General features: G+C 60.9%; 51 protein-coding genes and 1 tRNA gene (2 of these 52 only partly in view). 24 read left to right on the forward strand and 28 right to left on the reverse strand.

All coding sequences use genetic code 11. The annotated features are described in order from the left end of the window. The 9 genes from IPM54_26585 to IPM54_26625 form a co-directional block, all read right to left on the reverse strand. A protein-coding gene (locus tag IPM54_26585; GenBank protein ID MBK9263358.1) for a hypothetical protein crosses the window boundary here: on the reverse strand, positions 1-1,727 show its 5' portion. The gene continues 193 nt to the left of window position 1, outside the view; the window shows 1,727 of its 1,920 coding nt (coding positions 1-1,727); it begins with the start codon at positions 1,725-1,727; its stop codon lies off the left edge, out of view. Further along, the gene (locus tag IPM54_26590) at positions 1,724-3,133 is read right to left on the reverse strand and encodes a cytochrome P450 (protein MBK9263359.1); all 1,410 of its coding nucleotides are present in this window, start codon (positions 3,131-3,133) and stop codon (positions 1,724-1,726) included. Before IPM54_26590 ends, IPM54_26585 begins: the two co-directional genes overlap by 4 nt. Positions 3,134-3,186: 53 nt before the next feature. Next, on the reverse strand, positions 3,187-3,858 hold the full coding sequence (locus IPM54_26595; GenBank protein ID MBK9263360.1) for a hypothetical protein: 672 nt from the start codon (positions 3,856-3,858) through the stop codon (positions 3,187-3,189). Between the two features lie 94 nt (positions 3,859-3,952). Beyond that, positions 3,953-4,495 carry an inorganic diphosphatase gene (locus tag IPM54_26600; protein MBK9263361.1) on the reverse strand — a complete coding sequence of 181 codons (543 nt, stop codon included), beginning with the start codon at positions 4,493-4,495 and terminating at the stop codon, positions 3,953-3,955. A gap of 10 nt (positions 4,496-4,505) precedes the next feature. After that, a complete protein-coding gene (locus IPM54_26605; GenBank protein ID MBK9263362.1) occupies positions 4,506-4,946 on the reverse strand; it encodes a zf-TFIIB domain-containing protein in 441 nt (146 codons plus the stop codon). Continuing rightward, on the reverse strand, positions 4,943-6,493 hold the full coding sequence (gene malQ, locus IPM54_26610) for a 4-alpha-glucanotransferase (protein ID MBK9263363.1): 1,551 nt from the start codon (positions 6,491-6,493) through the stop codon (positions 4,943-4,945). Before malQ ends, IPM54_26605 begins: the two co-directional genes overlap by 4 nt. 53 nt (positions 6,494-6,546) lie before the next feature. After that, the gene (locus tag IPM54_26615; GenBank protein ID MBK9263364.1) at positions 6,547-10,602 is read right to left on the reverse strand and encodes a hypothetical protein; all 4,056 of its coding nucleotides are present in this window, start codon (positions 10,600-10,602) and stop codon (positions 6,547-6,549) included. Continuing rightward, positions 10,494-10,850: a hypothetical protein gene (locus IPM54_26620; GenBank protein ID MBK9263365.1), complete on the reverse strand. Its 357-nt coding sequence runs from the start codon at positions 10,848-10,850 to the stop codon at positions 10,494-10,496. Before IPM54_26620 ends, IPM54_26615 begins: the two co-directional genes overlap by 109 nt. Then, entirely contained in the window at positions 10,847-11,311 is a 465-nt protein-coding gene (locus IPM54_26625) for a hypothetical protein (GenBank protein ID MBK9263366.1), read from the reverse strand. The genes IPM54_26620 and IPM54_26625 overlap by 4 nt, the downstream gene beginning before the upstream one ends. Positions 11,312-11,411: 100 nt before the next feature. On the opposite strand from IPM54_26625, the gene IPM54_26630 reads away from it, so the two are divergent. From IPM54_26630 to IPM54_26640, 3 genes are all read left to right on the forward strand, one after another. Further along, positions 11,412-11,738, forward strand: coding sequence for a BolA family transcriptional regulator (locus IPM54_26630; GenBank protein MBK9263367.1), 327 nt, complete (start codon positions 11,412-11,414; stop codon positions 11,736-11,738). A 39-nt stretch (positions 11,739-11,777) separates the two neighbouring features. Beyond that, positions 11,778-12,302 (forward strand): hypothetical protein, encoded by a 525-nt coding sequence (locus IPM54_26635; GenBank protein MBK9263368.1) that lies wholly within the window; start codon positions 11,778-11,780, stop codon positions 12,300-12,302. 95 nt (positions 12,303-12,397) lie between these two features. Then, a complete protein-coding gene (locus IPM54_26640) occupies positions 12,398-13,189 on the forward strand; it encodes a Stp1/IreP family PP2C-type Ser/Thr phosphatase (protein MBK9263369.1) in 792 nt (263 codons plus the stop codon). Between the two features lie 34 nt (positions 13,190-13,223). On the opposite strand, the gene IPM54_26645 is transcribed toward IPM54_26640, so the two are convergent. Beyond that, entirely contained in the window at positions 13,224-15,473 is a 2,250-nt protein-coding gene (locus IPM54_26645; GenBank protein MBK9263370.1) for a DUF2169 domain-containing protein, read from the reverse strand. Between the two features lie 271 nt (positions 15,474-15,744). On the opposite strand from IPM54_26645, the gene IPM54_26650 reads away from it, so the two are divergent. Then, the gene (locus IPM54_26650; GenBank protein ID MBK9263371.1) at positions 15,745-16,011 is read left to right on the forward strand and encodes a hypothetical protein; all 267 of its coding nucleotides are present in this window, start codon (positions 15,745-15,747) and stop codon (positions 16,009-16,011) included. A gap of 15 nt (positions 16,012-16,026) precedes the next feature. Here IPM54_26650 and IPM54_26655 read toward each other — a convergent pair whose 3' ends face one another. Further along, a complete protein-coding gene (locus IPM54_26655; GenBank protein MBK9263372.1) occupies positions 16,027-17,106 on the reverse strand; it encodes a teichoic acid biosynthesis protein in 1,080 nt (359 codons plus the stop codon). Positions 17,107-17,232: 126 nt separating this feature from the next. Between IPM54_26655 and def the strand changes: the two genes are divergently transcribed. The 3 genes from def (at position 17,233) to IPM54_26670 (ending at position 19,737) form a co-directional block, all read left to right on the forward strand. Then, positions 17,233-17,826, forward strand: coding sequence for a peptide deformylase (def, locus tag IPM54_26660; GenBank protein ID MBK9263373.1), 594 nt, complete (start codon positions 17,233-17,235; stop codon positions 17,824-17,826). 190 nt (positions 17,827-18,016) lie between these two features. Further along, a complete protein-coding gene (locus IPM54_26665; GenBank protein MBK9263374.1) occupies positions 18,017-19,483 on the forward strand; it encodes a VWA domain-containing protein in 1,467 nt (488 codons plus the stop codon). Further along, on the forward strand, positions 19,480-19,737 hold the full coding sequence (locus tag IPM54_26670; protein ID MBK9263375.1) for a hypothetical protein: 258 nt from the start codon (positions 19,480-19,482) through the stop codon (positions 19,735-19,737). The genes IPM54_26665 and IPM54_26670 overlap by 4 nt, the downstream gene beginning before the upstream one ends. Positions 19,738-19,755: 18 nt before the next feature. On the opposite strand, the gene IPM54_26675 is transcribed toward IPM54_26670, so the two are convergent. Together IPM54_26675 and IPM54_26680 are read right to left on the reverse strand one after the other, a co-directional pair. Next, entirely contained in the window at positions 19,756-20,394 is a 639-nt protein-coding gene (locus IPM54_26675) for a hypothetical protein (protein MBK9263376.1), read from the reverse strand. A gap of 196 nt (positions 20,395-20,590) precedes the next feature. After that, positions 20,591-21,148 (reverse strand): polysaccharide biosynthesis/export family protein, encoded by a 558-nt coding sequence (locus tag IPM54_26680; GenBank protein MBK9263377.1) that lies wholly within the window; start codon positions 21,146-21,148, stop codon positions 20,591-20,593. 124 nt (positions 21,149-21,272) lie between these two features. Here IPM54_26680 and IPM54_26685 point away from each other — a divergent pair, with 124 nt between their 5' ends. From IPM54_26685 to IPM54_26695, 3 genes are all read left to right on the forward strand, one after another. Beyond that, entirely contained in the window at positions 21,273-22,703 is a 1,431-nt protein-coding gene (locus IPM54_26685; protein ID MBK9263378.1) for an O-antigen ligase family protein, read from the forward strand. A 69-nt stretch (positions 22,704-22,772) separates the two neighbouring features. Next, positions 22,773-25,187 carry a hypothetical protein gene (locus IPM54_26690; GenBank protein MBK9263379.1) on the forward strand — a complete coding sequence of 805 codons (2,415 nt, stop codon included), beginning with the start codon at positions 22,773-22,775 and terminating at the stop codon, positions 25,185-25,187. Continuing rightward, positions 25,184-26,311, forward strand: a complete 1,128-nt coding sequence (locus IPM54_26695) for a hypothetical protein (protein MBK9263380.1) — start codon at positions 25,184-25,186, stop codon at positions 26,309-26,311. Before IPM54_26690 ends, IPM54_26695 begins: the two co-directional genes overlap by 4 nt. 8 nt (positions 26,312-26,319) lie before the next feature. On the opposite strand, the gene IPM54_26700 is transcribed toward IPM54_26695, so the two are convergent. Then, positions 26,320-26,955, reverse strand: a complete 636-nt coding sequence (locus IPM54_26700) for a response regulator transcription factor (GenBank protein MBK9263381.1) — start codon at positions 26,953-26,955, stop codon at positions 26,320-26,322. Between the two features lie 223 nt (positions 26,956-27,178). Here IPM54_26700 and IPM54_26705 point away from each other — a divergent pair, with 223 nt between their 5' ends. Next, positions 27,179-29,257: a hypothetical protein gene (locus IPM54_26705; protein ID MBK9263382.1), complete on the forward strand. Its 2,079-nt coding sequence runs from the start codon at positions 27,179-27,181 to the stop codon at positions 29,255-29,257. On the opposite strand, the gene IPM54_26710 is transcribed toward IPM54_26705, so the two are convergent. Both IPM54_26710 and IPM54_26715 read right to left on the reverse strand, forming a co-directional pair. Next, positions 29,220-30,440, reverse strand: a complete 1,221-nt coding sequence (locus IPM54_26710) for a cytochrome P450 (protein MBK9263383.1) — start codon at positions 30,438-30,440, stop codon at positions 29,220-29,222. The genes IPM54_26705 and IPM54_26710 overlap by 38 nt on opposite strands. A gap of 11 nt (positions 30,441-30,451) precedes the next feature. Next, positions 30,452-31,468, reverse strand: coding sequence for a hypothetical protein (locus tag IPM54_26715; protein MBK9263384.1), 1,017 nt, complete (start codon positions 31,466-31,468; stop codon positions 30,452-30,454). A 142-nt stretch (positions 31,469-31,610) separates the two neighbouring features. On the opposite strand from IPM54_26715, the gene IPM54_26720 reads away from it, so the two are divergent. Both IPM54_26720 and IPM54_26725 read left to right on the forward strand, forming a co-directional pair. Further along, positions 31,611-32,465, forward strand: coding sequence for a phosphatase PAP2 family protein (locus IPM54_26720; GenBank protein ID MBK9263385.1), 855 nt, complete (start codon positions 31,611-31,613; stop codon positions 32,463-32,465). A 114-nt stretch (positions 32,466-32,579) separates the two neighbouring features. Further along, positions 32,580-33,437, forward strand: coding sequence for a lysophospholipid acyltransferase family protein (locus IPM54_26725; protein ID MBK9263386.1), 858 nt, complete (start codon positions 32,580-32,582; stop codon positions 33,435-33,437). Here IPM54_26725 and IPM54_26730 read toward each other — a convergent pair. The 3 genes from IPM54_26730 to IPM54_26740 are packed head-to-tail and all read right to left on the reverse strand — an operon-like array spanning position 33,418 to position 35,976. Beyond that, positions 33,418-34,167 carry an ATP-binding cassette domain-containing protein gene (locus tag IPM54_26730; GenBank protein MBK9263387.1) on the reverse strand — a complete coding sequence of 250 codons (750 nt, stop codon included), beginning with the start codon at positions 34,165-34,167 and terminating at the stop codon, positions 33,418-33,420. The two genes, IPM54_26725 and IPM54_26730, sit on opposite strands and share 20 nt — an antisense overlap. A 13-nt stretch (positions 34,168-34,180) precedes the next feature. Further along, positions 34,181-35,686 carry a hypothetical protein gene (locus IPM54_26735; protein ID MBK9263388.1) on the reverse strand — a complete coding sequence of 502 codons (1,506 nt, stop codon included), beginning with the start codon at positions 35,684-35,686 and terminating at the stop codon, positions 34,181-34,183. A gap of 59 nt (positions 35,687-35,745) precedes the next feature. After that, complete coding sequence (locus IPM54_26740; GenBank protein MBK9263389.1) at positions 35,746-35,976, reverse strand: hypothetical protein; 231 nt, start codon at positions 35,974-35,976, stop codon at positions 35,746-35,748. A 111-nt stretch (positions 35,977-36,087) separates the two neighbouring features. Here IPM54_26740 and IPM54_26745 point away from each other — a divergent pair, with 111 nt between their 5' ends. The 3 genes from IPM54_26745 to IPM54_26755 all read left to right on the forward strand — a co-directional run bounded on the left by IPM54_26745 (position 36,088) and on the right by IPM54_26755 (position 38,824). Beyond that, complete coding sequence (locus IPM54_26745) at positions 36,088-37,212, forward strand: hypothetical protein (GenBank protein ID MBK9263390.1); 1,125 nt, start codon at positions 36,088-36,090, stop codon at positions 37,210-37,212. A 54-nt stretch (positions 37,213-37,266) separates the two neighbouring features. Further along, entirely contained in the window at positions 37,267-38,250 is a 984-nt protein-coding gene (locus tag IPM54_26750; protein ID MBK9263391.1) for a diguanylate cyclase, read from the forward strand. Positions 38,251-38,470: 220 nt separating this feature from the next. Continuing rightward, positions 38,471-38,824 (forward strand): hypothetical protein, encoded by a 354-nt coding sequence (locus IPM54_26755; protein ID MBK9263392.1) that lies wholly within the window; start codon positions 38,471-38,473, stop codon positions 38,822-38,824. 8 nt (positions 38,825-38,832) lie between these two features. Here the strand turns inward: IPM54_26755 and IPM54_26760 are convergent, their stop codons facing one another. After that, on the reverse strand, positions 38,833-39,066 hold the full coding sequence (locus IPM54_26760; protein ID MBK9263393.1) for a hypothetical protein: 234 nt from the start codon (positions 39,064-39,066) through the stop codon (positions 38,833-38,835). 109 nt (positions 39,067-39,175) lie between these two features. Next, on the reverse strand, positions 39,176-40,501 hold the full coding sequence (locus IPM54_26765; GenBank protein MBK9263394.1) for a hypothetical protein: 1,326 nt from the start codon (positions 40,499-40,501) through the stop codon (positions 39,176-39,178). Between the two features lie 98 nt (positions 40,502-40,599). On the opposite strand from IPM54_26765, the gene IPM54_26770 reads away from it, so the two are divergent. From IPM54_26770 to IPM54_26780, 3 genes are all read left to right on the forward strand, one after another. Beyond that, a tRNA-Gly gene (locus IPM54_26770) sits at positions 40,600-40,672 on the forward strand. Between the two features lie 202 nt (positions 40,673-40,874). Beyond that, a complete protein-coding gene (locus IPM54_26775; protein ID MBK9263395.1) occupies positions 40,875-42,350 on the forward strand; it encodes a flippase in 1,476 nt (491 codons plus the stop codon). A gap of 177 nt (positions 42,351-42,527) precedes the next feature. After that, a complete protein-coding gene (locus tag IPM54_26780; GenBank protein MBK9263396.1) occupies positions 42,528-43,880 on the forward strand; it encodes a protein kinase in 1,353 nt (450 codons plus the stop codon). A 43-nt stretch (positions 43,881-43,923) separates the two neighbouring features. Here the strand turns inward: IPM54_26780 and IPM54_26785 are convergent, their stop codons facing one another. Next, entirely contained in the window at positions 43,924-44,184 is a 261-nt protein-coding gene (locus IPM54_26785; GenBank protein MBK9263397.1) for a GlsB/YeaQ/YmgE family stress response membrane protein, read from the reverse strand. Positions 44,185-44,330: 146 nt separating this feature from the next. Then, on the reverse strand, positions 44,331-45,848 hold the full coding sequence (locus IPM54_26790) for a trehalose-6-phosphate synthase (protein MBK9263398.1): 1,518 nt from the start codon (positions 45,846-45,848) through the stop codon (positions 44,331-44,333). Positions 45,849-46,021: 173 nt separating this feature from the next. On the opposite strand from IPM54_26790, the gene IPM54_26795 reads away from it, so the two are divergent. Then, positions 46,022-47,053: a hypothetical protein gene (locus IPM54_26795; protein MBK9263399.1), complete on the forward strand. Its 1,032-nt coding sequence runs from the start codon at positions 46,022-46,024 to the stop codon at positions 47,051-47,053. A 93-nt stretch (positions 47,054-47,146) separates the two neighbouring features. Here the strand turns inward: IPM54_26795 and IPM54_26800 are convergent, their stop codons facing one another. After that, entirely contained in the window at positions 47,147-48,679 is a 1,533-nt protein-coding gene (locus IPM54_26800; GenBank protein ID MBK9263400.1) for a protein kinase, read from the reverse strand. Positions 48,680-48,871: 192 nt separating this feature from the next. On the opposite strand from IPM54_26800, the gene IPM54_26805 reads away from it, so the two are divergent. Further along, on the forward strand, positions 48,872-51,397 hold the full coding sequence (locus tag IPM54_26805; protein ID MBK9263401.1) for a hypothetical protein: 2,526 nt from the start codon (positions 48,872-48,874) through the stop codon (positions 51,395-51,397). A 186-nt stretch (positions 51,398-51,583) separates the two neighbouring features. Here IPM54_26805 and IPM54_26810 read toward each other — a convergent pair whose 3' ends face one another. The 4 genes from IPM54_26810 to IPM54_26825 all read right to left on the reverse strand — a co-directional run bounded on the left by IPM54_26810 (position 51,584) and on the right by IPM54_26825 (position 54,634). Beyond that, a complete protein-coding gene (locus IPM54_26810; GenBank protein ID MBK9263402.1) occupies positions 51,584-52,744 on the reverse strand; it encodes a phosphodiester glycosidase family protein in 1,161 nt (386 codons plus the stop codon). Between the two features lie 138 nt (positions 52,745-52,882). Continuing rightward, the gene (locus tag IPM54_26815) at positions 52,883-53,380 is read right to left on the reverse strand and encodes a hypothetical protein (protein MBK9263403.1); all 498 of its coding nucleotides are present in this window, start codon (positions 53,378-53,380) and stop codon (positions 52,883-52,885) included. Beyond that, positions 53,377-53,943, reverse strand: a complete 567-nt coding sequence (locus IPM54_26820) for a hypothetical protein (GenBank protein ID MBK9263404.1) — start codon at positions 53,941-53,943, stop codon at positions 53,377-53,379. The genes IPM54_26815 and IPM54_26820 overlap by 4 nt, the downstream gene beginning before the upstream one ends. Before the next feature lie 34 nt (positions 53,944-53,977). Further along, on the reverse strand, positions 53,978-54,634 hold the full coding sequence (locus IPM54_26825) for a hypothetical protein (protein MBK9263405.1): 657 nt from the start codon (positions 54,632-54,634) through the stop codon (positions 53,978-53,980). A 24-nt stretch (positions 54,635-54,658) separates the two neighbouring features. Here IPM54_26825 and IPM54_26830 point away from each other — a divergent pair, with 24 nt between their 5' ends. The 3 genes from IPM54_26830 to IPM54_26840 all read left to right on the forward strand — a co-directional run. Further along, entirely contained in the window at positions 54,659-55,966 is a 1,308-nt protein-coding gene (locus IPM54_26830) for an aminopeptidase P N-terminal domain-containing protein (protein ID MBK9263406.1), read from the forward strand. Then, complete coding sequence (gene mutY, locus IPM54_26835) at positions 55,963-57,090, forward strand: A/G-specific adenine glycosylase (protein ID MBK9263407.1); 1,128 nt, start codon at positions 55,963-55,965, stop codon at positions 57,088-57,090. The genes IPM54_26830 and mutY overlap by 4 nt, the downstream gene beginning before the upstream one ends. Before the next feature lie 131 nt (positions 57,091-57,221). Next, positions 57,222-57,671 carry the 5' portion of a hypothetical protein gene (locus IPM54_26840; GenBank protein ID MBK9263408.1) on the forward strand. It continues 150 nt past the right edge of the window, so only the first 450 of its 600 coding nucleotides appear in the window; its start codon is at positions 57,222-57,224; the stop codon falls past the right edge of the window.

Raw genomic sequence — 57,671 nt, forward strand, 5'->3', positions numbered from 1 at the left:
CGATTGATTGCTTCGGTACCCGTTTCGATTCCCGTCACCGGCGCGAGCACCGCTCCGAGATGCAATGCATCCGCTGCAACGGAAACCATGTCCGTACCTTCGTTCGGCAAAACGGGATCGCCCATGCTTTCTTGCACGAGCAAGATGGATGGGTCGCCCGGAACTTGCCCCGTCCATGCGCCACCGTCGATGTTGTCGAAATTGGTTTGGCTCATCAAGAGCCCGTGCAAGACGTCCATGTCGCCGCCGTAAGTCCCGCGCAAGAGGCCTCGAATCGTCGAATACGTCTGCGCTCCAGGAATGAAATGCGTCCAGCCCGCTCCGGGCACGTTCAGCACTCCATATCGCGTCGCGGGATCCATCGATACGTACGCGAGGCCCATCGTGCCGCCAAGCGAACCACCAGCCCACACGGGAATGCTCGCATCGGGCTTTCGACCCGCGGCGGGATTGTCGAGACCATCGATTTTTGCGGCGGAAAGCACGTCACCCAAAATGGAGCTCATCGAATGCTGAACGGCTGCCGCCGCTGCGACTGCGTGCATGCCGAGCGTCGCGATGCGATGTGATGCTTCGGCCGTGCGCACGAGCGTCGCGAATGTCGTGACGAGATCTTTGTCCGTCCACCCGTCGAAACGAATGCCGACTTTGCCAATGCCTTCTTGGCCCAAGAGCTCGTCGAAGGAATCGTCCGTGAAATTTCCTCCCATGCCATGTCCGTACAAGACAAACCGATAATCTCCCATGCCTGCTGGAACGACGGCGCGAAATGGAGCTTCGCGCGTTCCTGCTTTCATGATTTCGCCTTCGCCATCGAGCGCCAGATCGCCATCCGCTTCGATGAACGATGGTAGTCCCGTGAGACGTCCTTCGACGGCCATGGCCAACGCTGCATTGGGCGCGATCTCGACCTTGTCCACGACGACTTGCACTTCGCCGGCATCGACCGCGGCGATCGATGCTTCTCGAATGGCGGACAACTGATGAATTGCATCGGCGCCCGAGCGCGTCGTGAAATCGAAGACGCGCAGGACGCTTGCGGCATCGATGCCCGCATCCGCCAAGAGTTTTCGCGCCGGTGCGTGATATCCTCGCAAATCGGCTTCTTCTTGCGAAGCTGGTTCGGCGCGACCAACCGATACTTCGGTTTTCCGCGTCGGCTGAAGTGCGGCTCCTCCTTCGCCGCGAAGCTGGTTCGTCACGACAACCACGTAATCCGCGCCGGGTTCCAGTGGGCGCAAGGGATATGCTGCAACGAGCGTCTCCGTCGTGGGATCCTCGCCCGGCGTCAGCGTGATGCGCACGGGTACCTTTTCGCCTCGTCGCGGATGATCGTGCTGCGCAAGGAGCAAGTGCACGGGGCCATCACTGGACGCTGCAATGCTGCTTGGATCGATTGCCGCGCCAAACCCTACCATGATGGGCGTGAGCCGAGAAAAACCATCGGCGAGAGCATACGATCGAGGATCGTCGTCGACCTGCAAGCTAGATGTTTGCACCGACAATCGAAGGCCCGTCTCCGTCGTCGGATCGATTTCCGTGTAAGCGCTGGACGGCCAAGGCAAAAGGCACCGAAGCTCGCCGGGATCACCACACGCCGCCGTTTGGGGCGCACGCGCGCTTTCAGCTCGATCCGGCGCGGTGAACGTAGGGGATTCTTCGCCGCATCCGGCGAGAAAAACGGCAGCAAGCAAAGACAAACCAATCGACGTAAGCGGTTTTTTCATGGACTTCCTGTGGGTTTGGGTAGGTCGTGGAGCGAGTTTTTCCGCCGCGCATCCTCGTAAACGACGGGGATGGGGTATTTCGGACGGAGTGTGATGCTGGCAAAAAGCTTGATGGGAGCATCCGGATTCACCAATCGAATTCGATGACGACCCATGAGCGTGACGAGCGCCAAGATCGCTTCCATCATGGCGAAATGATTGCCAATGCAAATGCGATGACCACCCCCGAATGGATAATAAGCAAATCGAGGCAACGTGCGCTCGAGATTGTCGAGCCACCTTTCCGGGCGAAATCGCTCGGGATCCGGAAAATATCGAGGATCGCGGTGATTCACCCATTGCGACATCCACAATTGCCCGCCCTTGGGAACATGATATCCGGCCACGGTGACGTCTTCGAGCGCTTCGCGACCAATGGCCCACGCGGGCGGATACAATCGCATCGCTTCGAGAATGACTGCGCGCGCATAAGGCAGGCGCGACATGTCGGCCGATGTGGCACGCCGATCCCCGAGAACCGTCGAAATCTCCTCCCGCAAACGGCTCTCTGCGTCGGGATTTTTGCCGAGCAGAACGACTGCAAACGTGAGCGCAAGAGCCGTCGTTTCATGACCGGCCAGGAAAAACGTCATGAGATGATCACGTAATTCGCGATCGCCAAGCCCCGTTCCAGCATCGTCTCGCGCAGCAAGAAGCATCGACAAAAGGTCGAGCCGCGCACCATTGCGCGATCGTGCTCGACGAACGATACCCATGAGGACATCGTCGAGCGCTTCGAGCGCCGCATGGGCGCGCCGATTCGATGCCAAAGGCAATCGCTCGATCCACGGAAAAAGCGAAACGAGCCCACTACCAAAATGCTCCATCAGTGCATGGATGGCTGGCCCAACCTTCGACGCTTCGGATCCAATGTCACTCGCAAAAAGCGCGCTCGTCACGATGTCGAGCGTGAGCTGTGTCATGTCGGCATGCAGCTCGCGCTGCGTTTCGAGCTCGATCCGCTGCATCTGACGCTCCGTGACCTCCACCATGATGTCGCCGAGTCCCGCAACGCTCGACGGCTGAAACACGGGCGCAATGAGTCGCCGATGGCGAAGCCACGTATCTCCCTCGGTCGTGAGCAAACCGTCACCAAGGATGCGGCGCAACTCGCGCGTCATCGCATCCTTGGTCAAACGCTTGCTTTCACCGACGACAAGTCGCTCGATGTCCGCCGGTTCGCGCAACAGGATGGCCGTCAGAGGCCCGAGACGTACCTCGACCACAGGCCCCCAAGCTGCAGCATATTGAAGAAATTCGAGGGGACCGCGACTGTACGTATAGCCGTGACCAACGAGCGGCAATGCACCGGGTGCGATCGGAATACGTCGCTGTCGAGGGTTTGGGGAATGGCTTGGCGTTTCCATCGGCGCCGATGGTATCGCGAATCGAGGCGAGGGAATCGAGGAGAATCGTTCGATTACGCCCGACCGTCAGCCAACTGCGGCGGAGGCGGGGCAAGCTCACGATCGCGCGCTTCCGCATCGCCATGGGCATCGATCGCACGAGCTGCGGTGAGCAGCAGCGCCGCCTGAGCGATGGAGACGCACGCGTAAATCGCAGGAAAGAAGACCGCGTCGTTCGTATCGACGACGTACACGGCGCCGAGCGCCAGGAGCAGGACGACGTTGTGAATAATCGAGAAACGTGCGACGTTGCGAGCTTTTTTAACGGCGCCGTCCGCTCGCTGCAAGAGCGCCAAGCCGACATCGAGGAGTTTGCCGCCGATCATCAAACCCGTCGGTGCCGAGAGCGTCAGGAGCACGATGATGGAATCACCTGAAGTATGCAGGCCGCGCGAGACGACTTCCAGGGCCACGACCAAACCGATGAGCGCCGCGAGCGCTCCCGGAACGACCATTTGCCCAAGGATGAAGCTCGAAATTGCGGCGAGATGCACGGAAAGCGGCGGTTTGCCGGCAACCCATACCGGAGATACGTGCGCCCGGTACGCGCCGGCACCGTGTTTCTCGTATCCGCGAAGAAAAAGTCCCCATACGTTGCGACCTGCAGTACGCCCGGCGATGTACAACGTCAGGGGGACCGTAACGACGAGTACACCCGTTACGAGCAGAAAGAGGGATGCGAACATGGTGGTTTCCTCGCACGCATGGACGCTCGACGGGGCTACCGCATTTCAACTATTTTGTGGAGACTCGGCGCAAAAATGGTGCAAGTACAACCCGTTAGGGTTTCGCCCATGACGCTCCGGTCTTGTAGGCGTCGAGCGATTCTGTGATGACTTCGAGCGCCCGGCCGCGGTCGTACAAGGTATCGACCTCGCTGATTTTGCCCTCGAGCACCTTGTAGTCTTGGAAAAAACGCCTCAGCTCGACGAGAACGTGCGGAGGTAATTCGCCGGAATCGTTGTAATGGGCGTAGGCGGGATCGTCGATAGCGACAGAAATGATCTTGTCGTCGACGCCTTTGTCGTCGCGCATGCAAAACCCACCAATCGGTCGCGCTCGAACGATGGTGAGCGGATGCACAGGCTCCTGCATGAGCACGAGGATATCGAGCGGATCGCCGTCGCCGGCATGCGTTTGCGGTATGAAGCCATAATTCGCCGGGTAATGCACGGACGAATAAAGCACGCGGTCGAGCATGAGCAGGCCGGTGCGTTTGTCGAGCTCGTATTTGAGTTTCGATCCTCGTGGAATTTCGATGACCGCAGGGACGAACTCTGCAATGGATGTGGCGGCAACGTGAATGTCGTGCAGCGGATGCATGGGTGGTTTCCTAACGTGCAGGGGGCTCGGATGTGGCCCCAAAGATGCGGCGCAATTTGGCAATGGCACGAGCGAGAGGGCCCGGGTCTTCCGCATCGGGCAGTTGATCGGCTGGTCCGAGCGCCACGACTTCATCGAGCACGACGGACGGGACGAGCACGCCGGAGCATTCCGCACATCGATAGACGTGAGGTCCCGTTTCGTAGAGCCGTTCCGAAGCGAGCTCTTTGCGGCACCGGGGGCAAAGGTGTTTTTCCGAAACATGGGTCGGGATTGTCTTGACAACCTCGACTTCGCTGGCGACGGTGGCGATGTCGCCGTCGAACCAATCGAGCCATACCGCGTGGCACTCGGAGCAAACATCGACGACGGCATCGGCGGCCGCTCGATCCTCCATGACGCCGCCGCAAAGCGGGCAGGGCGGCTGCGTGGTGCGATAACGATTGCTCATCGGGCTTCCTTTGCAGGTGCTGTAGCGGCGGATCGTCGCCCGTAGAGATCCGCAAAATCGCGCAGACGAGCGGCGTATTCGGGGCGAAACACGTTGCCCTGCAGAATGAACCGCCAGTTGCCCTTGGTGGTGGCCGGGTTGTTCATTCGCGCGTCGGAACCGAGCGACAAGACGTCTTGCATCGGGATCATGGCCGTACGGGCGACCGAAGCAAATGCCGCGTGAATGAAGTCCCACGCAATGTCGTGCCCGTTTACGCGCAGATAACGCTGCACGTGGACGCGCACATGAGGCTCCGCGGACCGGAAAAACCCGACGGTCGTGTCGTTGTCGTGCGTGCCTGGATAAACGATGTTGTCGGGTTCGTGGTTATGCGGCAAATGCAGATTCTCTGCGTCACCACCGAATCCGAATTGCAAAACACGCATTCCGGGCAAACCCGCACCTCGACGCAAATTCACGACCGCATCGTCGATGATCCCGAGATCTTCGGCAATGAGCGGCAAGTCGCCTCCATGGCGCTTCAGCGCATCGAAAAACGCCATGCCTGGCCCTTCGATCCACTCGCCACTGCGCGCATCGGGCGCGCCAAAAGGAATTTTCCAATACGCCGCAAAACCTCGAAAATGGTCGATTCTCACGACGTCGGTGTGCGCAAGAACGCGACGAATTCGCGACCACCACCAGCCAAAGTCGTCCTTGGCCATCTGCTCCCAATCGTAGAGCGGATTGCCCCAGAGCTGCCCGAGCTTGCTGAAGTAATCCGGTGGAACGCCCGAAACGCCGAGAGGAATACCTTCCTCATTGAGCTGGAAAAGTCTGCGATGCGCCCACACATCGACGCTGTCGCGATCGACGTAAATGGGCAAATCACCAATGATTCGAATGTTTCGCGCTTTCGCGTATGCTCGCAGTTTACCCCATTGATGCTCGAAGAAAAACAGGACGGCAGCCTGAACATCAATGTCCCGCGCGTACTTTTGTCGGAATTTCTCCAAAGCGCTCGAATCGCGATCGCGGAGTTTTTTATCCCACTCCCACCAAGCCTTGCCCCCATTTTTTTGCTTGATGACCCAAAAGAGCGCAGCGTCCTCGGCCCACTCGGCTTCCGCTGCACGAAACGATTGGTACTCGGCGTAAAGGGGATGCTTGGGACTCGCGAGGAGCTTGGCCGCTGCTTTTTCGAGACGAGGTTCCTTGAATGCGTGAACGGCGTCGTAATCGATGAGGTGCCCGTGCGGCAGGCTCTGGGCTACGTCGGCTTTGTCGAGCAGCCCTTCTTCGGCGAGCCCCACGAGATCCACGAGGAGCGGATTGCCCGCAAACGCCGACCAAGCAACGTACGGGCAGTTGTTGCCCGTCGGGTTGAGCGGCAAGATTTGCCATGCGCCAAGCCCCGCTGACTCGAGCCAGTCGATGAACTCGCGCGCAATGGCTCCAATGTCGCCCATGCCATGATGACCTGGCAGCGACGTCGGATGCAGAAGGATGCCTGCGTCGCGGTGGAGTTTGCCCTCGGTGTTGGTTTGTTCGGTCGGTTGAGCCATAGGGTTTTCTCGGACGAACTCGAGTCTGCTAACGCGGAGTCGCGCAAAGCCTATCACCGCTTCGCGCGAAGTGCGGATACCCTTTGCATTGCCGCTGCGACGGAATCTTTTGCGACCCGTTCGGCATCGGCCGTGCCAATCGATCGACGCATGGCCTCGACGGCTTCACAAGCAGCCGCGTCGGTCTTGGGGAGTTTTACGCAAAAAAGATCGAATGCACTCGACGCGGCTTCCGCTGCGCTCGGCTCCTTGGCCAAAATGGACGCTGCTTGCGCAAGCACGACGGCAAACAGCGCCGCTTTCGGATTCGTGTCGAGCCATCGCGATACAAAGGTAGGGTTTTTCGCGAGGCGTCCGAGGACATCCCATCTTTGGCGTGTGACCCCAAGTTCCGCGGCAAACAGAAGTAGCGTCAGGTTGCGCCCTCGATCGGCCTGCATGCTCGTTTCCGTATCGACGAGCGCAATGTCCGCAAGCGTTGCGTCGTCGAGAAGCGAGCAATTGATCGCGACGCTCAGAACATCGGCACGCAAGCTGCGCCCGACCGCGGGTGAACGACCAACGGTGCGCGCAGCCGTCACGAGGCTTGGATTGCAATGCGTGGGTTGTCGTTGTCGAGCAAGAAGCACCGCAGCGTCGTAAGGGCGACCGTGCGAGACGAGCTCCGAGACGGCTCGCGTGAATGCATCGGGGTCGTAGCCGCCCTTTTCGACGCCCACGAGAAACGTATCGACCGCCGACAAAGACGCTGGGCACGCTTTGCCCGCATCGCGCCTGAGGTGCGGCAATTTGCGCAGAGCACCGCCCGCACGAAGCGCAAGCGCAAACGGGTACTCGTCGCACGCCGGTGCTTCGTACCCACCGAGCTCGACTTTTTGTTCGGTGCACGCAAGCGGCTCCGCGACGACACGCAGTCCGCGCTTGGCTCGTTCGAGGGGTGGTTTGGCGGATGAAACTGCAGAGAGCGCAATCGGAAGATGGCCCAGGATTTCCTCGATGGCGCGATCGTCCGCATCAGCGTTGAGCGTCGTGCCGACGAGCGACCAAAGATCGCCCGCGAGGAGCGGCATCCCAGCATCGGCCGCAAGGACGGCAACGACCGCGAGCACTCCGCGAGCATCTGCGGCCATCTTTTTCGGATCCGCCGCGCCGAGCGTTCGTCCGCCGAAACGCGCGCCGAAAAATGCAGCGTCAATCACGCGCGCAGCCGTCGCAGCGCCTCGGTCGGGATCGCCATCGATGAAGTGAAGCAAGCTCGCCACGGCGCCGACGTGCACGTAGTAACGCACGACTTCGGAATCACGCTCGGCGTTCGCGGGCATGAGACGCGCGACGAGTGAACCTTCGGGCCTCCCTGGCGAACGCACGCCCAGGCCAACCTGAAATTGCGAAGAACCCTCGATGAATCCGGCACCGAGCGACACTTCGAGGCTCGTCGAAAATACCTTCGTTACCGTTTTCTCTTCGTACCGGTAACTCATGCGCGGCAGCGTGAAACCTTGCTCTTCGGCCTTCGTGAGGAACTCGTCGAGCAGGGTGAGCGCTTTCGTGCGCTCACCGGTAGATGCGAGGCGAATCGCGTCCATGACGCGAACGACTTGATCGGCAATGGCCGGGTCCTCGCACGATCGCGCAACGGCTTCGCGCATGCCTTTGGCGTATGCCGATGTCTCCGGTGCGGAACCTTTACGAGCTCGAAAGACCTCGCGGGCAAACCGAAGCGTCCAGCCAAGATCCGAAGTGGCTTCGTCGGCCGCGCTGATGGCTTCTTCGTGCACGGCTCGTTCGGTGACGACCGAGACGAGCATTGCACCGAGCAAACACAGGTCAGCCTGATCGGGTTTGCCCAGAGCGCGAAGCGTGCGGGCGTAGTCGGTCAGAAGCAGCTCGATGGGTGGATCCGCCGCGCCATCGCGAGGACGTGACGATGCAGCGCGTGCGAGCGCATCGAACAACGTGACGGACGTTCCGGTGTTTTCGTCACGAAAGAGCGATGCGAGCGACTGCACGAGCTTACGCGCTCGCTCGACATCCGAGCCAGCCATGCCCTTGGATCCAAAACCGACGAAGGCGCGGCGAGCGATGCCGTACCCTGAGGAAATCGCGTCGGCGATGGCGCGTTCGTCCCACGTTGCGAGTGCATCGGCGAAGGCACGTTCGGCGTCGGCATCCGAGATCGTGAAGGCGACGGGGCTGTCCTTTTTCTTGCGGCTCGCGATGTCGATCGCGTCGGACAAGACGGTCACCGCAAGGCGCAAACGACCCACGTTCGCACCTCCTTTTGCGAATGACGGATTCGCGAGGACTTTCCTGCGCAGATCGCCAAGACGCGCGAGCACTCGACGCGTTGCGGGGCTCGGGCCTGCGTCGGACGAGGCACAAACGGGTCCAGAACCCGAGGGTTTGTCCTGAAGAATGGCCGCGAGCGCCGTCATCGTTTGATCACCAAGCATCGCGACATCGTCGAGCAAGCCTGCGGAGACCGGAGCAGATGGGTCCGACAAACCTGCGATGGCTTCACGCAACGCATCACGCGCGGCCTTTCGATCGGCTGGCCATCGCGCAGGATCGACGGCGTCTGGATCGAGCTGTCGATTCACGCCCAGGGCCAGGTAACGCGCTGCCGCAGATGCTAGGCGCCCGAGCGGCCGTTCGGGCAGCGAAGGGTCTCCGAGCGCGCGCGAGATTTCGGTCGCAACAGGGCTGAGATCCGGCGGATTGCCAGCGAGAAAACCGGCTGCCGCATCCGCCGCGAAGAGTCCCGCGACGCCCCAACCCGTTTGCTTCGAAAAATCTTTTTGAAGTTTGTCGTGGAACGCACTGAACAACCCGCTGTACACGGGACCTTGGATCGCCTGCGGATACGCCGTTGCGGCGAGAACGCCCGCGAGACTCGCTTCGAAGAGAGCCGATGCATCCGGCGCTCGTGTAATCCTTGTTTCGACGGCGCGGCGGAGCAGATCCACGAGCGCATCGCGCAGTGATGGAGTCGCCACGATTCCACGCGCATACGCCAGCGTCACGATGCTCATCAGCCGCACGCGTTCGGGGTAGACCTGGACGAGTTGCGAGAGCCCTGCGAGGTGAGCCGTTACGAGCGCATCGACACGGCGGTGTGTCTGCGTCGTTGCGAGGGAAATGCCAACGACTTCTCCACGCTCCTGCGTGAGCGCAAACGCATGCGCCCACGTCGTGCGAGCATCGTCGACGTTGCGCACCAGCGCTTCGTACTTCGGTAGCCACGTCGTCAGTCCGAGACCCGCGCTCGGCGATGATCCCGATGCAGCCAGCGATGGCGCGAGCCTTCGTCCCACGGAGTTGGCCAGGAACAGATCGTCCGGCGCATCGAACGTGTCGAGCGGCACTTCGAGGCACGCCTCTTCGGGCGCGTAGAGCGCTCGCATGGCGGCGCGTTTGTCTTCCGGAAGCGCCGCGACCAAACGTTCGCTCACGGCCTGAAAAACGGCTCGATCATCCTTGGCTGCTCGCACGCGAAGCAGATCCCCATACGGCGTCGTCTTGGATGCATCGGGGAGCTTCGGGTCTGTCGCAGACGCCGACGACAAACTTGCTGGAAGCTCGAGCGCGATGCCGGCTCCACCCAGCAGCGAGAGCAGATACTTTGCACGAAGCGAAGGCTCGGCGTCGGCATCACGCGTTCCCAGCATGTCCTGGATACGCTCCGCCTCGCGCGCTGCATCGACGTAGCGAAACGCAGATGCATGATCGACCGCTGCACGAATTGCCGCGGCAAGCTCGATGTCCGCTTCGACGTGCGTGATGGCATCGTCGCTACGCACGACGGGGGACAAACCCGCCATGAAAGGCGCAAGCGGATCGTTTGGAAAAATCTCGGTGACTTCCGGCGGAAGGCTTTCACGCATTGCCTTTGCCGAAGACGGGCGAACACGAACGATCGTGCTCCAACCAGCGGATTCACCCATCGCTTCGAGCAGCGCATCGGCGCTGATGGATGCGGGTGAGGGGAGGGGCGCCGTCTTCACGACGCGCGTTTTGGCGGGAGCTCGATCGGCCGGAATGCCAGCCCCTTCTTCGACGATGACGACGGCTTGACCGGACGAACGTGCGTCTTCCAAAGCGTCGCCCAAGGATCCTTCGCACCACGAGCTTCGGCATAGGCATCGAGCAGCGGTTTCGTGTCGCGGCCTTCGCGCATGCTCGAGACGATCGCTCGCTCACACGCATCGAGCTTTCGCGCATCGCAATGAACGGCTGCATTCGACGAATCTTTTACGTGCGTGGTGGTCGTCGGTCCGCAGCCCCCCAGCACGGCCGAAAGGCATAAAGCCACGAGGCCTACCCGAGACGAAAGCTCGGCCGCCTTGCGCCGGATCACCTGCTCGCCTCGCACGAAACGGCCGTGGTGATCGTTCGGGTCGCGACGAGCGGTGCGCCATCGGCATCGAGAATCGGGTCGCCCGCGTCGGTGACCGCTTCAATCTTGATGAGAAACTCACCGTAGCGATTGATGACGCTCGACAGTTCCCAGTCGATGACGTTCGTCGAGGAACGTTGATAGAGTTTGTCGTTGGCCCACAAAAGAAGCTGCCCGCACTGCACCGCATCGCCGCAAATGCCCGGTGGACGCAGATACAGCGCCGATGTCTTCAGGATGAACGGCAAGCGCGTATCGGGGTCGTCGCCAATCGCTACGCAAGCACCTTCGACCGGGCTGACGAGCTCCATCGTTGGAGGACCAACATCCACGGTCTCGGTGGTGTCCGTCGTGTCGTCTTCACAGCCGCACAGAAACGCAGCCATCGTGGCGGCGAGCAAGCAGAGCCCAAGGCGTCTCATGCGCGACGTTGTATCGCACGCAGAGCGAACGAGACAGCCGATCCTTCGATCACGCACTTGCACTTTCGCACGCTCGGGCCGAACGCGATAAGCTCGGCGCGTGACTCGCCAAGAGAGAATTCAGGACAAGCTCGCGAAGGGGCTCGACATCGTGCACCTCGTGGTCGAAAACGAAAGCCACATGCACAGCGTTCCGAAGGGCTCGGAAACGCACTTCAAAGTGCTCGTGGTCAGCCCGATGTTCGAAGGACTAGGAGCCGTCGAGCGCCACCGGCGTGTGCACGGCGTCTTGTCGGACGAGCTGCGTTCGGGGCTGCATGCGCTCACGCTGCGGGCGCTCACGCCGGCGCAATGGGAAGCCGAAGGCGCTCAGGGATTTCAGTCCCCGGCGTGCCTTGGCGGCAGCAAACACGACGCGAAAAGATAGGTCGCGGAAGCTCGAGCGGGTTTGGTACTGTCGGCCGCGATGGAGATCAAAGCCGATATCACGCTGCCTCATCCGCGCGAGCTCGTCTTTGTGACCTACCGTGATCGGCTGGATGAGCTGACGGATCATCTTCCCAACATCCGCAGCATTCGCGTCAAGGATCGCAAAGAACGCCCCGATGGAACGGTGGAGCTCGTGAACGAGTGGATCGGCGGAGGTGACATTCCCGCCGTTGCACGTTCGTTCATCAACGAATCCATGTTGAAGTGGACGGACTACGCAACGTGGCGGCCCACGAGCTTCACGGTGGACTGGTACACGGACGTGCACGCGTTTCCCGGTGCGATCAAGTCGCAGGGCATGAACAAGTACCTGCTCGCGCCAAGCGGCATGAAGCTCGAGATCCGTGGGCAACTCACTTGCGATCCCTCGAAGATTCCAGGTGTTCCGCGGCTGATTCACGGCACCGTGGCGGCCGCCGTGGAACGAGTGCTCGTAGGTTCCGTTCAGACAAACCTGGTCGCCGTCGGCAAGAGCGTGGGAAAACTGTTGGGAAGTCGCTAGCGCTCGGGCCTGCCGCAATGCGGCAGACACGAAGTGACCGAACGCTCACCATGATTGTTGTTCCCAGGAAGAGAAATTCGTAGACTGCTGTCCGAATGCGAGCGATCGCGGCTGGCTTGTCGGATGTGGGCAGAACGCGCGAGCACAACGAGGATCGTTTCATCCTCCTGCCCGAGTTCAATGTGTACGTCGTCGCCGACGGAATGGGTGGACACCAATCGGGCGAGGTGGCGAGTCGCATGGCTGCGAGCGCGATTGCCACGTACTTTCGCGCCGAAGGTGATCGCGCCGCGGCGATGAATCCAGGGCAGCGGCTGCGCGACGCCTTGGTCGATGCCAACAAGAAAATTCATTCACGCGCGGATGATTCGCGCATGCATCGCGGCATGGGCACGACGGCGGTTGCGGGCGTGTACTCGCCCGAGGATCGCATGTTTTTCGTGGCGCACGCAGGAGACAGTCGCTGTTACCTCGTGCGAGGTACGCACATCAAACAGCTCACGCGCGATCACTCGCTCATCGCCGAAGCGCTTCTGGAACGCCCGGACCTCAGTGAGACCGATCTCGGTTACCTGCCGAAGAACGTGATCACGCGGGCTCTTGGGATTTCACCCACCGTCGATGTGGATCTGTGTGCCGAGCGCGCGCAGCCGAACGACGTGTTCTTGTTGTGCTCCGACGGGTTGCACGGCCTCGTCACCGACGAGCAGATCGCGACGATCATTCAGAAGCACCAAGTGCTCACGGATGCCTGTGCCGAATTGGTTCAACGAGCCAACGAAGCCGGAGGGCGGGACAACATCACGGTCGTGCTCGTGCGCATCGAGCCCGAGGAGGCTCCGTGGAGCAAGCCCCCGCGCGAGTCCGAGCGCGGCCGCGCTCAGTAGCGGTTTGCGAACGGCCCTGAGCCTTTCGACGCCGTCAACCTTCCGACAATGACGGGATTCGTTGCGACTGAGAAAACGCGCGACGCGCGCCGGCCATGGCTTGTCGAACACGCGCAAAAAGCGAAGGCTCGGCATTCATGCGCTCGCGCCAAACCCGCTCGATGCGTACGAGCGACGCTTGCGGAACGTCGAACTCGGCGAGCACTTCGTCCAAATCGCCATGCTCGACGCCGATCATGAGCCGCACGTAATCGATGACCTCCAACGGTCCTCGTTCGATTTCGAGCTGGCAGACGTAACTGCGATCGTACATGGCGCGCAATTCCGAACGCCCTTGTTCCGTTTCTGCACGAATCGCAGCGATCCAAGTTCGTTCTGCCGAACTGAACATCGATGGAGACAACCCCAATTCTTCCAAAATCGCAGATCGATCTGCGGGGCGTCGATCGATGCGCGCAGCAACAGCGGCGCAAACGTCGATGGGTACATCCGCGATGGGCATCGGCATCATCGACGCACCCATCGGGGAACGCCGCGCATCGCCAGACGGACGCACGGTCTCGACTTTCATGGATGAGGGTTTGGCCGAGCTGACCGCAGAAACCGAAATGGCAACGCTCTCGGCCGGAGCATGGCTGCTCGGTTGCCCACGCTCGGTGGCAGGAGCGACATCGACCGCCTTGCGCTCAGCCCTGACAGCGACGATGACGTGCGTCGGGAGCGTCGCCGGCGGCGGTACCGTGCCCGCTTTCGGCGTCCCATCAACACCAGTGCTGAGCGCGCCTGGACGTTGCGTCGCCGGCGCTTCGTCCACGGCCGCAGCTCCAGTTCGTGCAGTCGGCGGAGGAGCATCGCTCGCCGCGTCGCCATGAATCGGAGCGCCCGTGCGAGGCGTTTTGGGGCCCGCTGCAGCGTCGCTCGATGCACGCCAATCCGCATGCGGCTCCCACACGCCTGGCGCTGCAGAGAACTGCACGGCGTCGGGCGCTCGAAGCGCTCCGTCGGGCAAATGCTCCGCCGAGGCTCGCCCCGCAAGCTCGGTGGGCTTCGGCAAGATCTTGCCAACGACGACGGTGGACGCGCGAGCTTCGATGGGCCGCTCGCCGGACGGTGGAATGGGTGTCGAACCGTCGAGATGATGCGGCGGACGCTGCGCAGAAGGCGGCAGATCGGTCGAACCTTGGCGCGCAGGCTTGGTCGGCAAGAGCGTGTAGCCTTCGTCGTCCGGCGCTTCGCCTTCGAATGGCCTTGGCAAAACAGGCTTGATGTTCGCGTCGTCGTAGTTGAACGGTGGCGACTCGATGTCCTCGGGACTCACCATCATCTCGGGACTCTCGGCCGCAACGACGATTTTGGTGAGATTCACGGTATCGAGGTCGGCAACGGGCACCGATCCACGCCATGACAAGACCGCAACCATGCGCACGCCATCGATCCAGATCGTGTCGAGACGCATGTCGACTTCATCCGTCGACGAAGAGCCGTGCGGCTTGAGAAACGCGCGTGGTCGGATCGCCGGCAAGCGAGTTTCGAGGCGCGGAGATTTGCGGCCGAGGTGCTCGAGCACGATCGTGGGGGCGGGTTCGATTTCGTCGAGCTGCTGTTCGATGGGAGCGCAGTTGAAAACGGAAAACGGGAAATTCGGCGGAGCGACCGCGTGCTGTGACCGCATGCGACGCACGAAGGCGTACCCCGCGTCGCTGAGCGCGTGGCTTTCGGCGCGCCACCGTACCGGCAGCGGTCCGAATCCGGGCGTGAGATCGCGCCCCGAAGGTGCATCGAGCACTTCGATTCGTGGCAGCGGCCAACCAGCGCTTCCCAATTGCTGAATACCGCTCCGATTTTCGCCCTTCATTGCCGCAAGCTCATAACGCAGCGGCGCCAAGGCAAATCGTTCGGGGACGCTCGGTCCAAGCCCCGCTATTCCCTCCATCCACACGCGCGGCCCGCATACTCGAAGCGATTTGCGCAGATGCCCAACCTGCAAACGCGGCGCAAGCGTGTCGACGGGAACGCCTCCCGGAGCGAATGCACGTCCCGAGAAAATGACATCGATCTTCGGCTTGTACGGCACGAAGTCGCTCGGCGCGAAGAGCGACGCCTGGGGATTGTGATCCCACGAAATGTCGCCATGCACCGCGTCCTGCTGCGGCGCGATCGTCGCATCTCCGCGGTGCGTCAGGACAAACGTGCCCTTCACGCTGATGGTGAGCCGATGCCCCGTCGGGTGCTCTCCCCACACGACGGTGGCGACACTAAATGGGCAGAGGCGGATGATCTCCAATACGGCAAGGCTAGCGCAGCTCGCTGCCGAGAGGAAACTTTTGATCGCGCTTTCCAGCCGAGCTCGCCGCGACAGTTTGGCTTTTATGTAGCAAACACCACCGGCCGCACGGGAACCCTCGCATTGCGTCAGAACGTCGTTGTCAGGAAATTTCGGTCAGGCGGTTCGGCCAAGCGAACGCGAGGCTAGGATCGGCCGCGCCCGGGCGATCGCACGAATGGGCTCGTCAGCGGCGTCGAGATTGTCTAGCGTTGGCGCAAAGGAGACATCCATGTTGAAATATTCGCTCGTTGCACCGCTGCTCATTTGTCTCGGAGGCCTCTTGCCCGCATGCGGCGGAGCCGAGATTGGCGAAGCGTGCGAAACGCGTGGCTCGCAAGACGAATGCGTCGACGATGCCATCTGTGACCTGAAGGGCACCGATGAAACCGAGCCCGTGTGTTTGAAAGTTTGCAATGACGCAAGCGAGTGTGCGGCGACGGAGGACTGCAATGGCGTTTCCGGCTCGAATATCAAGGCGTGCACGCCGAAGAAGTGACGAGCAGCGTTTTGATTAATCCAAGACCCCGGCAGCGGCGCGATCGAGCAATTCATCCAGCGTGCGGAACAAATCTTCATTGCCGTCTTGGGAATACCGCTCGAGATTTCGCTTGCATTCCGGGATGGCCTTGATGAAATCCCACACCGCTTGCGGATCCGCGAGCGATTCCGCAGCTCGGCCAAAGCCTTCGCGCTGCAAATATCGAGCATTGAGCACCTGCTCGAATTGGCGCCCCACCGGTACGGCGAGCATTGGCTTGCGCAAATACACGGCTTCGCCCATCAGCGTAAAACCGCCGCCCGCAATGACGCCTTTGGCCGACGCGAGGTCCGCGATGAACCTTTCCTCGCTGAACGGCCGATAACAAAGATTTCCCTCGACCTGATCTTCGGTGATCCCGCGGCGCATGCCATAAATCCGGCAAGGCAAGCCGGTTTTTCCGAGCGTCTCGACGAGCGCTTCATTACCTTCGGCGGTTTGGTAGACGAGCAGGTGGTCGCCTTCGCTGCGTGTTGCTTCGAGAATTTCGGGACGCAAAATGGGTGGGCAAAGCGTGGTTTTTTGCTTGCGAATCGGCGGCCGGAAAAAGCTCGTGATCACGTAATGGTTGCAAAAGGGGAGCTTGCTCTTGATGAACAGGCGCGTAAAGGTGAAGTCCGCTTCGTGATCACCAATGATTTCCGCATCATGCGTGCAGCGATTGATGATTTGCATGTTGTCCACGGAAATGATGGGCAAACCGTGGGTCTTGGCAAAAAGATAGGTCCACGACTCAAAATCGCTGATGACGACTTCGGGGCGGAATTCGCGAATCAGCTCAAAATAGGCGGCAATGTTTTTCGGCAAACCGGTCGCACTTTGCGCTACGTTCGATAAAAGCGTTTTTCCACGACGAACCCGGTTGTCCTCGTAGATGATGTGCAGCCCATGAATTCGATTCACCGCCTCGAAGCGGCGCTGCAGAAATTCCACCGCCCGCCCCGACGCCATGATCTCCACTTCGTGCCCTTCGGCAACCAAGTGTTCCAGCACCACGCGCGAACGCATCGCGTGGCCCATACCCTCCCCAACGACACCGTAGAGAATCTTCATGGGCCGGCAGTGTAGCGATTCGTGCAAGTTTGGTCGAGCATGGAATCGCGGGCACACCCGAGATTTGTATGAGGACGAGATCGAGCGTGCGACAAGCCAAACTTGGATCTACGATGGCCAAAAATCATGCCGAAACCAGCCATCGTACAAGCAGGTAACATCGTTCTACGCGCTCGCGCAGCGGAAGTCGATCCGAAAGCCATCACGAGCGCCGAGATGCGGTCGCTCGTTCGGAACATGGTGGACGTGATGCGCACCGCCCCAGGCGTGGGACTCGCGGCTCCGCAGATTGGCGTGGGTTTGTCGGTGATCGTGCTCGAAGACAACGAACAACGCATGTCGAAATTGACGAAAGACCAACGCGCAGAACGCGGACGAACGCCATTTCCTTTGATGGTCGTGTTCAATCCGCAAGTACGCGTGCTCGGCGATGAAAAGGCAACGTTTTTCGAGGGGTGTTTGTCCGTGCAAGGCTACATGGCCATGGTGGAGCGGCATCTCGAGGTCGAAGTGACGGGGTACGACGCCGAGGGCAAACCATTACGTCGCGAAATGCGCGGCTGGGGAGCTCGCATCATGCAGCACGAAGTCGACCATTTGAATGGCGTGCTGTACATTGACAAAATGCTGTCGCGGTCGTTTTGCTGCAATGAAGACATGGCCGCGAAATGGCTGGACCTTCCGGTGGACGACGTGAAACGGGCGTTCGGGATCGAGTAATTGGGACGAGTGCGCGCTTCTGGTCTGGCGGGGCAACTTGCATCTCGGGTGCCACACCACCACGTTCTCCAGCCGAAATGTGTCACATGTATCGTGACCCACGACGCGATTGCTTGACATGTCTCGACGGCTGGGCAAAAATTCGAACGCGGATTCGTTCCGCGGTCCTTTTTCTTTCTTGGAGACAACCATGCTCACGCGAATTTGGAATCGCTTGCGATCGGTCGTCGCTCCGGCTTTGCTGCTATTCGCAGTAAATGCTTGTGGAGACGCGAGTTACGGGGCGTTCGATAGCACGCTCGGAGCCACCCCCGGCGGAGCGCAAGACATTGGAAAAGCGCGCGCGGTCATCAACGGCGGCGGCATACCGACTGCAGAGGATTTCACGCCGGAGGGGCTTTATTCCGAGCACGACCTGGTCATCGCCAATGCGCCTCCATGCGGCAAAACGCTCTGCGTGAACACCGCCGCGGGCCTCGAATTCGGGATCGACGACGAAAAGCGCGACATCTTCGTGCAGCTCGGCATGCAAAGCAGCATCAGCGCGACCGAATTCAAGCGCAAACCGCTCAATCTGGGCATCGTCATCGACACGAGCGGTTCGATGAGCGGACTGCTCGATGAGCTCAAGGCGGCATTACGCACGCTCGTCGACAATTTGAGGCCCGATGATCGCGTCGCCATCATCGAATTTGCTTCGAGCGCCAATACGATCATTTCCTCGACGCTCGTCTCCGACAAGGATGAGCTGCATTCCGCGATCGATGATTTGGCGACGGGCGGGTCGACGTCGCTCGAGGAAGGCATGATGCTCGGATATGGCGAAATCGACGATTTCGTGGATCCAAAAACGTTGTCGCGGCTGATGGTGTTCACCGACGCGATGCCCAACGTCGGCGCGACCGACGTGGGAAGTTTTCAATCAATGGTCAAGGCGGCGGCCGCGCACGACATCGGATTTACGTTCTTCGGTTTCGGGGCGAGCTTCGATGCCGCATTCGTCGATCAGATTTCACACCTGCGAGGCGGGAATTACCGGTTCGTGGGCCCCAAAGACGTGAAACAAATCTTCGAAGAAGAATTGGACTTTCTCGTGACGCCGCTCGCTTACGACTTGCGCGTTTCCACGAAAGCTGCGGAAGGTACAGCGCTCGCGACGGTGTATGGCGTGCCTGGAGCGGAAGATCACGTAAATGGCGCACTGATCGATGTGACCACGGTTTTTCTGAGCAAACGTAAAGGCGGCATCGTGCTCAGGTTTGACGGGACGAACGTGGAATCACTCACGAATGGATCCATGTACGACATCGGGTCGGTCGATTTGAGTTACGAAACGCCGGAAGGAGTGGTCGAAATGGACACGCTGCCGATGACGCTGCCCTTCGTCACGCCTCCCTTGGCGACCGAAGCGCTTTATCCGAACGCCTCGATGAAGCGTACGGTTGCTGTGACAAACCAATACTTGGTGATGAAAACGGTGTGCGAAGCGTATCACACTGGGTCATTTGACCCGACCGACGCGATGGCGCGCCTCGACAAGGTCATTGCTGCGCTCACCGATGCCGATTCGACGCTGAATGACCCGAACCTGAAACGGGAAATCGCACTGCTACAGAAGCTGAAATCGAATCTCGGTTTGTCCGGAGGCGCGCCGTGAGCATCCATGCGATGACAAAATGGTTTGTCCTGGTCGTGCTTTTCGGCTCAGCCGCGCTCGGGTGCGACGAGCAGCGAACCTGCCCAAGTGAATTTTCGTGCGCCGAGCTCGTAAAGCTCACGTGTGGCGAAAGTGGATCATGCGCGGATGCGCAAAGCTGCAAGGCCGCGAAGAAATTGGAGACGAGCGGAGATCAGGCGGCGTGCGAATCCGCATGGTGTACGCTCGGTGAAACGTACCGGGAATGCGAGTAGTCGGGGCGCATTCAACCATTACTGTTGTTCACAATAGGACAACGGCCCGGACGTCGCGGTGCATGTCTCCAGTGCAGGGCAATCCACTGGCGTCTTGCAAACCCATTTTCCAAGGCACTGTGATTTGCATTCCGCGCGTTCGCCTTGTAGGCAGCAGCGCTCGCCCTTGCCGCAATCTGCAGCGTCGTCGCACTTGAGGGCAAACACGCCAGGACGCGGACAAAATTCTGCATTGTGACAGAGGCCATCGGCGTCAGGTTCGTCGGCAATACAACAAACGGTAAGCCCCGAAGTCTCGCAGGGCTCTTTGGGATCACAAGTCTCCACCAGAGGTCCCGATTGCCCACCGCCGCCGCCTCCCATACCTCCACTTCCGCCTGCGCTGTTGCCGCCACCAGCACCCGCCAGTCCACCACCGACGCCACCAACCCCACCAATGCCAACTCCACCTTCACCGCCAACCAAACCCATGCCGCCCATGCCGGACGAGCTGGAGCTGCTCGACGCCTCGGTGCCTCCGTCGCCGCCCATGCCGCTCGACGACGAACTGCTGCTGCTCGTACCTCCTGCGGACGGAGGTTCATAGCCGCACGCGCCGAAAATCACGACGAGCCCCAAAAGAGCGCGAAAATCCATCCCCTTGTATTGCGAAAGCATGCGCCACCTCCCTAAGACAACGCCACGTCGGCGCATCATCGCAAAAAAAACTCCGTTACGCAATATGCAGGACGGAGCAATTATGTGCTGGAAAAATGCTCCATCGAGCGGCCAGGTGCGATGGCCCATCCACGTCGCTGCATAGATGGTTACACGTCCGAATACGCAGCGAACGGCGCGAAGTGAAGTTTACACGTCAAGGGATGATGACCGTGTCGTTGGTCATGAGGGGCAGGTTTTCACGCAAATCGCCTTCGCGTACGACGAACGAATATGAAAATGGTATTCGGCGCTCGCCACGGGTGTCTTTGCGGACGATGATGATTTCATCGGGCGCGGCGAACCTGGTAAAACCTCCAGCCAATGCAATGGCCTGCAGCACGGTGACTTGTCCGGTGGGGGTGAATTCGCCGGGTCGAGCGACTTCGCCGAGCACATAAATGCGGTAGCTGTGCAGCTCCGCGACTTCGACGGATACGACGAGCGGATCCGTGTAGAACGTCACGCCTTTCGCAGCAATGTCCGCGGCGATTTGTTCGACGGTGTTTCCGCCGCACGCAATGTCACCAACGAGCGGCAACGTAATGAAACCGTCGGGACGAACCGTCACACGACGACTCAACTGGTCGTTGTGCCAAACGCGCACTTCGAGCACATCACCGGGGCCGACCGAGTAGGTTTTCATCGCGCGCAATTCCTGCACGTAATCGTATTGAGGCCGCGCGCTGCCGCATGCGGGAAGCAAGAGAGCCATGAGCGCGGCCGCCAAAGCCACGTCCTGAACGATACCAATTCGACGCATGAATACTCCGCGGCCCGAGAGGCAAATGGTGATCCGACATGCGCATGCGCCACGCACTGCTAGATTAGCCATCAAAATGGCTGCACCGATGGTGTGCGTGCTCTGCGCGCTCGTTCTGCTAAAGCCGCAAGAATTCGTTCCGATTCTCGCCGGCGTGCCCATCGTGCATATTTTTTTCGTCCTGTGTCTCGTCGCAGGCGCCGCCGACCTCGTCCTTGGAAAACTCAAGCTGTCCATAGCCCCGCACGTGCCCATTGCCATTGCATTTTTCGTCTGGGCCGCCTTCGTGACGTTCGTACGAAGCCCACAGACGTTCTGGCAAGAAGTCGCGACGTTCGGCGTCGTTTTTTGCGTTTTCGGCGCCGTCGCATTCTTGTCGGGGACCAACAAAGGAGCGAATCACGTAGGCACCGTGTTTCTCCTGTCGACGCTGTTCGCTTCGGTGGTTGCCATCCTGCAAGCGGACGGCCCGCTCGGATGCATGATGGCCGATCCGACCGATTGGGGCGCAAAAGGCATGCTCGAGCACGATGGGCGGTCTTGTGAAACGTCACTCGACTGTCGCAAAGATCCGCCGGTTTGGAATGCCAACTATCGCTGTGAACGCATGGGGCCGTTCGGAACGTCGACGATTGGTGGACGAGTTCGTTATCGCGGAACGCTTGCAGATCCCAATGAGTTGTCGCTCGCGGCTGCCGTCGCCCTACCTTTTGCTCTCGCGCTTTCAGGACGAAGGTCGAGGTCCCGCAAAGACGGCAGCCCTGGTTCGACATCCAATGCCACTGAGAACATTCTGGGCCGCATTTTTCGCACTGCTGCCGTGCTCGCCGCGATCGCAACGATCGGCTGGATGATCGTGCTGTCGCAATCGCGCATGGGCGTGCTCGTCTTTTTGATCGTTTTGGGGGTGGCTCTTCTTCGACGAGCGGGCACGTGGGGCGTCGTTCTCGGGTGCATATTGCTGCCACCCGTGCTCATGTTCGGCGGTCGAGATGGGGCGGATGCCGACGCGTCGTCACACGAGCGCCTCGATCTCATGGCGGATGCATTTTCCATGATTCGCCAAAGTTACGGAATCGGCGTCGGTATGGGTCGATTTGCGCCAGAATCGACGACGGGGCTCACCGCCCACAACAGTTACCTGCTCGCTGCATCCGAAACGGGACTCGTTGGAATTTCTCTTTTCACGCTCATGCTTTATGCGGGCATAAAAGTACCGCTTTGCTTATGGTTTGGCGAACACGAGCTGAGTCCGAAGCTTCGGGGTTTGTCCCCGGCAATCGCCATTGCGCTGAGCGGAGCGTGCGTGGGCATTTTCTTTCTTTCGTGGACGTACAAGGAGGTCTTGTATGTGCTGCTCGGTTTGTCGGCAGCCCTTTATCAAGCGGCGCGCGCTGAAAATCCGCGCGTGCACGTCACGCTCGGGGCGCGCGAAGTCGCCATTGTCGTATGCTTTGCGCTTGCCTTGCTGCCATTCGTCTATGCTGCCGTACGCATCCTGGGTTGACACGATTTTTGCCTCGGTTCATTGCCGGCTTGACTCACGCGGAAACAAGTGACGCTCGAAGGGGGACGGATGACGAGCTCGAATACGCAGAGTACACCCAAAGAGCGGCTCGAACGATTCGTCGTGCTCATGAAGCGGTCGCGCAAGTATGCTCGAAGCACGGCCGCCATTGCTTTCGCCTTCATGGTTCTGGCACTCGTTTTGGCGCTCACGAAGAAACGCGTTTATCGCAGTGAAACGACCGTGGTGTATCGCGATGCCGTACGAACGGGCCGAGAAGAAAGTCCTATGCAACGCGCCGCTCGGATGGGCCCACGGCTCAAAGAATACGTCTATTCGCGCTCCCGGCTGCAATCCATCGTCGAACAATACGGCCTTTATCCGAAGCTGGTCGAGAAGTCCATGTTCGACGCATTGGAGGAAATGCAAAAAAACATTTCGTTTCGAACGAGGGGTCAAGACACGTTCGCACTTTCATTTGCGCACGAAAATCCGGAAACGGCTCGAGCCGTGACGACTCGACTGGCCGAAGCGATGATCGCCGATTACACGTCCGACAACCTGGATTCGGCGCTCACGACACACGACCTTTTGCGAACCGAAACGGAATCGGCGCAGAAACACGTCGAAGAGACGAGCCGCGCGCTGGCGAGCTTTTTGGCGCAGCATCCTCAATTCACGTGGGGTTTGGGCGATTCTCCCTACGCCACCGGACAACAACTCGGCACGGGCCAAGAGCCACAATCGAGCGGATCGCGCGAAAAGAAAGAAAAACCGATGCACGATAGCGTGCTCGGCCAGCTCGTCGAACAATTGCGCGCCGTGGATGCCGAGCTCGCGGGGGCCGACGTCACGACGATACCCGTCATGCCAACGGCGAGCGAAGCGCAAAAGCAACGCGATACCGCCGCCGCAGCACTCGCCGCGGCCGAAGCGGACCTCGAACAAAAATTACGCAAAGTCACCCCAGCGCATCCGGATGCAATGGTTGCGCAATCACGCGTAGACCGGGCCCGCGCAGCGCTCGCGGCCGCCGAAGCCAATCTCACGAAATCCATTTCCGGTTCTCCGCCGCCACCTGCCGAGAATGCATCGCTCAGTCCCGCACGTCGTGCAGAGCTGCAAGAGCAACGCAAATCGCTCGTGGCACAAATTGCTGCTCGGCGCGCAGGACTAAGAAAAGCGGATACGCCGGCCAGCAGTACGCCCACAATCAAAGTCGACAAACCGGACCGCGTCGACCTCGAGACGGAATGGCACAAACTGCGCCTCGATTTGGAACGAGCCAGGGATGCATTTCGCAAAGCCGAAGACAAGGAGCGAGCGGCGCGTCTTTTGGCAACCTCGGCGGAGCGGGAAGTTCAGGAATCGCTGCTCGTGTCCGATCCGGCCTATTTGCCCGTTCACCCCGAAAGCGGCCGCGCGCGGGTTTTCCTGGCCGGATCGCTCGTCGCCATATTTCTCGCATTGGGTTACGCCGGCGCACGGGTGCTCTTGTGCGATACCCTTTTCGACGAAGGAGACGTCATTGCGCTGGGCCATCCGCCACTGCTCGTTTCCGTGCCACACATGCCCGAATCGTTGCCGCGATTTCGTCCGAAAGTACGCACGAATCTATCGTCGAATACGGAAATACGATCCGAACCACCGCGCGGACCGGAAGAAACGTTATCCGAACCAATCGACGAAATGCCTGCGAGGCACGTGTTGGCCGTCGTCGCGAAACCGACCGAGACGTCGCTCGCACCTCCGATTTCGCTTCCGTCGAGCGCGCTATATTCGTACGTTGAGCACGAGACGCCCGATGTGGTCGTCATTGGCGTACCGTTCGAGCCATCGCACGCGCCAGCGGACGAATTGGTGCGCGCTTCGCCAGCGCGCGTCATGGGAGCGCTGCGCGTTTTGCGTCATCGATTGGAACAACGTCGAGCCGACGATTCGCTGGTCGTGAGCGTGCAAAGCGCGGGGGAAGGCGAAGGAAAAACGACCATTGCAGCACGCCTCGCGCTGACGCTTGCCGAATCCGAACGAGCGCGGGTGGTCATCGTGGAAGGCAATCTGGCGCGGCCGAAACTCGCAGCAACGCTGGGGCTGAGGTTGCCCGATGAATTGGGTTTGACCATGCAAATTCGCAAGCGCATGGGCGGACATGCTGGTCCATGGAGCGTCGTGCGCATCGGCCCGTCGGTGTATGCGCTCGCGGAATCCGCCGAGGAATGCGCATTTCCAGCAGCACTACATTCGATGTGGTTCCGCGCCGTCATTCAATCCTTGAAAGAAGCCTACGATTACGTGGTGCTCGATGGTTGCTCCGTGCTCGACGCCGGTGACGCCAACGTGCTCGAGGAAGTATCGGATGCCGTCGTGCTCATTGCGCGAGCCGGCGTGACGAGCGGAAGCAATGTAATGAACTCCGTGCGCCAACTCGGCGAACGGAGACTCTTTGGCGTGGTGCTCAACGATACACCATCGAGGCAATCATGATGAACAAAATCGCGCCTTGGATGCTCGATTGGGCCTTTGATCGAGCCGTGGCGAAGCTCGATCGGGCGGTATTCAACAATTCGCGCAATCCCGAACACGTGCTCATTGCCATATGTGATCATTTCGAGCCTGGGTGGACGGGAATGCGCAACGCGCCCGGACAAGCTCCAGAATTCGTCAGTCGTCAGCGTGTTTCAACATGGCGCGAGCGTTATCCTGTATTTGCCGCAAACCTACGCGACAGCTCGGGCAGGCCACCTCGGCATACGTTCTTCTATCCGGGCGACCAATATGATCACCGGCTCGTCGAACCACTCGCGGAGCTCGTTGCAATGGGCCTGGCGGATGTGGAGGTGCACCTGCATCACGATCGAGACACGCGCGCGACGCTTTCGGAAAAGCTCGAATGCACCGTCGACAATTTGAACGAACACGGGCTCGTCCCACATGTGCGCGGAGAGCCGCGTTGGGCATTCATTCACGGCAATTGGTGTTTGGCCAACTCTCGAGCCGACGGCGCTCATTGCGGTGTCGACGACGAGCTCGATTTGCTATATCACCTCGGATGTTATGCGGACTTTACGTTTCCATCCGCGCCGGATCCGACGCAACCACGCATCGTCAATCGCATGTATTATCCGAGCGGGGACGTAAAGCAAAGGCGGGCGCATGAACGAGGGGAGCCGGTGCGGGCAGGTGACGGGCCAAAGGCGCGCCTTTTCTGCGTGCAGGGGCCGCTAGCGCTTTGCAGGCGGCAAGGGCAGGGTTTGCCCGTGCGCATCGATGCTGGAGCCCTCACGGCCCGAGATCCCGCGACGCTCGAAAGATTCAAGACGTGGGCAAGTCAAGGCATTTCCGTCCGTGACAGGCCGGAATGGGTCTTCGTGAAATTGTCGACGCACGGTGCGCCCGAGCGTGAGGCGTCGAGTCTTCTCGGGTGGCCTCAACGCCGGTTTCACGAATCTTTGTCGTGGTGGTCGAAGCGCGCCGGGTTTCGATACCACTACGTGACGGCACGCGAAATGTTCAACATCGCTCGCGCCGCAATGGACGGAAAAGTCGGAGATCCGTCCCAATATCGCGATTATGAGATTCCGCCCGCGCCGCGCGCGCGTCCGGCATGAGTATTCGTTCAGATATCGATCAGTCCAGCGCGAACTGCGAGGCGGGTCAAGTCAGCGACGCTATGGGTCGCGACCTTTGCGCACAATCGTGCTCGATGCGTTTCGACGGTCTTGACACTGATTGCCAAATGTGCAGCGACTTCTTTTGCCGAGCTGCCCATCGCGAGCAGGCGCAACACTTGTCGTTCTCGTTCACTGAGCGATGCGACCATGTCGCCGCGAGTGCTTTCACGTCGTTGCAGAGCACGCACCATCGCTGCGCTCACGTCCGAAGATACAGCAGTTCGCCCTTTGGCCACCGTGCGAATTGCTTCAGCGAGCTCCTTCATGCGGCAGCGCTTGGATAGATAGCCGTCGGCACCGGCGCGCATCGCTTCGCCGACACGGAACTCGTCTCGAAACGTGGAGAGCACGAGCACTCGAGATTCTCCGTAGGACTTGAGCTGGCGGATGAGCTCGATGCCGCAACGATCGGCGAGCGACAGTTCAATCACGACGACGTCGAACGATTGCTTGTTCTTCTGCGCAAGCGCGTCTTTGGCGCTCTCCGCCTCGACGACGAGCGTGACGTCTGGCTCGTCACGCAAAGCTTTGGCGAGCGACTCTCTCACGACGTTTTGATCATCGACGAGCAAAAGTTTCATGGTTTTCCCCCTGCGCACACCCATACCGCACGGAAGGCGGCACGAAAAACCCGAAAATCGATTAAGGTTTCACCTGGATACGTGGAAAAACCCCTGTTCGACCGTGACGATTTGGGTATTTGAAAGCCGGGACGGGAATCTGAACGCTCGCTTCTCGAGCGCCTACCCATCTTTTACCGAGACGCCTTGACGAACGGCCTACCGCTGCGATACGCTGCAATTCTTGGCTCGGCGGAATCGCTATTTCCTCATATTTTTCGCCTTTGCGCTGATGCTCGTGAGCTTCGAGGCGCTTGCGGGACCGCACGTGCTCCGCGCAGGACGGGAGAAAGACGTCCTCGCGCTATTTGCTCCATTCAGCCTCGGTTCGAGCGTCGAGGGCGGGTGGAGGTTATGGTCCGTCTCGATTGAAGCAAAACAAATCGTCGTAGGTCTGCGCGAATCGAATGGACGGGAAGAACGTTTTACATTGGTGCATCCAGAGGATGCTCCGGACGTACCGGACCACTCACAAAGCTTTGCCCTCGTGCGTTCGTCCTCGCGGAATCCATCGAGCGACAAAGCAGTGGGCGTGCTTTTCGAGACCGTGGATAAACACGACACGGGCGGGTTTTGGGAAGCTCCCGTGCAGGATCAGCGAAAAACGAGCGAACCGACAGGCGTCGCAGCTCGCACGCCGACGGGACCGAAAGCGGGCATTGCGATTTCCAAGTTTGCAATCGATGGCATTTTAGGTATTGGGCTCATTTGGACATTGGGGATTTTGCTGGCCGCGCGCCTTCTCAAAGAAGCTCCGCGATGGATGCGTGTTGCATTGCCTGCAATTGTGCTGCTGGGAATCGTCGTGCGCCTCGAATTTGCGCCACCTGCTCTTTTGGGAGCGTGGCCTTGGAGTCGCGTGTGGCCGAATGTACGAGCGGTCTTCGAAGGTCCAGGGCTTGCTGCGTTATCGACGAAGTACGGGCAAACGTTTTACTTGACAGACGTCATGGGATGGACGAATTTTGCTTATGCGGCCGCCATGCCGCTCGTTCTGTTCTCCCATGCGACGTATTTGCTGCGCGATCCGCGAGCTGGCATTGCAGCGTCGTTTGTTTTGGCGTTTTTGCCGCAGCACATACGTTTTTCGCGCTGTGAAGACGCGTTCGTGCCGTCGCTCGTGCTCACGTCGCTCGCTTTTGCGCTCATCCACGCGTGGCTGCGCGATCCATCGAAAATCGTGCGAGCGTTGGTGCTCGTGGCAATGCCCTTCGTGCTTTATCCAGGATATTTGCTGCGGCCGCTCAATATGCTCTTCGTCGGCGTCTACGTCGCGGCCATAACGCTCCTTCACCCGGAAACGGCGCCCATGAAGCGGCGCATCGTTGGTCTCGTCGTCGCAGGAGGGGTCGGCATTGCAGCATTGCCGTCATTCGTTTCGACGAACGAAGCTGCCTTGGGCAATGCTGCCGCGGATCTAGGTTGGCTGGGACGAACCCTGACCGTCATGTTTACGCCGCATCTGTTCGTCCTGACGGACTTGAACGTGACGCCGCTCGTGCTTCCCGTGCTTGCCCTGATCGGAGGGGTGTTTGCGTGGCGTCGAGGCGAAAAAAGGCTGGTCATTTTTCTTTGTGGATGGCTCATGCTGTTCATCACGGCGCATGCATTCGTCGTCGAACCTGCCATGCAGCCGCGATACCACATGCACCTCGTCGTGCCGTTTTTGCTGCTCGGCGCCGCGGGGGTGCCGCAGTTATGGCAAAAAGCTCGCGCTGGGCTTGCAGCAGCGTGCCTCGTGCTTCTAACCGCGCCATTTTTGCATCGACATTGGATACGCGATTTGCATTATTCGGAAATGCAGGAATATGCGTTCGTTCGGCAAGCGCGAGACATCGTGCCGGATGGATGCACGGTCATCGAATACGTCGGCACGGACCATCGAGCGATGGAGCTACGTTTTGCGCGCATTGGCGAAAGTGTGGCGTCCGGCGGTCCGCATCGTCGGTACGACGTGGTGCCTGCATTTGCTCCGGGCATTGCGGGAGAAACGAAGCAATCGGTCGACGAGGTATTGCAAAAGCGTCCGGCGTGCTTGTACGTGTACGAGGGGCTTGCGTGTAGCACCGACCCGGCGGGCGATGCATGTGCGGCATTGCGTAGGAAGATACCGGGGCCCGTCGTCACGCAGGTGGAAATACCGATCGAGCTTTACGACAGGCGCATGGCTGCATCGGCGCCGCGCACGGGAACGCTCGTGCCGCTGACGCTGCGGCGTATCGAGGTTATGCCCGGACGTGAAGCGCTTCGAGGCCTCGAATGATGTAGCCAGGTTTCCACTTGGGCTCGGAGACGAGCTGCAGTCGTGGCATTCGACGCAACACCGTATCGAATAGGATCTGCGCTTCGAGCCGCGCCAGCGCTGCACCTAGACAAAAATGAATGCCCGCGCCAAAACTCACGTGCGGATTCGGGTCACGAGCTACGTCGAATGTGTCCGGCTCGTCGAATACCTCGGGATCGCGATTGGCCGAACCAAAGAGTAAACCAAGCTCGGCGCCTTTCGGCACGCGCAGCCCGCAAATCTCTACGTCCTCCAGCACCCACCTTTCAAAAAGTTGCAGCGGCGTATCGTATCGCAGCATCTCCTCGAAAGCGCGCGGAACGAGCGAAAGATCGGAACGCAATCGCGTAAGCTGTTTCGGGTGCCGAAAAAGCGCCCACAAGCCATTGCCTGCCGCATTGACGCTCGCTTCGTGCCCTGCATTGAGCAGCAGGACGCATGTGCCAATGAGCTCGTCTTCGGTCAACTTGTCGCCTGCATCGGCAACTTGTGCAAGCGCGCTGATGAGGTCATTCTGTGGATGAGCTCGTCGCTCACGGGAAAGATGCCGCAAATAGTCGCCGAATTCGATGCACGCGGCGACGGCACGCTTTGCGGTCTCTTCGGACGGGCGCAATTCGTACATGCCGCAAATGTCCGACGACCATGGTCGCAATTGGTGGCGGTCATTTTCGGGGATGCCAAGCAATTCGGCGATCACCGTGACGGGCAATGGTTCGGCGAGCGTCGTCAAAAAATCGAATTCGCGTTTGTCGAGGGCAACGTCGACGAGACCATGGACGATGTCATGAATGCGCCCGCGGAGTTGTTCGACGGTGCGTGGCGTAAAGGCTTTCGATACGAGGTTCCGGAGGCGCGTGTGATCGGGCGGTTCCCGGTCGAGCATTCCGTTGCGGATGACGTGCCAAAAGGGAGCGTGCTCGGGCGGTTCGTCGGGACGACCCATTTCGGCATGCGTCGCGATGTGTAGGTACGTCCGGCCGAAGCGGCGATCGCGCAAAAGTGAGGTTACATCGGCATGGCGCGTGATGAGCCACAAATTGGAGCGAGCGTCGTAATGAATCGGGCCAAGGTCTCGAAGTGCCGAATAAACGGGGTAAGGATTGGCGACGAAGGCAAGAGAAGATGGGTCGAACGAGGCGAGCGCGGAGTCGGGGGTCATGTCGCCGCATGTCACGCCGCGCGTTGCTTTGTTCGAGGCTTGAGCCATGCGGCAAGCTCTTCACGCGACAGGTCGAGCACGACATCGCCGACTTGTTTGGCGCCATCTTTCTGCAACCGAGCCGCGACTCGAACCTGCTCGCGCTCGGTCAATGCTCGCCCCAGACGCCTCTCGAGCAAGCTCACCAGGAGCGCGAGTGCTTCCTTGCGGCCTTCCTTGCGCCCTTCCTTGCGACCTTCTTCACGCCCCTCGTCACGCCCGAGTCCCATGCCGCGAGCCAAACCAACTTCGTAGAACCACTCGTCTACCGTGAGTTCTTTGGGCATGACCGACTTTACCACATCTTCGAGCATGTGTGCACCGTTCTTGATGTTCGCCATCGCAACCATCGTCATCATCAAGTGGGCAAACTCCTGACGGTTCGTCCGCGCTTGCATCAGCCGGACCGTGCGTTCGAGTTTTTCTTTGTCGACGTCCACGGCGAGCGGGACGAACACCAGCCAGAAAACACTCCCCATAGCTTCGATTTCGGCCACCGTGCGCTGATAGATGGCTTCAATCCGATACGTCACTCCACAAAATGGCGTCCCATCCGGTGAAGTCCGATATTCGCCCTGCCTCGGCAATGGTTCTTTCCGACCCGTCAGTATGACGACGACGCTCTCGATGCGTATCGGCGCGGCTCCTGCCATACCCAACGCCCGCTTTGCCTCCGCATCCACCTGCGCCGCGACCGCCGCAAGCTGATGATATTCGTATACGCGAAATCCAATTTTTACGTCGAATCGCAAAACCCACTCGATATGCAACAAGCGCGATTCGTCTTCCGACCTCACCAAGAGTGCCCGATCGAGTCGCCGCTCTCGCTCCGCCACCTGCGTTTCGACCCATTCGACATGCCGGATCGGGTACCTTGTGGTCGCCCACGCCTGTGCCAGCGCCTCCGGATGCCTTCGCGACAAGTGACGCAGCATCAAGTCCACCGCGGCCCGGCGCTTCTGTGTGCGAAATTGCTTACGTTTTGCCATGGTTCCTCACAAACGCAGGCGCATTGCCCCTACATCACATCCATCGTTCGGGGTGGGCGCGAGTTGCGTCGGAGGACCAAAAAAACTGACTGCACATCAAATTCAGCTGAATCGCTATGCCGCATCCATGTACCGTTCCCCCATGTCGCTTCGCTCTTGCGCCCTCTCGATCGCTCTCGCAGGCTCGCTCCTTCTGCCCACGACCGCCCTTGCCGCCGATCCTCCCGTCGATTCGCGGCCTCGTTTGCAAGTCAATTTCCCGGTCGACTTGACCATCACCGGCGCGGGCGCCGCCATTTGGCTCACCACCGAAATCCTCAAGGGCAAAATCGCACCGTCCACGTGCCGCTGGTGCAATCCACCTGCCGGAGACCTTGCCGTCAAAAACGCCCTTCGCTGGGACAACACGCGTAATGCCGACATCGCCAGCTACGTCACCGGGTTTGCCCTCGCACCCATGGCAGCCCTCGGACTCGACGCCGCCGTCGTGTATGCCTCCGGCGGCAGCTTTCGTGAATGGGGCGAAGATGCGACCATCATCATGGAGTCCATCGTCATTGCGGCCAACCTCAATCAGCTCGTCAAATTCGTCGTCGCTCGTGAAAGACCCTTCGTCCATGACCTCGATCCGAATGCAAAAGGGCGTACGAGCTCCCCGGGCGACAACAATCTTTCTTTTTATTCGGGCCACACGATGCTCGGGTTCGTTTCGGCCGTATCCGCCGGAACGATTGCATCATTAAAAGGTTATCGTGCAGCGCCTTGGATATGGGGCACGGGGCTCACGATTGCAGCAGCCACGGGATATTTGCGCATTGCCGCGGACAAACATTACTTGAGCGACGTATTGACGGGCGCCGTCATGGGCTCGGTCGCCGGGTTTCTCGTTCCGTGGCTCCATCGCCCGCAAAATTCCGCGGTCCAAGTCACCGGCATGAGCGCCGGATCCATGGCGACAGGAGGAACGATCATCTCGTTTCAGGGAATCTTGCCCTGACGCCATTTCATCGTAGACAACGAACCACCAAGCATGATTCGAGCGTCCATGCCAAACGCATTGCACAGCATCAAGGAAGTCTTGCGCTTCGATTCCATCTTTTGGCGCAAATTCATGGCCGCCGGGATCAAGCACGGACCCGAAACATTCGTCAAATACAGCCCGCCCGTCTTCGGAATTGCGATTGGGATGGCTCTTCCCGAAGCTCGGCGCCGCGTGCAATCAAGCCTCGAATTCGTACGCGGTCCGCGTTCTCCCGCCCAAGAAGCGGTCGAAGTGGCCACGGTTTTCGCGAACTACGCCCACTGTTTGACCGAAGCGATGCTCATCGGCGCCGACCGTGGTTTCGCCCTGCACCCCTGCGTGCACAATGCCGAGCATTACTACGAATGCATTGCGGCCGGACGCGGGGTGATCTTTGCCACAGCGCATACGGGTGGCTGGGACGTGGCTGGCGCGATGTTCAAGCGCAATCGGAATCAGCAGGTGTACACGGTGATGCAGCGCGAACGCGACGAGAGCGCTCGGGCGCTGCAAGACGAGATGCGAGCGAAGGCTGGCGTGAAGATCATCCACATCGGAGACTCGCCGTTCGATGCTCTGCCGCTGCTCGGTTACTTGAAGAACAACGCCGTCGTGGCGATGCAGATCGACAGGTCACCGAGCAGCATGCGTGCGCGCGAAGTGATGCTCCTCGACAAACCATGGCGCGCGCCAGAAGGTCCGCTGCGCCTCGCTGCAGCGAGCGGCGCGCCGCTCTTGCCCGTGTTCATCCGAAGGCTCGGCTTCATGCAGTACGAAGCCATCGTGCATCCACCGGTGCGTCTGCCACGAAAGCCGACGCCTGCGGAGCTCGATCAGGCTGCGCAACGCTTGATGGACGCGCTGGGATCGTTTCTTCGACAGCACCCGACGCAGTGGTTCGATTTTGCGCGCGAAGATCCTTCCGCCGTCAAAGCGGGCCCTCGGTGAGCCCATGGACGAATTGGCGCACGACGGGATCGTCGCTCGCCTTTGCTTCCGCAGTCGTGCCGTCGAACACGAGTCGCCCTCGATGAAGCATGCCGATGCGATCGGTCACCGTGAGCAACCTGTCGAGATCGCTCGACACCATGATCACCGTGGCCCCTGCAGCTCGTTGCTCGTCGCGCAAGAGCTCGAAGATGCGTTGTGACGTGACGGGATCGAGGCCTGCGGCGGGTTCGTCGTACAGAACGATCTCGGCGCGCGTGATGGTCGCTCGCGCAACGCCGACGCGTTTCTTTTGCCCCCCGGACAAACCCGCAGGCATGCGCTCTTCAAAGCCCGGCAGCGATACCACTTCGAGCCGTTCGGCAACGCGCTCGGCGATCTCTTCCTCGGAAAGGTCGAACAGACGCCGAAGCGGGAAGGCGATGTTTTCGCCGACGGTGAGGTAGTCGAAGAGGGCGTTGTTCTGAAAGAGCATGCCGAAACGAAGTCGAAACTCTTGTAGCTCGAGGTCGTTCATGGCGTGCACGTTGCGGCCATCGACCAGGAGTTTGCCCTCGTCCGGTTGAAGGAGGCCCGTGATGAGCTTCAAGAGGACGCTTTTTCCAGACGCGCCGGGACCGATGAGCCCGTAGAGACAGCCGCGTGGGATGTCGAGGTTGACGCCTCGAAGCACGGTGCGGTGTCCGAACTTTTTGCTGACGCCGTTGATTTGGATGAGCGGTTCGCCCATGGAGGGCCTCGCTTCACTGCGGTGCAAACGTCGTACGCGATACGTCGAGGCGCGGGTGAGCAGGGAAAGACAAACCTCGAACGGCGCCGGCCACGCATGAGTTGACGCCGGGATTGGAAGGTCTGGTCGTGACCGTGACGCCGACGGCGCGGCCGTTTTGGACCGCGGCGCAGATGTTGACTTCGGTCGATGGAGGCACACCGCACGCGTTCAGGTAGGTGCCGCGATTGAGCACGTTGCCGTACGCGCCTGCGGTCAAGTCGGGCGGAGCATCCTTGCTGTAGTCCTCGACGTACTTCGCTTGCGCGCCTTCGCAGCTCATGCCGCCTGCGAGGACGGGCCTGCCGCCGCTGTTGAACGAGCCGCCGCCCGCATTGGGTCCGCCCGACTTGTTGCTCCCGGACAAACCACCGTCGACGTCGACAGTGACGACCTTGTCGCCTTGTACGACGGTGTTTTCCTTGCGAGATCCGCGTTTGCTCACGAGCCACCCGGCAAACCCTGCAACGAGGACGCCGACGACCGCAGCTCCAATGAGCGCTTTGTATTGCGTGCCTTGTCGCTCTTTGACGACGACTTCTTCGAGCGCTTTCTTCTCCTGCTTGATGTCGCGATTGAGCTTGGCTTGTTCGGCGAACGGCGCGAACTGCTCCCAGTCCTTGATGAACTTTTCATCGTTGACTGCCGTGTCGCGCAGGATGTTTTCCCCGACAAACGTGTTGGTCGCGATCTGCTGAAGCATCTCGACGGCGTTGAACGGGCCGTGGTCCATGCCGTCCTTGATGACGACGTACCGAGGGCTCGGATCCGACTCGAGTCGCGCTTTCAGATCAGCGAGGCGCTGGGTGGGGTTGTCCGAACGAACCTGCGGCGCTTTGACGACCGCGATCGGAAACGGGCTGCTCAGTTGGGGCGCTCGAGGAGCCGGCGGCACGGCGGTAGCGACGACATTGGCTCCGGCGACCGGCGGGGGAGGCAGGCTGCCAAAGTCGAGCTCGACGGCGATGCTTTCCAGTTTGGGTCGCGCAGCGGGAGTCATGTCTTGCAGGGCTTGCGCGAGCGCGCCGAGGTCAGCGGGGCGACTGTCGGCCATGGCGACGAGGGCTTTGCCGAGGACCATTTCGAAGTGCGGGGGCAAACCCGCTACCGCTTCGGACGGACGGCGCATGCCAGGACCAACGCTGCCGCCGGTGAGCATTTCATAGAGGATCGCGCCGACGCTGAAGACGCTTGCGCGCGCATCACCCGGGCTGCCCGAACGTGCTTCGGGAGCGACGCAGGCGATGTCGGCGGGTAGGGTTGGAAGAACCTCGGCTTTGTCTTCGAGCAGGCTTGCGGCAGAGCCGGTGAAGAGGATGGCGGACGGGTGGACGAACAGCAGTTTCCCGTCGCCATGGATCTGCTGAATTTCGGAGCAAAGCGGTACAATGATGGAAAGCGCTTCGGCCAACGAGAAAGACCGGGACGAAGCTCGACGCGCCTCGAGCTCGGCGCGCAGGGTGCCGGGAGTGATCGACATCGGCGCCACCTTAACGCTGAATGACCCCAGTGCTCAATAGCTCGGGAGGGCAGGGGGGATTAGGAAATGGCGGACGGTGGTGTTTTACCGCCCTGGGCACGTTCTTCTTCTTGGAGAACGGTGAAAACCAGGCCTGCGCCGATGATTGGAACGAGCCAGATGAGCTGAGCTTGTAGAACTTTCTGTTTTCGCTCGAAGACGTTGCTTCGGAATACGCGGTAAGTGAGCCAGGATTGGAATGCGACGATTGCGAGTAGCGCCGTAGCGAGGATGCCGTCGAACAGGTCCATTGAGGTTCGCGCAACGTATGCCCGAGTTTGCGGCGTGCAAGGGGCCGAGCGACAAAAGGTCCGAATGCTCCCGATGGACTGCTACCTGAGCATCTGACTAGACTGCGCCCCGTGCAAAAGCGCCGCATCGTGATGCACGCCGGGTTGGCGGTCGCTGCCGCGGCGCTTCCGCTCGCATTCGTGTCCCTTGGTGGAGGATGCAATGGTGGATGCAACGCGCTGCCGAGCAGCAGCGTCGACGGTGGCGACTTGCTCGGCGCATTCGATCGCGACGCAGCCGCCGTGGACGCAGCGAATGACGCAGGGCGCAAGGCGACATCACGCAAGGAGAAAGATGCGGGATCGGTCGATGCGGCGGCACCCGTCGTGACGACGCCGATTACGCGCCCGCCCAACGAGAGCAGTTGCGTAACGCCGGAGGGGCAGGCGGATCGCGACATCAAGCGCACGTTTGGGCGCCCGGTTTGTCCTGGTGCCGAAGTGCTCGAGTGGAAAGACGAATGGGGCGCACCGAGATACGCGTGTGTGGTCGTGCCGCGAGGCATCGAAACGCGTGCTCCCTTGCCGCTGCTCATCTTCTTTCACGACGCTGGCAAGAGCCCTTCGAGTGTCGACAAGGAAACGTCGCTGCGTAAACACGCAAGTCGCTTCGACATCACGGGAGACGCCGCGCATACGGGCTTCGTCGTGCTTGCACCTCAAGGTCGTGCGATCCGGGGCAATCGCGATGGCGCGATGTTCGACGTCGAGTACGTCGCCGAAGACAACGTCGATGTGACCACGACCGATCACTTCGTCTCGGTGCTGACGGCACGCGGCATCGTGGATCGAAGGCGCATCTACACCGTGGGCGCAGGCAATGGAGGTTTGATGGCTGCGACGTACGCGATGATGCGTGCCGATCGCGTCGCTGCATTCGCTACCTTTGGCAGTGATGCTCCTCGGGCCGCATGGTCCTGCGCTGGCCCGCCTCCACCAGCGTTCGTCCTCTACCGCGCATGCGATCGGATCACGCCTTGCGCTTCGGTCGAGCGATGGCTCCGAGCTCGCGATGGCACTGGCGCCGAAACGACAGGCGTACGCCTCGACAGCGCAGGCCGAGACGAGCCCAATTGCGCGATCGACAAGAAGTGCACGCCCATCGTGGGCACTGCGAATCATCGCCGGTGGCCGAAGACACGCGAGAGCGACATGCTTCGTTTTTTTGCGCGTCGAGCTCTCGCGGTTCCGCCGTGAAATCCCGAAATAACCAGCTTCAACAATGCCAAGGAGTGGTAGTTCTCGATGGCCATGGTGGGTCCATCGAAACTCGCTTCGGACATCATCCTCCGTGCGCTCGTCGATGCCATCGACGACGTCGTGTTCGTCTTCGACGAACAACTCGTTTGTCGCCACGTCGGGCGCGGGGTTTCCGAGCTTTTCGGGATCGACCCTGCGTCGGCGCTTGGACAATCACGTGCTTCGCTGCTCGAACGAATAGGCACCGCAGTCAAAGAGCTTGGTCCCGTCGTTGCGAGCTTGAACAATGGAGGCGCGGGCACGGAGCAATCCGATAGTGGTCCCATCGACCTCGCATGTTCTCCACCACGGACGATCGCCTGGATATCGACAGCCGTCGTGCACGACGGATCGATCGCGGGACGAATCGATGTGGTGCGCGATCTGACGCGCCAGCGTGACCTCGAGCGACGTGTTGCCGAGATGTCGCAAAGGCTCGAAGAAGCAACGCTTCTGGATGCGCTCACGGGTCTGGGAAACCTGCGCCGATTCGAAGAAGAATGCGAACGCGAGCATCGGCGAGCGCAGCGCGTGTGGGACTCGTATGCCGTCGCGCGTGTGGACGTGCACGACATGGCCGCGGTGAACTCGACGTACGGGCGAGCCAAGGGGGATTCGCTTTTGCGATTGCTCGGCGAACGGCTTCGCGCATCGAGGCGTCAGTACGACATCGTCGCGCGGTGGCACAACGACGACTTCGCGCTGCTCTTGCCGTGCATCGATCGTACGGCGGTGCAACGAGTGCTCGAGCGAGCGGCGAGCGAGGCAACGGCCACGGCGAAAGAAGCTGGTTTCGACATCAGGCTGAACGTGGGCGTTGCGGTGTGGACGCCGCCGTCGGCGGACAGCGCTACCGATGTGCTCGGGCGTGCAACAGCAGCGCTCGATGCTGCCAAGCAATCCGGGGCGGGCTCACTGCACGTCGATCTGGATGGCGCGACGTTCAAGAACGATCCGTTCGCATCGATTGCCGAGCCGCCCGAAAGAGTCGAGTGATCCCGAGGGGCGAGCGGCACTCATTTTTCGCGACATCCTGATCAGTCCTTCAAGTTCTTCTCGAACAATTTCTCCTTCCCATCCAAACCTACGATGGGACTTTGAAGATCAATCGCAAACTATTGATTTTAAACATTTTTCGTTCGTTGTGTGAGCCAAGAAGTCATTTCCGCCCAAACGGCTCCGGTGGGCTTGGCACGCAACCTGCTTGGGCCCAGCCATGAGCCGACGGCGTGCGCACTCGAGGCACGGGACAGCCCGGGATGTCAGTCGATTGGTCCCCATCGACGACGATCCGATCGAGGCGCTCATTCGGCGTTCGAAGCGGCAGCGACGGCGCGGTGATCAACGCGCTGCGGTGGTCTTGTTGCAGCGAGCGTGTTCGATGGATGAGTGGCGCGCGCGAACGTTCACGCTGCTTGGTGCGCTACTCAGCGAAGTGGGGCGATGCGACGAGGCGGAGCGTGCGTTTCTGCATGCTCGGTGGCTGCGTCAACGTGCGGGGGAAATGTCGCGGGCGGAAGTCACGATGCGGCTCGTCGACCGCGTTCGAGCGTCGCGCGCGGTTCCGTGAAGCGCGGATCAGACAGCGCGCATGGCGCCGACGTGGAACGAGCGAAGGGTATTGCGACCGCAGAAGGGGCATGCCCAACCGACGTCGAAATGCTCGTTCGTCGCAGCCATGGTGTGAGCGGGGGCGACTTCGCGTGATCCGCCTCGAGATGCGGCTCCGGCGATGACCGTGCGCTTCTCGTCGAGCGTCGCCGTCAAGATCGCCTGGCATTCGCATCGACTGTTCACGGTGTACTGGCTCATGAATCTCCGGGATCGATCGATTGTCGGGACAATCGGCTAAAGAGCTTTCCGCCTGCTTATAAGGCGTGGCGCCGTAAGGCTCAAGGGAGTTACTTCGGAACGCGGCTCGTCACAACTTCTTGACTTCGACCGCCTGGATGGTTGCCGAGCCTGGCCCAACGAGGCCGATGACGAGGCTCGAGTCGTCGGTGAATTTCGCGTCGAGGGACCGGCCGCCATCGAGCGACAAGGTGCGAAGAATGGCGCGATCGCCTGTCGAGTCACGAACGGTCATGAACAGATGGGCGCGGGGGCGGCCGATGGTGATGGCATCGATTGAAGCAGCCGGGCACACGAACGATGCCTTGCCGGATATCGGTTTGGCCCCGCCGATGGTGCACTTCGTTTCGACCTGCAGTTCGTTTGGCGCTTCGGCGAGCGCTGAAGCGATGACGGATCCACCACGCACGAGCTCGACGTCATCGAATTCGAACGCGGCACTGCGACTGCCGATCCCAACGTAAAAGCCGCTCGATCCAGGCACCGCCGTGAGCGTGACTTGCTGCTCTCCTGCGCCTGCTTTGGCGATCGGAAAAGTGGACGTCGTATCGATCGCGTCGGGGTCTTCGAGCGACCGGAGCGCTACGTAGAACACGTCGCCTGTCTGAGCTGCACGGTACTTGAACCGAACGGTCAGCTCGTCTCCAGGCTTGATGAGCGGTGGAGTCGACGGCGAGTAGTTGCCGGTCACGTGGACCAGGTATCGACTGCCGCCACTTGCGTGAAGCTCGGCGAGCCCCGCGCGCAGAACATCACGCGCACCGTCGGTCGTCGCGGAGATGGTGATGCCGCCAGAAGCCGCGGAGAACGTCAAACCAGCGCCTTCAATTTTGCCGAGTTTGTCTCCTAGAACCTTGACGGAGGTCGGCTTGGCGTCGGTGACGGTTCCTTGGGCGTCGACGGTTTTCCCATCGAGTTTCGCGGAGAGCGTTTTGACCTGCGTGTGGAGCTGACCGACGCCTTCGTTGTCGAGGAACTTGCGCTCGTCCCAGAGCTTGATGAGCGACGCCATGAGCTCGGCCAGCCGCGCGTCCTCGGCGTTGTGATCGGCAAGCGTCATCTTGCACGCGTTGTATTGAGCGCAGAGGTCGACGCGCCGATCTTTGAGTGTTTTGGCGAGATCGCCGGCTGCGTGAATCGCTTCGATCCGTTCTTCGGATCCCTTGCTCGACGAAGCAATCCTCAGGGCGCCGTCGACGCTGAGCGCGCCGAAGTCTTCGGCGATGTCGGCACAGTTTTCACGCGGGATGGTCCCAATCGGCGCAGGGCAGGAGATTTCGCCTCCTTCCGCTCCGGCTGCAGTTTCGGCGCTGCCCTGGGCGCCTCCGCAGCCGCTCATGAGGGCAAGAGTCATCCAGGGACAAACGCGGGAGAAAATCGATCGCGCGGCGGACACGACGACGAGGATATGCCAGCTTGCGCCGTGCGCGGCAGGGAACGTCGCCGGGGGCTTGCCAAACGCTTACGACTCCGCTAATCATGGCCTCGCAGTTCGCGGGACTAGCTCAGTTGGTAGAGCATCAGCTTCCCAAGCTGAGGGTCGCGAGTTCGAGCCTCGTGTCCCGCTCCGAATTCAAAATCGCGCGTATGCAGACCCAGCGTACGCAGACTCAGCCATAAAGCTGCCGTGTGTCGCGCCCAAGGCGACGTCAGCCACGGAGATGCATCCAAGCCAATGGCCGTGATGAGCGGTCATGCGGGCGATGCGAATCGCGTAAACGTCTTCGACGGCTGCGCGATCCGAGTGTCGTGCCGGGGGGACGAATTGGATGCTTCAGACCCAGCGCGTCGCGTGGAACGCCGTGTTGATGCTCGCCAAGCAGGGCGTGATGGCGGTGCTCAGCGTCGTCTTCGTCGGCTTTCTTGCGCGCAGCGTGGGCGTGGCTGCTTGGGGAGAATTGCAGGCTTCCATCGCGCTTTGCGCGATGGCGTCGATCATCGCAGGGCTCGGCGTGCGTGGCTACGTCGCGCGCGAAATCGCCGTCCGTCCGGAGCTTGGCCCTCGGCATTTGGGTTCGGCGCTCATGATTCGCGGCCTGATGGGCGCCGTCATCCTGTCGATCATCGCGACGGCGACGTGCTCGATGCATCCGAGCTCGGAAGCACGGTGGCTCGTGCCCATCGCTGCAGCATCGCAACTCGCCACGTTGCTCTACACGACGATGTGGCTGAGCTTCGAGGCGCACGAGCAGTTCAAGTACATCCTGTACGTCGAGCTCGTTGCTCGCCTGTTCGTCCTGGCGTGTGCGTCGATCTGCGTTGCGGCAGGACTTGGCATCCTCAGCGCGGCCATCGTTTTTGCGGTCGGCAACGTGATCGAGCTCGTTCTGACGTACTACTTCCTGAGCTCGCGTCTGTATGCGCCGCGTTTGTCGGCGGACTTTTTCGAGCTGTTGTCGATCGCGAAGCGGAGTTTGCCCATTGGGTTCGCCGGTGCGCTCTTTGGTGCGGTTCGTCAATCCGATCGAGTGCTCTTGCGATGGTTCGGCGATGAAACGGCGGTCGGCATTTTCAGCGCTGGATACGTGCTCGTCGAGCAACTAGAGCTCGTATCGGACCTCCTCTTCGGTGCAGCATTTGCAGCGGGTATGCGCCTGTATGCGCGCGATCGAGAAAGCTTTCACGAGCTTTACTCGACGGCGTTCGTGGTCGCCGTAGCGCTCGGCCTTCCCATGGCTGCGGGGGTTTGTCTGCTCGCACCGGACATCATCCAGCTCGTGTACGGTGGGCGCGAGTTCGCTGGGGCCGTACACGCTTTACGGATACTGGCGTGGCACGTGCCGACGATGTTCGCATATCACGTTGCGGCGATGCCGCTTCTCGCGGGCAAACGCGAGGCGCATCTCGGCGCGGTGCTCTTGCCGGCACTCGTCGTCATCGTCGGCATGGATTGGATCCTGGTCCCGGCCTACGGAGCCGTTGGTGCAGCAACGACCGCGCTCGTCGTTGCGACGGGTGTCTTGATTGCGCTTCTAGCGATCACGCCATCGTGTGTTCGAGTGGTCCCGGTGCAGCGAGTTCGTTCGGCGATCATCTCCACGGTGCTCATGGCGCTGGTGGTGCACTTCGTACGCGAACCACTTGGGATGTGGGCCGCGATCGTCGCGGGCGCATCGACCTATGCTGCGCTGCTGTTCGCTCTGCGTGTCGTCACGACAGACGATGTTCGCGGGCTCGTTCGACCAGCGACGGCGCAGTTTCATCGGGACGAACCGTGTGAAGAAACTGCAAGCAAGCGTGCATAACTAGCTGACGAGCGAGCGAGCATGCATCAAGCTTTCAGGGTGCCGGAGGGGGGAGCGTACAGAGTGCGCCGGCGACGGCGCGAGCTTACTTCGAGGTTGGTTCGCACCGTCGAGCGGCGAGGGCGTCCGGGGCCGCCTAGGGCGACACGTTGGCCAAACGTCTCGCCCGCGCCTGCGGTGGCCAAGCGCTTGGATGGTGGGATCGAGCGGCTTCCGATGGGAACGGGTGGTTACGACCTGGTCACGCGCCTTGGCGGCGGAGGCATGGCGGACGTGTTCCTTGCGCGTCGTCGGGGGCTGCATGGGATCGAGCACGACGTCGTGATCAAGCGGCTGCGTGACGACGTTCGAGCGTTGCCGACGATCACGAAGATGTTCACGTGGGAAGCGTGGATCTCGTCGCGGCTATGCCATCCGAACATCGCAGCGTTTTACGACTTCGTCTCTCATCGTGGCCGGGATCATCTCGTGCTGGAGCACGTACGCGGGCCGGATGTTGCGACGATGATTCGAGCGCTGCGCGACGCTGGTCGAGCATTTCCCGTACGAGCCGTCATCGATGTCGGCATTGCAGCCGCACGCGCGCTTGCTCATGCGCATGCCCTTGCAGATGAGGATGGGCGCATGCTGGGCCTGGTGCACCGCGACGTGAGCCCACAGAACATCCTCGTGTCCGTCGATGGCCAGGTAAAACTCATCGACTTTGGAGTCGCGAAGACGACGAGCTTGCACGTTCCGCGTGAATCCGAGCCTGCGCTCGTGAAAGGGAAAATGGGGTACATCGCGCCCGAACACCTTCGCGGCCAGCCGCTCGATGCGCGCAGTGACCTCTACGGTTTGGGAGTCGTCCTCTTCGAAATGTTGACGGGCACGCCGCTGCTTCGACGCAGCGAGGACATGGAGATGATGCGTGCGGCGCTGTTGCTCGAGGTCCCGCAACTCACGGCAATACGCCCGGAATGCCCATCATCGCTCGACGCGCTCGTTCGTCGTGCACTCGCTCGGAACCCCGACGATCGTTTCGAGAGCGCGGGAGCCATGGAGCGTGCGCTGGTCGAGGTAGCATCGGGAGTGGACGAAGAAGTTGGAGCACCAACGTTAACAGAGATCGCTCGAAGCGTGTACACATCGCACGACGGCCGGCACTTGAACGAACTGCGGACGAACTTTCCGCACCTGGTACCTGCGGCGCCCGTCGTCGCACACGCACAGCGTCGACCCAGTGCGGAGGAGCCGAAGACGCGTCCCGAAGGGGTTCGACGTGCAGAAGCACCCGACGTCGGCGCAGCGCCTCATGGCGATGCACCGGTGAGCAGTTCGAGCGCACAAGAAATCGTCGCCGCGACGACGCCGCCACCGAAACGACAACGATCTCACGCGTGGTCGAAACGCGCGGTGCCGCTTTTCATTGCGTTCGTATGTGGCGTGATCATCGCGGCAACGGCCCTCGATCTCGCGCGAAAGAAAGAAGCTTCATCCAACGAACCGACGCACGGCTCCGCGGCGCCACGATTGTACCCGCAGCCTTAGAACAGCGGAGCCAGGCGTCGAAAGATCGGCCAATTCACAGGGATCACGTGTCCATGCGCTTCCCGATCGCGAGGTTGTAGATCCCGAGCAGCACGACGGCACCGAGGATGGACATGAGAAATCCGGCCGGTGACGTGTTCGTCGTGGCAACGCCGATGAGGCGGCTCAAGAAACCACCGACGAGCGCTCCGCCGATGCCGAGAAGAACCGTAACGGCGAAGCCGCCAGGTTCGCGTCCAGGGGTCACCAACTTGGCGATCACCCCGACCACCAGACCAAACAGTACCCACAACAGAACCGACATCATGTTCAGCCCCCTTTCGCTCGCGCACACCTGTGCGACGCGTCGCCCAAACGAGGTGACGTGCTGCAAGCCGAGACGCCGCAGCTCTGTCCCGTCCGAACGCTCGCGTTGCAGAGGCCGTGCCGGGCGGAGCGTGTACCGCCTCATCACACGCCCCGACGTCGAGGCTCCACGCTCTCCAGATCATTCATCCACGTCGTTATCGGTTCTGTCAGCGAAGATCCGACAGCTCGCCGAGCTCGCGGACGAACCTCACGCCGAACGACGTTATGGCTCATCAGCCCATTCGCTTGTTCGAGTTGGCTCATGAAGTTGGAGGTCCAACGATCGAGCGATACTTCGCTCACGACGCGCTTTAGCTCTGCCATGCGTGCGGAGTCGGTGGACGTCTCCGCGGACAACGTCGCTGCAGAGAGCGTCGCTTGGAGAGCGTCTTCGTCATATGGATTGACGAGCCACGCGCCACGCAAGACGTCTGCCGCTCCCGTCATCGTGCTCAGGACCAAGCGTCCGTGCGGGCCCGGCCTCGTCGCGACGTACTCGAAAGCAACGAGGTTCATCCCGTCTCTCATGGGCGTGACGAGCGCGACGTCGGCAGCCAAGTAAAACGCTGCGAGCTCTTCCGCCGCGTAACTGCGCGCGAAGAAGTGCACCGGCCTTCGGGTTGGACTGCCAAACCGGCCCAAGATACGACCGACCGCTGCCTCCACGCTCTCTCGTAGCGCGCGGTACGCCGGAACCATCTCTCGACTTGGCACGGCGATCTGCACGAGCGTCGCGTGCTCGCGTGCTTCGCTGCTTTGTTCGAGCATCCGTTCGAACGCTTCGAGACGTTCGACGATCCCCTTGGAGTAGTCGATGCGATCGACCGCCAAGAGCAGCCGTGATCCGCCTAGGTTTGCGCGCAGGGCGCTTGCGTTTGCCTGAACGTTTGCATCGCGGCCCAGCGCTGACCACGCACCGACGTCGATGCCAATGGGACAGGCGACAACACGAGAAAGCCGACCATCGTTCGCAACGAGTAAGCCGTCACCGTCGCCTTCGTACGGTATGGCCAGCTCTTGCAGCGCACCCGCGAACGCTGTCGCGTAACGAGGTACGTGGAGACCGACGAGGTCCGCGCCGAGCAGACCTTCAACGAGCTCCTTGGACCATGGCAAGGTGCGAAAAACCTCGGGGCCTGGCCATGGAACGTGCCAGAAGAACCCGATCGTGAGGTCTGGGCGCCGCGCGCGTACGAGCGCGGGCACGAGCGCAAGTTGATAGTCGTGAACCCATACGGTTCCTCGAAGCGGTGCCGTTGCAAAGACGACCTCGGCCACGCGCTTGTTGACGTCCAGATACGCACGAGCTTCGTTGCGACGAAAACGACAGCGCTCGACGAAGCCGTGCGCGAGCGGCCAAAGGGCTCCCGTCGATGCCCCCGCGTACCATGGGCGTCGAACCTCGCTCGGGATCGATACGGGAATGACTTGGAAGTCTGCGTCGCTCGTGCTCGTGGCGTCCTGGTCATTTCCCGCAGCGATCCAGGTACCTCGCGCACGTTGCATCAGTGGAAGTAGTGCGGAAACCAGCCCACCCGGAGCGCGAGAAACGTTTTCGCCTCCACCGGTGAACGGCGCCCGAGCGCTCACGACGATGAGCCGACCGGCTTGCTTTGCCATAGCGACTCCGTTCATGCGAAAGTGATGCCGTCTTGGGCATGCCGCCGAAGCCCTGGACGAAATCGGCAAGGCGCCATTCGTCCTGCTGAAGCGGTGCGCGCGCTGTTTACACAGCGGAATTGGTTGCTGTGACCGCGTGTGTTACGGTCGAAATCCGGAGGAGAATCCCCACAGTGCGGTTCAATCGCATCGCTTCGCTCGTCACCTTCACGCTGTCTTTGTCCGTCGCGTTTCCATCGAATGCGCAGACTGATGAAGAAAAAGCCGCCGCTCGAGCTCTGGCCATTCAAGGGGCGACCGCGCTCCAAGAGAACAAGTTTGCCGAGGCCATCGATCTCATCACGCGTGCCGAAGCAGTCGTGCACGCGCCCCCGCACCTGCTCATGATCGGTCGAGCTCAGGTTGGTCTCGGCCGACTGGTCGCAGCGCGCGAGAGCTTTCTGAAGGTCATCCGTGAACAGCTCCCGGTCACCGCACCCGCAGCTTTCAAGAAAGCTCAGCAGGAAGCCAAGACAGACCTCGAAGCGATCGAACCTCGTATCGGTTCGTTGCGGATCGCGCTCACGGGGCCGGGGGCAGGCGATCCTTCCAAGGTCACCGTGAAGCTCGACGATCAACCTGTCACCACCGCGCTCATCGGTGTGCACCGGCCGATCGACCCGGGCAAACACGTGGTGACCGCTTATGTCACCGGCCGTAGCCCCGTATCGCAGGAAGTGAGCCTCGGAGACGGCGAGAAGAAAGAGATCGAGCTTTCGGTCGAAACCCCGGCAACGCTCGTTCCCGATGAAACACCGGACGAAACTCCGCCTCCTCCGCCGCCTCCGCCTCCTTCGGGCATGAGCCCGCTGCGTATCGCGGGGATTGCTGGCATGGGTGTTGGCGCAGCGGGGCTCATCGTCGGGGGCGTGTTCCTTGGCCTCCAAGCGTCGAAGCAGTCCGAAGCGAACACCTTGTTCGATACCTGCAAGGCGCAGCCTGGAGGCTGTACGCAGGCCGAGCGAGATGACGTTGGCGCACTCGATAATGCGGCGGCAACGCGTGGAACGATTGGCATCGCGAGCCTCATCGGCGGTGCCGTACTTGCTGGTGGTGGTGTCGCGTTGTTTCTGATCGGCGGCAAGAAGGCACAGCCCAAGCCCACGAACGGCTTCGTCATGCCGTACGTCACTCCAAACGGCGGCGGACTGGTCGGTCGGTTCTAGAACCTCGTCACAATCCGATTCCGAGATCAGGCGTGAGGCGCGAAGTTCGGGCAAACCCGCAACGACCACGCTTCTACGGAGCTGCCTTTCCGCTCAGTACCCCAGATCCACGCCGCCCGGCTTCTTCGTCTTGTTCGTGCTGCTGCCGCCCGGTTTCGGGCCCGAGAAAGTCTTCGTCGTTGAACTGGCAGCAAATGGAAACGGTGTGCTCGCCGTCGGTGCCGCAGCGGTCGCAGGTCCTGCGTCCGGAGAAATATCCGCCGTGGGAGGTTCGTCTAGAGCAACCTCACGTGCTGATGCATCGGCAGACGGTGTGGCCTCGGGAGGCGGAGCTGCCGAAACAGGCGGCGTCGCGGATTCGGGAGGGTTTGCCTGTGGAGCGTTCGTCGCCGAAGTGTTTGTCGCGGAAACCGCGGGCGAACTATTGGCGTTCGAATCTTTTTGACCGAAGACGAAATACCCGGCGACGCCCAAACCACCGAGCATCACGGCGGTGACGAGCACACCCACGAGCGCTCCCGACCGTGACGACGTAGGAGCTGGCGCGGGTTGAGCCGCTCCCGAAGCGTTTCCCCATGCGTTTGCAGTTGCTTGCGATCCGTCAGTTTGTCCAGGAATCACTGGGCCCGGACCGACGCCCGAAATCATGCCCGGCGGCGGAGTGTGCACGAGCGGCCCCTGGAGCATCCCCGGCGGCATCGTGATGTGGCCGGGTCCCGTGACGTGCATGCCCGGACCCGTCGCAAAGCCATAACCAGGTGTGGCGCGAGCTGCTTGCCATGCGAGCAGCGCGTCTTTGAATTCAGCGCAGGACTGGAAACGATGCGGCTGCTCGCGAGCCATCGCTTTCTGAATGATTGCGGCAAACTCGGGATCGAGATCCGGGACGAACTGTTGCGGGGGCGGGGGCAGCTCGAGCGCGATCTTGAAGAGCAGCTCGTTGAACGTTTCGGCGCGGAACGGCACTTGTCCGGTGGTGGCTTGATAAAGCACGACGCCGAGCGCGTAGATGTCGCTGCGCGCGTCGACTTGAGCCATGCCGCGCGCTTGCTCCGGCGACATGTAATACGGTGTCCCGACCACGGCGCCGGCCCGGGTGACGTTCATCTCTTCGCCGCTGATCTGCGAGAACTTCGACACGCCGAAGTCGAGGATCTTGATGAAGTCGGCGCGGCCTGCCTTGTTCGGCAGGATGAAGATGTTGTCAGGCTTCAGATCGCGATGAACGATCCCGGCAGTATGAGCAGCGCCGAGAGCATCGAGCACTTGGGCCATGAGCGGAATGCTCTGCGCAGGAGCGAGGCGCCCGTTTTTCTTGATGCGCTGGCTCAGCGTCTCGCCATCGAGATACTCCATGACCATGTAGCGCGAGCCGTCGGGCAAGACGCCGAGATCGAGCACTTCGCAGATGTGCTCGGATCCGATGCGGCCCGCGGCCTGCGCTTCGCGTTCGAAGCGCGCCACGTTGTCGGCTGCGCTCGAAACGCTCGCATGGAGAACCTTGATCGCTACGCGCCGCTTGATGCGGAGGTTTTCACCTTCGTACACGGCCCCCATTCCGCCTGTGCCGAGCAAGCGGAGAATTTGATACTTCTCGTCGAGGACTTGACCGGGATTGAGGCTCATGAGGGCGTCGCTCTGGTGAAGCGGAAGGAATCCAACGGGCTCGATTCTACCACGGGTCGATATGCCAGGCCCAGAGGTCTGTTGCGGATCCGTCATCAAAACCGCTCGGAACGCCCTTCACACCGGAACGAACGAAAGCCTTCATCAGGCATTGCCCGATTGACGGGCTCTTCGTGCTAACGTCGGCCGCGTATGGCGCTCTACGAGCTGTCGATCGACGACGCACACCTTCGCGAAGCCGAGATGCTCATTTCGCTCGAAGGGCGAAGTTTCCCTACGCTTGCAACGCGATGGGAATCTCGCCTCTTCGATCAGCCTTGGTCCACGACCCTGGTCCTCGACTACACGATTCCACTTCCGCCGCTGCCTGCCGGACAGGCGTCGTTCATCGAAGTGAGAATCGCCGCGTTCACCGGCGGTGCCCCCACGAAGTTTCTGTACTTCGGCACCGAGATGAACTCGAGCGTGCCGCGCGTCGGACCGGAGATGGAAAATCAGATCGGGCCCGCGAAGATGTTCCAAGAGTTTCGCCTCGACGAACACAGCTCGCCCGTCCCGTACCTGAAACTCATCCAAACGACGCCCCGCATCTATGGCGCAGGCGCGCAGGACTATTACAGCCCCGCGATCAAGATCGAACGTTACGACGGCGTAGCATCGAGCGATCAGCTCGCTGACTTGTTCCCGACGGTCGTCGCCAACTTGCCGTGCATCAAGGGCCACTTGCTCACGGACTCGACCGGTGGCTTGTGGACGGGTGCGCGGTACATCGGACAAACGTCCATCGCCATCTTGCGACAAGGCAAAGTTGTCGGTTTGCATCGACGCATCGGACGCAGTGATCGCGATGCAGTGCCTCCCGAAATCCGACGTCGCGATCCCAAGCTCGACACGCTGAAGGAATGGGTCTCTATCGACCTTGGTGCTCACTCGACAGTCGTGGCGTTGCGGAGCGATCGCAGCTCGCCCGAGCTCATTCGAATCGGCGCGACGACGCCGCCTGTCGTGTCCGCGGACTACGAAAACCCGAGCGAGATCCACTTCGAACAACTCGCAAAGACGCTCAAGGCGTGGCGCGATCGCGTGATCCTGCCGATGACGCGTTGGGGCGAAGTCACCGTTGCACACGCCTCCCGCGCCCTTCGCAAACGAAGCGCCGACGACGCCGCATCGCTTGCCGCATCGACACTCACGAACTTGCCGCTGCTTCGCGAACGGGTCGAGCTGAAGGACAAGATTGCTCTGCGTGGTCGTGGTGATCCTGAGTCACAGGAAGTGCTGAAGAAGCCCGCGCCGCCGATCATCGACGAAGAGGGCATCGGTGCACACGACCCATTCGATCCGATCGAGTTCTACGCGTACTACATTGGTTTGAACGTCAACCATCGGACGCGCGGAATCCACACGCGGTACCTCGTCGCAATGCCCTCGGGCTGGTCCGACGATCGCCGCAAGAGCGCGCTCGTTGCGGTTCGTCGCGGCATCTTCCGCAGCCTTCCTGCGGGCATGCTCGAGTACCACGACCTCGAAGGACTCACCGTGCTCGACGCAGGCCCAGCAGCGATTCCCTTCGTCGCTCATGCGTTCCGTGCATTCGCGATCGCACCCAAGCCCGATCCGGTTCCATTCTGTGCCATCGATGCCGGCGCGAGCGAAACGGGGATCGCTTTTGGTCTGTTCCGTAATGCCAAACTCGACGAACAATCCGAGGGTTACGAACGCATGATCGAATACCTCGAACCGACGAGCATTCCTTGGCTCGGTGGTGAGAGGCTTCTGCATCGACTCGCGTATCGCGTTTACGTCGCGGCTGCGCATCAAGCGCTGAATGCGCGCGTGCCGTTCGATCGACCCGTGGACGAACCTCCGTCACCGGCGCTCGAACATCTGCTTTCCGCATCGCCGTGGGCACGGGCAAACGTCGAGCTTCTGAAGGATGCCATCAGGCCGCTGCTCGAAGGTGGAGACACGAAACTGCCGAAGTCCGTAAAGCTTGCGACGGCAGAAGGTGAATCGTTCGACCTCACGCTCGATGTCGATCGAGAAGCGATTTCGGGCGCAATCGAGAAGTGGTTCTCCGAAGGCGTCGCAACCATTTGCGCCGGGCTCGAAAAGGCGCTCGAGAAGATTGGCCGCGGGCCGGATCCCTACGAGGGCCTGCGCGTGATGCTCGGAGGCCGCATGAGCATGCATCCGATCTTCTACGAGAAGCTCGTCGCGAGCTTGCCGCGCAACGTCAAGATTCACCGGTTCATCGAACCGGATCGCCTCAACCTCGGCGCACCGACGGTCAAGACCGCGTGTGCTCTCGGGGCACTCGCGATGCGATTCGAGCGCATTGGGGCCGCTCTACGAGCCGAGAAACGCGATGCATTCCGCTATCGCGTCGGACGCAATCGCCATGGCCAACTCGCCGACGTCCTCGATCCCACGGTCGAGTACGACGTGTGGCGCGAGATGGGCGCGTGCACGAAGCCCAATGTGGAGATCTTGCACATGCGCGCCGAAGACGATGGCGAAGTCGCGGCCGATGATCCGCGCGTCGAAATGGCCATCTGCAAGCTGGGTGCAGGAGCCGTTGGACAACGCGTCTACCTGCGCGCCGTTGCTCCTGCGCGCATCGAGGTCAGTGCTGGACCACCAGGCGGCGATCCCGCTCCTGGAGGCCCCGTTTGGGCCGTCGACCTCAAAGAAAACATCGCGCGCCCGAAAGCTTGAGGGTGGGTCACTCCTGGCCTGGCCCATCCGGGGGTATGGGGGGCAGAGCAGTCGGCCCGTGTTTTGTCCTTTGGCCAAAACACTCACAGGGCCGCCTGCGAGCCCCCCATCGTGACTAGCCTCGCGAAGCGCGCGTCCCACGCGTGCGGAGCGAGCGCGCGGTTCCTGGCCCGGCACCAGATACGACTAGAGACTCCGTCTCGAGACGAAGAAAAAGTCGCGCGGCGATGGGTCGCGCACGTAGTCGTGCGAGCGATAGTCCACGTGCGGCACGAGCGATAACACGGCGCGTCGCTCCGCTCCCGGTGGATGATCGAAGAAGATGAAACGCGGGTAGGCGTAGTTCACGTCGAGCTGAGCGGCGTCACGCGCACCAACGGCTTTCATCGCTTGGCCAAGCGATTGCGCAGTCACCGCTTCCCCGAGTGCGTAGAACAAGGTTTTTCCTGACGCATCAATTCCAATCGCCGACCTGCGGATCACCGTTTCTCCGCTCACGGTTGCGCCCCAGTTCTTGGTCGACTCCGTGAGTTTGTCGTTCAGTACGCCCTGTTCGACCAAGCACGGCGGGGTTTGTCGGTACGCAACCATGTCGGATACAGTCGACGAAATGTTCGGCCACGTCCGAATGCGCACCGACCCGTCTCGATACAGGCCCACGGTGCACGCGATGTCACGCGGCGGCAGGAAAATCTTGCCGTCGAGCATCATCCCGTACTGACCATGAAGCGCCTTGAATCCACCGTTGAACACCGCGATCAAGTTGGGACGCTCCGCAGCAGGAACCGTTCCCGGACGTTCGGCAAGTGAAACCTTTTCCGACACTGGCTCCGTCGTTCCCGCAACCAGCGTCAACGCAACGCGCGACAGGTCCATCGCAACCACGGCCACCGCGGCAAACCCACGCTTCTTGTCAGGGTGCACGACGCTCTTTACGAGCAGGGGCGGGTCACCGTCACGACGTCCTTCGGCGAGCTCGATCCAAACACCATCCGCTGGCGTTGCGACGTTGGGAAAAGGCGGCTCGAAGCGAGGAGGCGGAAACGCTGGCGCGATGGGACTCGGCGGAGTTCCTGCATCGGCCGACGTGACCGAAGCGGGCACGGTGGTAGGCGGCTCTGCGGACTTTGCAGGTTGAGCACTCGCAGGCACTTCCCAGAACGTTCGCGGCGCTTCGTCCTGGTGACGCCACACGTTGATCTGATCCTCGATGCCGTACGCAGTGTCTTCGATCCACGCCACGACCGACGGACCGAGCACTGCGCGCACGCCATCGGCGAGAGCTGGGCCGAACCCTGGAATGTTGTGGATCCCGTACCAAACCCCGCCGATGCCAACGGTCATCACGGCCAAACCGATGGCCAAGCGTCGCGGCCAACGCCGCTTTTTTTCCTTAGCCACAGCCGGCTTTGCTTCGTCTGCCACGCGGGCGCGAGGGTAGCGCATTCAGCGCATACGCCAAAGTTTCGATGCGGAAACAGAACCTCAGACCGTCTGGCCGTGCGCCATGGTCTTTGGACCATCTTGAAAAAGGATCTCGACCTTTCCACGGTCGATCACCCGAGCAACGACGCCATCACCGAACTTGGGATGCCGCACGAGCTCGCCCGTACCGAGCGTCAACGTGATGCGGTACGGCTTGAACGCGCTCATCGGCTGCCCAGCGATCGCATGCTCCCACTGCGAAGTCTGATCGCGCTCGCGTTGTGCGGCCGCGGCAGCTTTCGCGCTCACGGGTCGCTTCTCGCGCTCTTCACTTGCGCCACCTGACTCACGCTTCGAAACAAGCTTCGCTTTCGCGGTAGAAGCGATCAGCTTTTCACTCTTTGGTCGGCGATAGAGGTGGTGAGAACCACACGTCTTGCACTCGACCTTCTTCACCTCATCACCAACCATGGCGATGATTCGATGCGTCAAGTCGAGCTTGCACTTCGTGCAATAAGAATCGATTTCGCCACCAGTCTTCGGCTTCTTCGTCGTCACGTCCCCTCGCGTCTCTTGCGCTCGCGCCGCGCGTCTTTCCCGCGGTCCTTGATCGTCACCTGCGATGAAACCGTGGGCTTGGGCAAACCCTGAGAAGGTGCAGCGGACGCACCTTCGGTGTCGCTCCCAAGCTCCCCGTCGCCCTCTTCGTCTTCGTCCTTCGACTTGTCGCTTGCTCGCGAATCATTTGGAACGAAACGAATTTCTGTTTTGATCTCAAACGAAAGCTTCGTGAGAACTTTCGTAATCTCATCAGCGAACTGCGTGTGTTCGATGACGTCGCGAATCTCTTTGGCGACCACGCGATACAGACCGGCCTTCGTGTCGTCGATCTGTTGGTACAGGTAGTGCATCGCTTCTTTCGGGAGCTTCATGTCACCCACGAAGTTCCTTAGGCCATCGGGCCCTTCGCTCAACTTACCCACACCCGTCTCGACCGCTTTTTCCACCGCGCGCTTCAGCAAGTCCGGGATCGCGCGGTCGAACGCACGCCGCCGCTCCCCTTCGGGTTTTTCCACTTCCGAAGTGTCGTCGCGATGCGTCGTGTCGTCGGTGTCGCCCATCCGTGCCGCTCAGTAGCGACAATGAACGCGAACGTCAATCGGGCAGTGCCGCACGCAACAGCCAAACTTCGGCAGCCGCGCGTCCTTTTCCGCGGCGAGCGGTCAGCTCGATGGTCATCGCATCATTTTCGAGCGGACAAAAGGGCCGGTCAGGCTGAACGATGGGCCACCTGTCCTCGCCGTGATCCTGCGCAATCGACGCGCCACGGCTGGATCGAACCACGACGTCCAAGTCCGTTACCGACGCTTCTGCAACCGCGAACACTCGATAACAAAACCCACGCTTGGCTTCGAGCGGCATCGTCACCGGACTGCCACCCTCGACGACATCTCCTTCGACAGGTTTTTTCGAAAGCCTGCGCATCCCATTGGGGGGACCACAGAGCATCGTCAAGCGTGTGAGGTCGGCCAAGAGCGGTCCTTCGAGGCGAAAATCTCCATAACAGCGCACCCATGGACCACCGACCCGCACGGGTGACGGCAGAGGCTGTTCATCTGGTAATAGCGGGCCGGCACTGCCACTCGGCGCCAGCGATGCGGCCTGGACAAACGTCGGCGACAGCAGCGGCTTCGACGTCGCGCTCGGCCACGGCGGAGGAGGCTCCTCGCCCGTTTGCTCCCACGGCCGTTGCTTTTCACGACACCCAACGACGAGCATCGCGACGAGCAAAAGCGCAAACAGCAAGCCCACTCGATGCGATAAAGTTCGGGCGTGATGAACGTGTTTGCCGATCGCCGCAAAACGCTGCTCGAACGTCTCGATGGCGCGCTCGTCTTGCAAGCTGCGCCCGAGGCCGTGCGTAACAACGGGGTTCACCACGAATACCGTCAACACTCGGATGTCCACTACCTGACGGGTTTCGACGAACCCGGATCGGTCCTCGTCGTCTCGCCGAAGCATCCCGAACACAAGTTTGTCTTGTTCATCCGCAAGCGCGACCCCGAGACCGAAGTTTACGATGGGCCGCGCCCCACTCCCGAGCAAGCCAAGGAAAAATACGGGGTGGATGCGTCATACACCATCAACCAATTCGACGAGAAAATTGTCGAATATCTGACGGGACATCAGCGCATTTACTACGATCTCGGAACGAATCGCGCCTTCGACGAGCGCATCTTGCGCGCCATCGGAGCCGTGCGAGGCAAAGGGCGCCGAGCGAACAAGGTTTGGCCGAGCGAAGTCGTCGAAGTCGAGCGGAGCGGCCTGCACGACATGCGCCTCGTCAAGTCCGACGTGGAGCTCGCGATCATGCGAACCGCTGCGTCGATCACACGCGAGGCGCATATGGCCGCGATGCAGAAGGCCGCGCCAGGTTTGTACGAATACGAGATCGACGCGATCATCCGCGCCATCTTCATGCATCGCGGATCTGCGCGCGTTGCGTACACGCCCATCGTCGCATCTGGTCCAAACGCGACGATCCTGCACTACCACGGCAGCCGCAGGCGAATGGAAGCGGGCGAGCTACTGCTCATCGATGCAGGGTGCGAGTACGAGTTTTACGCGTCCGACGTGACCCGCACGTTCCCGGTGAGCGGGGCGTTTTCCGCGGCACAACGCCGCATCTACGACATCGTGCTGGCTGCGCAGATGGCGTGTATCGACGCGGTCAAACCCGGCACGAACGTCGACGCGATCCATCAAATTGCCCTTAAAATCATGATCCAGGGGTTGCTCGAAGAAAAACTACTGACGGGTAGCTTCGACGAGATCATCGAGAAGGAAACGTACAAGCGCTACTGCCCACATCGCACGAGCCATTGGATTGGCATGGACGTCCACGACGTTGGCTTGTACTACGTGAATGACAAACCGCGAACGCTCGAGCCGGGGATGGTGTTCACGATCGAGCCGGGGATTTACGTCGCTCCGGACGACACGAAGGTGCCTGCCGAATATCGTGGAATTGGCGTGCGCATCGAAGACGACATCCTCGTGACGGCTTCTGGGTATGAAAACCTCACGGCCGCCATCCCCAAGCTGCCCGACGACATCGAACGCGTTTGTCGCGACGCTCGATGAAGAAGAAAAACCTCACGACATCCGAAGACAAACCCAACGTTCTCGCCCCGGCGCTCGTGCGCTGGTTCGACAAAAGCGCGCGGAATCTTCCTTGGCGCAGGACGCGCGATCCCTACGCCATTTGGCTGTCCGAAGTGATGCTCCAACAGACGCGTGTAGAAACGGTGATCCCGTATTACGAGCGCTTCTTGGCTCGCTTGCCGAACGTACGCGCGCTAGCGAGCGCAGACATCGACGAAGTGCTCTCGCTTTGGAGCGGCCTCGGGTACTACCGCCGAGCGCGCGAGCTGCATCGGTGTGCTCGAGAGGTCGTCGAAAAGCACGACGGCGCGTTCCCTGCGGACGTCGAGGCTTTGCGTGCGCTGCGCGGAATCGGCCCGTATACGGCCGGCGCGATCGCCAGCATCGCATTCGACAACCCCGCAGCGCTCGTCGATGGAAACGTGGCTCGCGTGCTCGCGCGCATCTTCGCCATCGAGCTCGACATGAAGAGCACCGCGGGCATGCGCGAAGCGTGGGCCACGGCCGAACGCATCGTTCCAAAGGACGAACCAGGCAAGTTCAATCAAGCGCTCATGGAGCTTGGTGCGACCATTTGCCTTCCTCGCGATCCCGGATGTTTGGTTTGTCCTGTGCGCGAACACTGTGTTGCGCGAGCACAGGGCAAGGAACGCGACTTGCCCGTGATGAGCGCGAAGCGAGCGTCTCCCAAGGTGCCGCTGGTCGCTGCGGTTCTCGAGCACGAAGGTTTGATCTTGTTTGCCCGTCGCAAAGAAGGCGGTCTGTTCGGCGGCTTGTGGGAACCGCCCATGGTGCCAGCAAGCTCGATCATCGATGCACGATCTGCGCTCGAAGGAGCAGGCGTGGAATCGAACGTGCGTTTGTCCAAGGTAGGTCGAGTGGGTCACGTCCTGACGCACCGCGAGCTCGACGTGATCGTTTGTCGCGGCCAAGGGCGACCCGTCGCGATCCTCGATGCACCAACGACCGAACCTTACGAAAAGCTCGCATGGCTTCCGCGTGAACCCACGGGCATTGGCATCTCCACGCTTGCCAAGAAGGTCCTTGCCGCGGCTGCGCCTCGTTCGAGAACGGCCTCGCAGCAACGCAAAGAGGGCGCGTAGACACGCCAAAATTCTGCAAGCGCCCATTTTGCGTGCGAACGGCAAGCCTGCCGGGTTAAGACCCGTCGGCGATTCGCATGCGCCACCGATGCCTCCCGAAAGCCCTCGCGACGATCGGGTTTCTCCTGTCGATGGAGTCGAACGCCCATGCGGCTGATGCGGCGTCGACGGATCCCAAACTGCTATCGGCGGTGGAGCGTGAGGCGCGCTTGCGGGAGCTCGACGCACCGGTTCGACGTTACGCTCGCGTGCTTGCAGGCATTGGGTTTGGCGGCGGATTGCGGTTCAACAATCCGTATCGATTGGCAACGCAATTTGGGACGACGGGTGAATCGCTGAGTGCGACGGCGCCTTACGTCACGCTGTCCGCTGCAGCTACTTTCGGAGCTCCCGACGGGCTTCAGCACGGCGGCTTCACGTCGATCAGCTTTGCCCTGACGGGCGTGGATCAAGCGGTGCTCACGCCCGGTTACATGCTTCTGTATCGAGGGCCCTCGCGCTTGCTCGGGTATGCGCGCGTGGGACCAGCGTTCGTTCTTTCTCCTCAAACCAACGTAGGCGGAGAGATCGCGGTGGGAAGC

The organism is Polyangiaceae bacterium (assembly GCA_016715885.1).
Taxonomy (GTDB): Bacteria; Myxococcota_A; Polyangia; order Polyangiales; family Polyangiaceae; genus Polyangium.

Coding starts and splice junctions, on each gene's coding strand:
- IPM54_26655 (MBK9263372.1), bottom strand. CDS start 17,106: ATGAAGATTCTCTACGGTGTCGTTGGGGAGGGTATGGGCCACGCGATG.
- IPM54_26685 (MBK9263378.1), top strand. CDS start 21,273: ATGGCTGCACCGATGGTGTGCGTGCTCTGCGCGCTCGTTCTGCTAAAG.
- IPM54_26785 (MBK9263397.1), bottom strand. CDS start 44,184: ATGTCGGTTCTGTTGTGGGTACTGTTTGGTCTGGTGGTCGGGGTGATC.
- IPM54_26800 (MBK9263400.1), bottom strand. CDS start 48,679: ATGAGCCTCAATCCCGGTCAAGTCCTCGACGAGAAGTATCAAATTCTC.
- mutY (MBK9263407.1), top strand. CDS start 55,963: ATGAAGAAGAAAAACCTCACGACATCCGAAGACAAACCCAACGTTCTC.
- IPM54_26650 (MBK9263371.1), top strand. CDS start 15,745: ATGTTGAAATATTCGCTCGTTGCACCGCTGCTCATTTGTCTCGGAGGC.
- IPM54_26600 (MBK9263361.1), bottom strand. CDS start 4,495: ATGCATCCGCTGCACGACATTCACGTTGCCGCCACATCCATTGCAGAG.
- IPM54_26720 (MBK9263385.1), top strand. CDS start 31,611: ATGTCGCTTCGCTCTTGCGCCCTCTCGATCGCTCTCGCAGGCTCGCTC.
- IPM54_26605 (MBK9263362.1), bottom strand. CDS start 4,946: ATGAGCAATCGTTATCGCACCACGCAGCCGCCCTGCCCGCTTTGCGGC.
- IPM54_26775 (MBK9263395.1), top strand. CDS start 40,875: ATGCTTCAGACCCAGCGCGTCGCGTGGAACGCCGTGTTGATGCTCGCC.
- IPM54_26680 (MBK9263377.1), bottom strand. CDS start 21,148: ATGGCTCTCTTGCTTCCCGCATGCGGCAGCGCGCGGCCTCAATACGAT.
- IPM54_26730 (MBK9263387.1), bottom strand. CDS start 34,167: ATGGGCGAACCGCTCATCCAAATCAACGGCGTCAGCAAAAAGTTCGGA.
- IPM54_26830 (MBK9263406.1), top strand. CDS start 54,659: ATGAACGTGTTTGCCGATCGCCGCAAAACGCTGCTCGAACGTCTCGAT.
- IPM54_26755 (MBK9263392.1), top strand. CDS start 38,471: ATGAGCCGACGGCGTGCGCACTCGAGGCACGGGACAGCCCGGGATGTC.
- malQ (MBK9263363.1), bottom strand. CDS start 6,493: ATGGCTCAACCGACCGAACAAACCAACACCGAGGGCAAACTCCACCGC.
- IPM54_26790 (MBK9263398.1), bottom strand. CDS start 45,848: ATGGCAAAGCAAGCCGGTCGGCTCATCGTCGTGAGCGCTCGGGCGCCG.
- IPM54_26710 (MBK9263383.1), bottom strand. CDS start 30,440: ATGACCCCCGACTCCGCGCTCGCCTCGTTCGACCCATCTTCTCTTGCC.
- IPM54_26735 (MBK9263388.1), bottom strand. CDS start 35,686: ATGTCGATCACTCCCGGCACCCTGCGCGCCGAGCTCGAGGCGCGTCGA.
- IPM54_26700 (MBK9263381.1), bottom strand. CDS start 26,955: ATGAAACTTTTGCTCGTCGATGATCAAAACGTCGTGAGAGAGTCGCTC.
- IPM54_26590 (MBK9263359.1), bottom strand. CDS start 3,133: ATGGAAACGCCAAGCCATTCCCCAAACCCTCGACAGCGACGTATTCCG.
- IPM54_26595 (MBK9263360.1), bottom strand. CDS start 3,858: ATGTTCGCATCCCTCTTTCTGCTCGTAACGGGTGTACTCGTCGTTACG.
- IPM54_26805 (MBK9263401.1), top strand. CDS start 48,872: ATGGCGCTCTACGAGCTGTCGATCGACGACGCACACCTTCGCGAAGCC.
- IPM54_26665 (MBK9263374.1), top strand. CDS start 18,017: ATGCTCACGCGAATTTGGAATCGCTTGCGATCGGTCGTCGCTCCGGCT.
- IPM54_26625 (MBK9263366.1), bottom strand. CDS start 11,311: ATGAGACGCCTTGGGCTCTGCTTGCTCGCCGCCACGATGGCTGCGTTT.
- IPM54_26715 (MBK9263384.1), bottom strand. CDS start 31,468: ATGGCAAAACGTAAGCAATTTCGCACACAGAAGCGCCGGGCCGCGGTG.
- IPM54_26675 (MBK9263376.1), bottom strand. CDS start 20,394: ATGCTTTCGCAATACAAGGGGATGGATTTTCGCGCTCTTTTGGGGCTC.
- IPM54_26750 (MBK9263391.1), top strand. CDS start 37,267: ATGGTGGGTCCATCGAAACTCGCTTCGGACATCATCCTCCGTGCGCTC.
- IPM54_26695 (MBK9263380.1), top strand. CDS start 25,184: ATGATGAACAAAATCGCGCCTTGGATGCTCGATTGGGCCTTTGATCGA.
- IPM54_26635 (MBK9263368.1), top strand. CDS start 11,778: ATGGAGATCAAAGCCGATATCACGCTGCCTCATCCGCGCGAGCTCGTC.
- IPM54_26740 (MBK9263389.1), bottom strand. CDS start 35,976: ATGGACCTGTTCGACGGCATCCTCGCTACGGCGCTACTCGCAATCGTC.
- IPM54_26690 (MBK9263379.1), top strand. CDS start 22,773: ATGACGAGCTCGAATACGCAGAGTACACCCAAAGAGCGGCTCGAACGA.
- IPM54_26760 (MBK9263393.1), bottom strand. CDS start 39,066: ATGAGCCAGTACACCGTGAACAGTCGATGCGAATGCCAGGCGATCTTG.
- IPM54_26725 (MBK9263386.1), top strand. CDS start 32,580: ATGGCCGCCGGGATCAAGCACGGACCCGAAACATTCGTCAAATACAGC.
- IPM54_26820 (MBK9263404.1), bottom strand. CDS start 53,943: ATGGGCGACACCGACGACACGACGCATCGCGACGACACTTCGGAAGTG.
- def (MBK9263373.1), top strand. CDS start 17,233: ATGCCGAAACCAGCCATCGTACAAGCAGGTAACATCGTTCTACGCGCT.
- IPM54_26640 (MBK9263369.1), top strand. CDS start 12,398: ATGCGAGCGATCGCGGCTGGCTTGTCGGATGTGGGCAGAACGCGCGAG.